Source organism: Chlamydiales bacterium (genome assembly GCA_041395025.1).
Taxonomy (GTDB): domain Bacteria; phylum Chlamydiota; class Chlamydiia; order Chlamydiales; family JAAKFR01; genus JAJACP01.
The window spans coordinates 865,070-922,740 of record JAWLBH010000001.1 but is presented as its reverse complement, the minus strand read 5'-3'; the positions used below and the strand labels follow the sequence as shown (position 1 = coordinate 922,740).

The 57,671-nt window shown below is 35.7% G+C and carries 57 protein-coding genes and 3 tRNA genes (1 of these 60 cut by a window edge); 37 read left to right on the top strand and 23 right to left on the bottom strand.

Translation table 11 applies throughout. The features are described from left to right. Positions 1 to 890, bottom strand: partial view of a protein-disulfide reductase DsbD family protein gene (locus R3E91_04215; GenBank protein ID MEZ5315396.1) — the start only. It extends 1,252 nt beyond the left edge of the window; only the first 890 of its 2,142 coding nucleotides appear in the window; its start codon is at positions 888 to 890; its stop codon lies off the left edge, out of view. 123 nt (positions 891 to 1,013) lie between these two features. Between R3E91_04215 and R3E91_04210 the strand changes: the two genes are divergently transcribed. From R3E91_04210 to R3E91_04170, 9 genes are all read left to right on the top strand, one after another. Continuing rightward, positions 1,014 to 1,703, top strand: a complete 690-nt coding sequence (locus R3E91_04210; GenBank protein ID MEZ5315395.1) for a MotA/TolQ/ExbB proton channel family protein — start codon at positions 1,014 to 1,016, stop codon at positions 1,701 to 1,703. Next, complete coding sequence (locus R3E91_04205; GenBank protein ID MEZ5315394.1) at positions 1,700 to 2,101, top strand: biopolymer transporter ExbD; 402 nt, start codon at positions 1,700 to 1,702, stop codon at positions 2,099 to 2,101. The genes R3E91_04210 and R3E91_04205 overlap by 4 nt, the downstream gene beginning before the upstream one ends. Before the next feature lie 6 nt (positions 2,102 to 2,107). After that, the gene (locus R3E91_04200; protein MEZ5315393.1) at positions 2,108 to 2,800 is read left to right on the top strand and encodes a hypothetical protein; all 693 of its coding nucleotides are present in this window, start codon (positions 2,108 to 2,110) and stop codon (positions 2,798 to 2,800) included. 23 nt (positions 2,801 to 2,823) lie between these two features. Further along, complete coding sequence (gene tolB, locus R3E91_04195; GenBank protein MEZ5315392.1) at positions 2,824 to 4,194, top strand: Tol-Pal system protein TolB; 1,371 nt, start codon at positions 2,824 to 2,826, stop codon at positions 4,192 to 4,194. Then, on the top strand, positions 4,191 to 4,877 hold the full coding sequence (locus tag R3E91_04190) for an OmpA family protein (protein MEZ5315391.1): 687 nt from the start codon (positions 4,191 to 4,193) through the stop codon (positions 4,875 to 4,877). The genes tolB and R3E91_04190 overlap by 4 nt, the downstream gene beginning before the upstream one ends. A gap of 32 nt (positions 4,878 to 4,909) precedes the next feature. Further along, on the top strand, positions 4,910 to 5,467 hold the full coding sequence (locus tag R3E91_04185) for a LysM peptidoglycan-binding domain-containing protein (GenBank protein MEZ5315390.1): 558 nt from the start codon (positions 4,910 to 4,912) through the stop codon (positions 5,465 to 5,467). A 117-nt stretch (positions 5,468 to 5,584) separates the two neighbouring features. Then, a complete protein-coding gene (locus R3E91_04180) occupies positions 5,585 to 5,908 on the top strand; it encodes a hypothetical protein (GenBank protein MEZ5315389.1) in 324 nt (107 codons plus the stop codon). Next, on the top strand, positions 5,889 to 7,013 hold the full coding sequence (locus tag R3E91_04175; GenBank protein MEZ5315388.1) for an ATP-binding protein: 1,125 nt from the start codon (positions 5,889 to 5,891) through the stop codon (positions 7,011 to 7,013). Before R3E91_04180 ends, R3E91_04175 begins: the two co-directional genes overlap by 20 nt. Positions 7,014 to 7,072: 59 nt before the next feature. After that, on the top strand, positions 7,073 to 8,230 hold the full coding sequence (locus tag R3E91_04170; GenBank protein MEZ5315387.1) for a sigma-54 dependent transcriptional regulator: 1,158 nt from the start codon (positions 7,073 to 7,075) through the stop codon (positions 8,228 to 8,230). A 43-nt stretch (positions 8,231 to 8,273) separates the two neighbouring features. Here the strand turns inward: R3E91_04170 and R3E91_04165 are convergent, their stop codons facing one another. The 3 genes from R3E91_04165 to R3E91_04155 all read right to left on the bottom strand — a co-directional run bounded on the left by R3E91_04165 (position 8,274) and on the right by R3E91_04155 (position 9,576). Beyond that, complete coding sequence (locus R3E91_04165) at positions 8,274 to 8,756, bottom strand: type I restriction enzyme HsdR N-terminal domain-containing protein (protein ID MEZ5315386.1); 483 nt, start codon at positions 8,754 to 8,756, stop codon at positions 8,274 to 8,276. Continuing rightward, positions 8,734 to 9,375: a ribosome-associated translation inhibitor RaiA gene (gene raiA / locus R3E91_04160; GenBank protein ID MEZ5315385.1), complete on the bottom strand. Its 642-nt coding sequence runs from the start codon at positions 9,373 to 9,375 to the stop codon at positions 8,734 to 8,736. Before raiA ends, R3E91_04165 begins: the two co-directional genes overlap by 23 nt. 127 nt (positions 9,376 to 9,502) lie before the next feature. Continuing rightward, positions 9,503 to 9,576, bottom strand: a tRNA-Arg gene (locus R3E91_04155). 65 nt (positions 9,577 to 9,641) lie between these two features. Between R3E91_04155 and recO the strand changes: the two genes are divergently transcribed. Continuing rightward, the gene (gene recO / locus R3E91_04150; protein ID MEZ5315384.1) at positions 9,642 to 10,286 is read left to right on the top strand and encodes a DNA repair protein RecO; all 645 of its coding nucleotides are present in this window, start codon (positions 9,642 to 9,644) and stop codon (positions 10,284 to 10,286) included. A gap of 31 nt (positions 10,287 to 10,317) precedes the next feature. Here the strand turns inward: recO and R3E91_04145 are convergent, their stop codons facing one another. After that, positions 10,318 to 12,948, bottom strand: coding sequence for a hypothetical protein (locus tag R3E91_04145; GenBank protein ID MEZ5315383.1), 2,631 nt, complete (start codon positions 12,946 to 12,948; stop codon positions 10,318 to 10,320). Positions 12,949 to 13,311: 363 nt separating this feature from the next. Between R3E91_04145 and R3E91_04140 the strand changes: the two genes are divergently transcribed. Continuing rightward, positions 13,312 to 13,773 (top strand): hypothetical protein, encoded by a 462-nt coding sequence (locus R3E91_04140; protein ID MEZ5315382.1) that lies wholly within the window; start codon positions 13,312 to 13,314, stop codon positions 13,771 to 13,773. A gap of 101 nt (positions 13,774 to 13,874) precedes the next feature. Here R3E91_04140 and R3E91_04135 read toward each other — a convergent pair whose 3' ends face one another. Continuing rightward, complete coding sequence (locus R3E91_04135; GenBank protein ID MEZ5315381.1) at positions 13,875 to 14,468, bottom strand: hypothetical protein; 594 nt, start codon at positions 14,466 to 14,468, stop codon at positions 13,875 to 13,877. A gap of 15 nt (positions 14,469 to 14,483) precedes the next feature. After that, positions 14,484 to 14,567, bottom strand: a tRNA-Leu gene (locus R3E91_04130). Positions 14,568 to 14,639: 72 nt separating this feature from the next. Here R3E91_04130 and yidD point away from each other — a divergent pair. After that, the gene (yidD, locus tag R3E91_04125) at positions 14,640 to 14,870 is read left to right on the top strand and encodes a membrane protein insertion efficiency factor YidD (GenBank protein MEZ5315380.1); all 231 of its coding nucleotides are present in this window, start codon (positions 14,640 to 14,642) and stop codon (positions 14,868 to 14,870) included. A gap of 49 nt (positions 14,871 to 14,919) precedes the next feature. Here the strand turns inward: yidD and R3E91_04120 are convergent, their stop codons facing one another. Then, entirely contained in the window at positions 14,920 to 15,984 is a 1,065-nt protein-coding gene (locus R3E91_04120) for a LysM peptidoglycan-binding domain-containing protein (GenBank protein ID MEZ5315379.1), read from the bottom strand. Between the two features lie 291 nt (positions 15,985 to 16,275). Here R3E91_04120 and pheT point away from each other — a divergent pair, with 291 nt between their 5' ends. The 6 genes from pheT to R3E91_04090 all read left to right on the top strand — a co-directional run bounded on the left by pheT (position 16,276) and on the right by R3E91_04090 (position 24,638). Continuing rightward, a complete protein-coding gene (gene pheT / locus R3E91_04115) occupies positions 16,276 to 18,663 on the top strand; it encodes a phenylalanine--tRNA ligase subunit beta (protein MEZ5315378.1) in 2,388 nt (795 codons plus the stop codon). After that, entirely contained in the window at positions 18,660 to 19,619 is a 960-nt protein-coding gene (locus R3E91_04110) for a hypothetical protein (GenBank protein ID MEZ5315377.1), read from the top strand. The genes pheT and R3E91_04110 overlap by 4 nt, the downstream gene beginning before the upstream one ends. Positions 19,620 to 19,807: 188 nt before the next feature. Continuing rightward, positions 19,808 to 21,502: a hypothetical protein gene (locus R3E91_04105; GenBank protein ID MEZ5315376.1), complete on the top strand. Its 1,695-nt coding sequence runs from the start codon at positions 19,808 to 19,810 to the stop codon at positions 21,500 to 21,502. Between the two features lie 357 nt (positions 21,503 to 21,859). Continuing rightward, on the top strand, positions 21,860 to 23,530 hold the full coding sequence (locus R3E91_04100; GenBank protein ID MEZ5315375.1) for a hypothetical protein: 1,671 nt from the start codon (positions 21,860 to 21,862) through the stop codon (positions 23,528 to 23,530). A 54-nt stretch (positions 23,531 to 23,584) separates the two neighbouring features. Next, positions 23,585 to 23,755 (top strand): hypothetical protein, encoded by a 171-nt coding sequence (locus tag R3E91_04095; protein MEZ5315374.1) that lies wholly within the window; start codon positions 23,585 to 23,587, stop codon positions 23,753 to 23,755. Between the two features lie 76 nt (positions 23,756 to 23,831). Beyond that, positions 23,832 to 24,638: a hypothetical protein gene (locus R3E91_04090; GenBank protein ID MEZ5315373.1), complete on the top strand. Its 807-nt coding sequence runs from the start codon at positions 23,832 to 23,834 to the stop codon at positions 24,636 to 24,638. Here R3E91_04090 and R3E91_04085 read toward each other — a convergent pair. Next, positions 24,604 to 25,536 (bottom strand): rhodanese-related sulfurtransferase, encoded by a 933-nt coding sequence (locus R3E91_04085; protein MEZ5315372.1) that lies wholly within the window; start codon positions 25,534 to 25,536, stop codon positions 24,604 to 24,606. The genes R3E91_04090 and R3E91_04085 overlap by 35 nt on opposite strands. A 220-nt stretch (positions 25,537 to 25,756) precedes the next feature. Here R3E91_04085 and rpsD point away from each other — a divergent pair, with 220 nt between their 5' ends. After that, positions 25,757 to 26,383: a 30S ribosomal protein S4 gene (gene rpsD / locus R3E91_04080; GenBank protein MEZ5315371.1), complete on the top strand. Its 627-nt coding sequence runs from the start codon at positions 25,757 to 25,759 to the stop codon at positions 26,381 to 26,383. 20 nt (positions 26,384 to 26,403) lie between these two features. On the opposite strand, the gene murJ is transcribed toward rpsD, so the two are convergent. Further along, positions 26,404 to 28,053, bottom strand: a complete 1,650-nt coding sequence (murJ, locus tag R3E91_04075) for a murein biosynthesis integral membrane protein MurJ (GenBank protein ID MEZ5315370.1) — start codon at positions 28,051 to 28,053, stop codon at positions 26,404 to 26,406. Between the two features lies 1 nt (position 28,054). Here murJ and R3E91_04070 point away from each other — a divergent pair, with 1 nt between their 5' ends. Together R3E91_04070 and asnS are read left to right on the top strand one after the other, a co-directional pair. Next, entirely contained in the window at positions 28,055 to 28,921 is an 867-nt protein-coding gene (locus R3E91_04070; GenBank protein ID MEZ5315369.1) for a deoxyribonuclease IV, read from the top strand. A gap of 4 nt (positions 28,922 to 28,925) precedes the next feature. Continuing rightward, positions 28,926 to 30,293: an asparagine--tRNA ligase gene (asnS, locus tag R3E91_04065; protein MEZ5315368.1), complete on the top strand. Its 1,368-nt coding sequence runs from the start codon at positions 28,926 to 28,928 to the stop codon at positions 30,291 to 30,293. 32 nt (positions 30,294 to 30,325) lie between these two features. On the opposite strand, the gene R3E91_04060 is transcribed toward asnS, so the two are convergent. Further along, positions 30,326 to 31,348, bottom strand: a complete 1,023-nt coding sequence (locus R3E91_04060) for a hypothetical protein (protein MEZ5315367.1) — start codon at positions 31,346 to 31,348, stop codon at positions 30,326 to 30,328. Positions 31,349 to 31,418: 70 nt separating this feature from the next. On the opposite strand from R3E91_04060, the gene R3E91_04055 reads away from it, so the two are divergent. The 12 genes from R3E91_04055 (at position 31,419) to lptB (ending at position 40,770) form a co-directional block, all read left to right on the top strand. Further along, the gene (locus R3E91_04055) at positions 31,419 to 33,239 is read left to right on the top strand and encodes a DNA topoisomerase IV subunit B (GenBank protein ID MEZ5315366.1); all 1,821 of its coding nucleotides are present in this window, start codon (positions 31,419 to 31,421) and stop codon (positions 33,237 to 33,239) included. Next, entirely contained in the window at positions 33,239 to 35,152 is a 1,914-nt protein-coding gene (locus R3E91_04050) for a DNA topoisomerase IV subunit A (protein ID MEZ5315365.1), read from the top strand. Before R3E91_04055 ends, R3E91_04050 begins: the two co-directional genes overlap by 1 nt. Further along, positions 35,149 to 35,451 (top strand): hypothetical protein, encoded by a 303-nt coding sequence (locus R3E91_04045; GenBank protein MEZ5315364.1) that lies wholly within the window; start codon positions 35,149 to 35,151, stop codon positions 35,449 to 35,451. Before R3E91_04050 ends, R3E91_04045 begins: the two co-directional genes overlap by 4 nt. A gap of 10 nt (positions 35,452 to 35,461) precedes the next feature. After that, positions 35,462 to 35,770 (top strand): hypothetical protein, encoded by a 309-nt coding sequence (locus tag R3E91_04040; GenBank protein ID MEZ5315363.1) that lies wholly within the window; start codon positions 35,462 to 35,464, stop codon positions 35,768 to 35,770. Next, the gene (locus tag R3E91_04035; protein ID MEZ5315362.1) at positions 35,739 to 36,659 is read left to right on the top strand and encodes an RluA family pseudouridine synthase; all 921 of its coding nucleotides are present in this window, start codon (positions 35,739 to 35,741) and stop codon (positions 36,657 to 36,659) included. The genes R3E91_04040 and R3E91_04035 overlap by 32 nt, the downstream gene beginning before the upstream one ends. 195 nt (positions 36,660 to 36,854) lie before the next feature. Next, a complete protein-coding gene (locus R3E91_04030) occupies positions 36,855 to 37,085 on the top strand; it encodes a KH domain-containing protein (GenBank protein MEZ5315361.1) in 231 nt (76 codons plus the stop codon). Between the two features lie 271 nt (positions 37,086 to 37,356). Continuing rightward, a tRNA-Arg gene (locus tag R3E91_04025) sits at positions 37,357 to 37,429 on the top strand. 45 nt (positions 37,430 to 37,474) lie between these two features. Beyond that, complete coding sequence (gene folK, locus R3E91_04020) at positions 37,475 to 37,969, top strand: 2-amino-4-hydroxy-6-hydroxymethyldihydropteridine diphosphokinase (GenBank protein MEZ5315360.1); 495 nt, start codon at positions 37,475 to 37,477, stop codon at positions 37,967 to 37,969. Next, positions 37,951 to 38,760, top strand: coding sequence for a 3-deoxy-8-phosphooctulonate synthase (kdsA, locus tag R3E91_04015; GenBank protein ID MEZ5315359.1), 810 nt, complete (start codon positions 37,951 to 37,953; stop codon positions 38,758 to 38,760). The genes folK and kdsA overlap by 19 nt, the downstream gene beginning before the upstream one ends. Next, positions 38,742 to 39,320, top strand: coding sequence for a hypothetical protein (locus tag R3E91_04010; GenBank protein ID MEZ5315358.1), 579 nt, complete (start codon positions 38,742 to 38,744; stop codon positions 39,318 to 39,320). Before kdsA ends, R3E91_04010 begins: the two co-directional genes overlap by 19 nt. A gap of 23 nt (positions 39,321 to 39,343) precedes the next feature. Next, positions 39,344 to 40,042, top strand: coding sequence for a hypothetical protein (locus R3E91_04005; GenBank protein MEZ5315357.1), 699 nt, complete (start codon positions 39,344 to 39,346; stop codon positions 40,040 to 40,042). Then, a complete protein-coding gene (lptB, locus tag R3E91_04000; protein MEZ5315356.1) occupies positions 40,036 to 40,770 on the top strand; it encodes an LPS export ABC transporter ATP-binding protein in 735 nt (244 codons plus the stop codon). Before R3E91_04005 ends, lptB begins: the two co-directional genes overlap by 7 nt. A 44-nt stretch (positions 40,771 to 40,814) precedes the next feature. On the opposite strand, the gene R3E91_03995 is transcribed toward lptB, so the two are convergent. The 5 genes from R3E91_03995 to R3E91_03975 all read right to left on the bottom strand — a co-directional run bounded on the left by R3E91_03995 (position 40,815) and on the right by R3E91_03975 (position 45,419). Beyond that, positions 40,815 to 41,399, bottom strand: coding sequence for an aminodeoxychorismate/anthranilate synthase component II (locus R3E91_03995; GenBank protein MEZ5315355.1), 585 nt, complete (start codon positions 41,397 to 41,399; stop codon positions 40,815 to 40,817). A 455-nt stretch (positions 41,400 to 41,854) separates the two neighbouring features. After that, the gene (ndk, locus tag R3E91_03990) at positions 41,855 to 42,277 is read right to left on the bottom strand and encodes a nucleoside-diphosphate kinase (protein ID MEZ5315354.1); all 423 of its coding nucleotides are present in this window, start codon (positions 42,275 to 42,277) and stop codon (positions 41,855 to 41,857) included. Positions 42,278 to 42,478: 201 nt separating this feature from the next. Next, positions 42,479 to 43,057, bottom strand: coding sequence for a Holliday junction branch migration protein RuvA (gene ruvA, locus R3E91_03985; protein MEZ5315353.1), 579 nt, complete (start codon positions 43,055 to 43,057; stop codon positions 42,479 to 42,481). Continuing rightward, on the bottom strand, positions 43,042 to 43,551 hold the full coding sequence (gene ruvC / locus R3E91_03980; GenBank protein ID MEZ5315352.1) for a crossover junction endodeoxyribonuclease RuvC: 510 nt from the start codon (positions 43,549 to 43,551) through the stop codon (positions 43,042 to 43,044). Before ruvC ends, ruvA begins: the two co-directional genes overlap by 16 nt. A 92-nt stretch (positions 43,552 to 43,643) precedes the next feature. Further along, positions 43,644 to 45,419: a hypothetical protein gene (locus R3E91_03975; GenBank protein MEZ5315351.1), complete on the bottom strand. Its 1,776-nt coding sequence runs from the start codon at positions 45,417 to 45,419 to the stop codon at positions 43,644 to 43,646. A gap of 159 nt (positions 45,420 to 45,578) precedes the next feature. Between R3E91_03975 and waaF the strand changes: the two genes are divergently transcribed. Beyond that, positions 45,579 to 46,658 (top strand): lipopolysaccharide heptosyltransferase II, encoded by a 1,080-nt coding sequence (waaF, locus tag R3E91_03970; protein ID MEZ5315350.1) that lies wholly within the window; start codon positions 45,579 to 45,581, stop codon positions 46,656 to 46,658. A gap of 15 nt (positions 46,659 to 46,673) precedes the next feature. Here waaF and R3E91_03965 read toward each other — a convergent pair whose 3' ends face one another. From R3E91_03965 to R3E91_03940, 6 genes are all read right to left on the bottom strand, one after another. Then, positions 46,674 to 47,723, bottom strand: a complete 1,050-nt coding sequence (locus tag R3E91_03965) for a mechanosensitive ion channel family protein (protein ID MEZ5315349.1) — start codon at positions 47,721 to 47,723, stop codon at positions 46,674 to 46,676. Beyond that, positions 47,723 to 49,504 carry a translational GTPase TypA gene (gene typA, locus R3E91_03960; GenBank protein ID MEZ5315348.1) on the bottom strand — a complete coding sequence of 594 codons (1,782 nt, stop codon included), beginning with the start codon at positions 49,502 to 49,504 and terminating at the stop codon, positions 47,723 to 47,725. The genes R3E91_03965 and typA overlap by 1 nt, the downstream gene beginning before the upstream one ends. A 346-nt stretch (positions 49,505 to 49,850) precedes the next feature. Beyond that, the gene (gene ribH / locus R3E91_03955; GenBank protein ID MEZ5315347.1) at positions 49,851 to 50,282 is read right to left on the bottom strand and encodes a 6,7-dimethyl-8-ribityllumazine synthase; all 432 of its coding nucleotides are present in this window, start codon (positions 50,280 to 50,282) and stop codon (positions 49,851 to 49,853) included. A gap of 5 nt (positions 50,283 to 50,287) precedes the next feature. After that, the gene (locus tag R3E91_03950; GenBank protein ID MEZ5315346.1) at positions 50,288 to 51,538 is read right to left on the bottom strand and encodes a bifunctional 3,4-dihydroxy-2-butanone-4-phosphate synthase/GTP cyclohydrolase II; all 1,251 of its coding nucleotides are present in this window, start codon (positions 51,536 to 51,538) and stop codon (positions 50,288 to 50,290) included. Between the two features lie 304 nt (positions 51,539 to 51,842). Continuing rightward, a complete protein-coding gene (locus tag R3E91_03945) occupies positions 51,843 to 53,243 on the bottom strand; it encodes an anion permease (GenBank protein MEZ5315345.1) in 1,401 nt (466 codons plus the stop codon). Between the two features lie 5 nt (positions 53,244 to 53,248). Then, complete coding sequence (locus tag R3E91_03940; GenBank protein MEZ5315344.1) at positions 53,249 to 53,923, bottom strand: TIGR00153 family protein; 675 nt, start codon at positions 53,921 to 53,923, stop codon at positions 53,249 to 53,251. A 61-nt stretch (positions 53,924 to 53,984) separates the two neighbouring features. Between R3E91_03940 and R3E91_03935 the strand changes: the two genes are divergently transcribed. Both R3E91_03935 and R3E91_03930 read left to right on the top strand, forming a co-directional pair. After that, entirely contained in the window at positions 53,985 to 54,992 is a 1,008-nt protein-coding gene (locus R3E91_03935) for an ABC transporter ATP-binding protein (protein ID MEZ5315343.1), read from the top strand. Beyond that, positions 54,970 to 55,788, top strand: a complete 819-nt coding sequence (locus R3E91_03930) for an ATP-binding cassette domain-containing protein (GenBank protein ID MEZ5315342.1) — start codon at positions 54,970 to 54,972, stop codon at positions 55,786 to 55,788. Before R3E91_03935 ends, R3E91_03930 begins: the two co-directional genes overlap by 23 nt. Positions 55,789 to 55,854: 66 nt before the next feature. Here the strand turns inward: R3E91_03930 and R3E91_03925 are convergent, their stop codons facing one another. Further along, entirely contained in the window at positions 55,855 to 56,661 is an 807-nt protein-coding gene (locus R3E91_03925; protein ID MEZ5315341.1) for a ParB/RepB/Spo0J family partition protein, read from the bottom strand. A 326-nt stretch (positions 56,662 to 56,987) separates the two neighbouring features. Here R3E91_03925 and R3E91_03920 point away from each other — a divergent pair, with 326 nt between their 5' ends. After that, positions 56,988 to 57,629, top strand: a complete 642-nt coding sequence (locus R3E91_03920) for a hypothetical protein (GenBank protein ID MEZ5315340.1) — start codon at positions 56,988 to 56,990, stop codon at positions 57,627 to 57,629. Positions 57,630 to 57,671: the final 42 nt, after the last annotated feature.

The following is a 57,671-nucleotide window of genomic DNA, read 5'->3' as shown; positions in this document are numbered from 1 at the left end:
AATTTAATATTTAATGTCTGATGTGCTTCTGCCCCAATCTGTTGAGTCTCTTTAGGAGGGGTATTGATTTGAATCGCTTTTTTGACACTAGTGCCTTTTTCAGAAACAAGTAAAACACCTTTTAACGCAGAAAGTTTATTTGTAGAGTGCATTTTCTTTAAATTTAAGATAATCCCCTCTTGCTCAATTTTAAAAGACTGGGGTGCTCCATAATCAACCACTTCGGCGTCTTCAGAGATAAATTGCATCTCTTCGATCTCTCCAAAACTTCCTGGTTTAGGTTTAAAATTCATTACAATTTCATCTGGTTGTAATTGAACAGTTAAATTCCCTTGATCTTCTAACTGACGAGGAAGAGCCTCTCTTGCTTTTGCAAATAGACCACTTTTTTCCACTATTGCGACAGGCTCAGAATTATTGATAGGTAGAGATAGACTAATATGAGCGTTTCCTGGAACGCATAAGTCTTTACACGCTAACCAGTTTACATCGGCTGCTAAAGTAATAGACCCGTTCTCTATATTTTTAGGGGGGAGGATTTTTGAAAGAAGCAGAACAGTATCCGTATAACCAAAAGCAACTAGAGAAGAATTTTTAAAAATTTTAGGATAAGGCCATTCAAGTGGCCCTGCTATAAATCCTTTGGGTAGCTTCCAATTCACCTGAGTAGGAAAACCTGAATCACCAGGATTCATCCAATAGGTATCCCATCCTTCTGCCATTTTTAATTCAATACCTAACCAAAAAGGACGTCCTGGTTTTATTGAATTCTCTTCTGCTACAAGTTGCACTTGTACAGGTGAATCGATTGTCTGATCATTAGAACTAGATCCTAAAAGAGGAGAAAAAAAAGAAAATAGCACTAAACTAGAAAAAAATAATCGCTTCATATCCCCCCAAAACGAAAGTAGTTGAGGAAAAAATTATATATCATCATCATCTGTAAGTAAAGAATTAAAAAATTACATACAACACGAATTCTAATTCTTAGATTTGAATACATATGGAGATTTATGAATCCAATCATTCATGCCTACTATACTTCTGACCTCTTTGGGAAAGGAATTTTTTTATCTTTACTTCTTTTATCTATTGCGACATGGACGATTTTTTTTAAAAAATTCATAGCACAAAAAAATATTCAACGAGTGGGAATCGTTTTTCAATCTTTATTTAAAAAAAAATCTTCAAATCCTCTATCAATTGAAGTATATGAAAGTCATCCTTACGCAAACCTCTATCAAATTCTAAAAAAAACTACTATCGAACTCCTTGGAAAAAATAAAACTGTAATTAAAAAAGAAAATATGACTCTATCCGTTTCTGATATTCATCTCATTGAATCCTATTTAATCAATGTTGTTTCCACTGAAACAAAAAAAATGGAGGGAAATTTATTTATCTTATCGACTGTTGTGAGTTTGGCTCCATTTTTAGGTCTTCTTGGTACTGTTTGGGGGATTTTATTAACATTCAATGAATTGCAAACAACCATCTCAATCAATTCAAATACGACAATTATGGGTGGACTTGCTATGGCACTTGGGACGACGGTGGTTGGATTATTAGTCGCAATTCCTGCATTAATTAGTTATAATTACTTGCGTTCTGCAATTACTCAGTTGTCTGGTGATTTGGAAGAGTTTTCTCATCTCCTTTTGTCTGCTGTTGAATTACAATACCGCCAGGTGGAAATTTCGTGAAGCAGAGAAGATCTCCTATTCTTGAAGAAGCACCTATTAATCTGACTCCCTTGATTGATGTTGTATTTGTCATTTTAATCATGTTTATTGTCGTTGCTCCACTAGTTGAAATCGATCGACTAGAACTAGCAAAAGGAAAGGGTCTTAAAGAACCTTTTCAACAAGATAAAAATCTGACAATCCGTGTCTTTTCCGATAATACAATCACTTTCAATCACCAACAAGTCACACTCGAACAACTTCAAAACTTATTAATTCATGCTCATACTAAATCTCCATTAACTTATCCTCAGCTCTTTCATGATCGCCAAGCTTATTTTGGGACTTATCAATCGGTTAAAAATGCAGTTGAAAAAGCAGGTTTTACTCAACTTGATGTTCTTTTAAACCCACAATAAAAATAGATGAAAATAATAGGAATTGTAATAGCTTTACATGCACTTTTTCTAGTCTTGCTGTTTGTTATTCAAAAACATATTGAAACCCCCATTCATCACAAATTGGTCATAGAGACTTTTCAAGAAGTGACACCCATTGATCTAAACACTCATTTAGTCCATCAAGAACAACCAAAAATTGATAGACCGGAAAAAACTATTGTGGAAAAAAAATCTCCTGAAAGACAAATAAGTCCTGTTGAACAAAGAGATCCTAAATCTAAAAACTCATCTAAATCAGATCTTACAAAAGTCTCTACTGAAACTAAATCTAACAAAAAAAAAGCACAACTTGTAGGGATGATTCAAAAGAGTCTCTCTACTTTAAATCAAAAACCAAGCGATGAAATCATCTTGATTAAAGCAAATAAAATTGGAAGACTTTCTAGTGAAAAAATCAATTTAGAAAGTACCTATACTGATCAGTTAATAGGATTTCTAGAAAATGCTTTGGAGCTACCTGAAAAAGGAAAGATCAAACTTCAACTTACAGTAAAGAAAAATGGTCATGTTAAAGCTTTAACTATTCAAGAGACAAATAGTCTAAAAAATCAAAAATATGTAGAAGAAGTCCTTCCTATTCTTCTTCTGCCTCCTTTTGATAAATATTTCGAAGACAATCTTGACCATACCTTTTCCATCATATTGACAAGTTCATAAAAGTTTGATATCTAGGTAGGTTTATGTATAAGTCCCTTTTCTTTTTGCTCCTTTTAACTCTATCCGTTTATTCTGATGAGGAAATTATTGTTCATCTCTCAAATCAAGCGCGACTCTCTTCTCTTTATGTCCATCCAATTGAAGATATACAATCTGGTTTTGATGTAGACTATTTGAAAGCATTGGAAAAAGTACTCAAATTTGACTTAAATCATAATGGCAAAAGTGAATTGATTCAAAACTCAAATGATTGCGAAAAGCAAGCTAATCATGAAAAAGGATTATGGAAATTTGAACAAGAAAAATGGCAGAAACTTGGATGTGACTATGTTGTTAAATTCGCGATTTCGAATCACCAAATCACAACAACTTTCTTTTCTGTACGTAATAACTCAACAAAAGCCATCGATCCTCTTAAACTTAACGGTCAATTGAAAGATGATCGTCGTGTTCTTCATTCAATAGCTGATGCAATACAAGAAACCTGTTTTGGTGAGCAAGGGATCTGTCAAACACATATCCTATATACAATACGCACACAAGTTGGACCTACCTCCTCAAATTGGATCACAGAAGTTTGGGAATCAGATTATGATGGAGCGAATGCTCATCAAATTACTCATCACAATGGACTATGCGTAAATCCAACATATATTCCTGCAAAAATAGGTGAAAAATGTCTAAATCTTCTTTATGTTTCTTATGAGAAAGGACAACCAAAAATCTATATGACTTCATCAAATCGAGATGAACCAAAGCGTCTAACTTATATGCGTGGTAGCCAGTTGATGCCTGTGATCTCACGACAGATCGATCAAATCGCTTTTGTCAGCGATATCACAGGAAATCCTGATCTCTTTGTTCAAGACTTTTCACCGAAGAAAGGATTGATGGGAAAACCCAAACAAGTTTTTTCTACTCCTCAAGGAGTCCAGGGAACCCCAACTTTTAGTCCTGATGGAAAGCAATTAGCTTTTGTCTCTAATAAAGATGGAACACCTCGTATTTATGTTATTACAATTCCAAAAGCAGGGGCATCAGTCAGAGAAATTAGATCTCAACTCATCTCGAAAAAAAACCGTGGAAATACTGCTCCGGCTTGGTCACCTGATGGGACAAAAATTGCTTATAGTGCAACTGTAAGTGGTGTGAGACAAATCTATATTTACGATTTTATAACAGAGCAAGAGACAAGTTTAACAAATGGCTATGGGCATAAAGAAAATCCAGCTTGGGCCCCCGACAGCCTCCACTTGATATTTAACTCATCAACAGAAGAATCATCAGAGCTTTTTTTGATTAATTTGAATCAAAAAAAAGCCGTAAAAATTACAAGTGGTCCAGGAGAAAAACGCTTCCCAGCATGGGAACCAAATACAATGAGGAGAGTATGAAAGAACATAAACATTTGATCGTTGTGGGTATTACCTGCTTATCGTTATTAACCTCCTGTAGCCGTTCAACTCATGAGGTTTGGGAAGATACCAAGACTTGTAGCCGCTATATGGGGAAAGGGTTACGTTCTCTTTTTGGTTATCATGTTGATTCACGAAAAAATGCCTCTTTTTACGAATCTTGGGAAGAAGATCAAGAGTTTATTCCTCTAACAGAAAATGAAGCTTATCCACAAGTTGCAGTCCATAACTATTCTGCTCTACCTAAGGCATCTCCTGGTGATCCAGGTGGACTAATTCCTGGAATTGAAGGGTTTTCTGATCCAATGGGTCAACTTGCTCTCCTTCTTACTAATATTCAATTTGACACTGATAAATATGTAGTACAAGGAAGTGAAAATATTAAAACTGCAAAAATGATTGCAGACTATCTAATTAAAAATCCTAATATTTATCTTTTCATTGAAGGACATGCTGATGAAAGAGGAGCAGCAAGTTACAACCTCGCTCTCGGATCTCGTCGTTCTAATTCCGTCCGTACTTTTCTTATCGAAAATGGAGTGAATCCTGATCAACTTTTCACGACATCTTATGGTAAAGAACGCCCTCTTGCAATGGGTCATGATGAGAAAGCTTTGGCCAAAAACCGAAGAGCTCAATTCAAAACTTATATCCAAAATTGAAGATGCAACGTGTTTTTTGGTTTCTCTTATTCATGGGGCAGAGTCTCCTCTTTAGTCATCCAAAATCTGAGAGCCTGCCCCTTCAAGAAATGCGTATAAATTTAGAACAGTTTGGGTATCAACTCCACAACCATCATGTTGAAATTGAGCTTTTCCAAGAAAAATTTGATCATATTGAACAATCATTGCATCATATTGAAACGCAGTTACGAGACGATAAAAAAATCCATAATCGAATGATAAAAATTGAAAATAGCTATGAAACACTTGCTCATGATTTAAAAAACCTTAAAGCCCATCTCAATGAAACTGCTTCTTCTCTTGCTTCCTGTCAAACAAAACTTACTCAAATTGATAAGCAACTTTCTTCAGATGTTCAAGGACTGAGGCAATCTTTGCATGAAATGTTGACTCTACTTCAAAAAGGGGAAGAATTTGCTGAAAATCCCTCTGTTTATATTGTTAAAGTTGGTGACTCATTGGGACAAATTGCTCTGAAATACAAAACTGATATTAAAATACTTAAACAATTGAACCATCTCTCTTCTGATAAAATTTATGTTGGTCAAAAAATTATTCTTCCTCAATAATTTTTGAAATTCTTTGTTTTTTTTCTTATCAATCTCCTAGAGATTTCCTATCTTTCTTCAATTTGTCATGGGTTTTTATTGTAAATAAATTTTTTCTGTTTATCTTAGAATAATGCTATGAAAGAAGACAAATTGCTCCATTTACTAAAAAAAAAGAAGGGATTTTTTGAGACAATTCTCGATTTGACTGAAACCGAAACCGATCTGCCTTTTCATGATTGGATTGCTGTTTTAGAACAAAAAAAAATTCTTCTTTCTTGCGTTGATGAGTTAGATGCTGAAATCTACCCTTTTCAACGTAATATGGCTCATCTCTCTCAGGAAATTTCTGAAGAACTTGAAGAAATTCGGAAAGTGATTAGAACAATTCTTCAATTAGATTCTGATAATCAAACAAAAAGAAAACAAGAGCTTAAACCCGATGCAAGAAGGAGTCATTGATCTGCATTTGCAAGTGGATTTATTTTCTAGAGAAATAAAACGACTTGAGAAAGCACATGAACAACTACTTCAACAGTTTGATGCGTTAAAAGAAAAATTTGATGTCTCTCATCAAACATTAGAACAAATTGTCAATCATATGTCAGATGGTCTGATATTTATTAATCAAAAAGGTGTGATTACACTTTATAACCCTGCTGCTGCTACTCTTACGGGCTATCTTCAGCAAGAAGTGATAGGAACTTCTTTTTGGGAACACTATCCAGATGATTTATTTGGGTTTTCTCTTAAGAGTAGCTTAGAAAATGCAGAGATCCCCAGTCGGCTTTTTCTAAACTTCTCAAATGGGCTAGAGATTGAAGCGGCTCCTACAATGATCCCTGAAAAAGGTCTATTAGTTCTTCTTAATGACCGTACCCAGCTCAAACAACTAGAAAAAAGTGTACAACAAAATGATAGACTTAAAGAACTAGGTGAGATGGCAGCGACACTGGCCCACGAAATTCGCAACCCACTTGGAGGAATTGAAGGATTTGCTGCTCTTTTAAAACGCGAATTACAAGAATCATCTCAACTAGATATGGCTGATGCAATTCTTGAGGGTAGCCGAACTCTTAATAAATTAGTGAATAATGTATTGGAATATACTTGCCCTCTTATGCTACATTTTGAATTAACTGATCTATCTACCCTTTTCTATGACACAGTAAAACTAGCAAAGAGTTGCGGCCATCGATGTAAGGTGAATATTGAAAAAAATCACACGGCTTCAGTGGACCGTGGAAGAATCCAACTTGTATTAATCAATCTTATTCGAAATGGCTGTGAAGCTCACTCTCCTTATGTTGAAATGATCTTAACGAAAGAAGGAACTATTTTAATTAAAGATCAAGGAGAGGGAATCCATGAAAAAAATTTACAAAAGATATTCACTCCATTTTTTACAACAAAGGCCACAGGGACTGGATTAGGTCTTTCAGAAGCTTATAAAGTCATACAGGCACATGGAGGGGTCATGACTGTTGAATCAAAAATAGGAAAAGGAACATGTTTTGCAATTACTCACTTACCAATAATTGATAAAAAAATTACAAAGCAATCATGAGAATGGTTTTGATTCAATAAAAATTTACAAGTGAAAAACCTAAAATACTTAATAAATTTATGGGAATTCAAACTGTATTAGTCTTAGATGATGAAAAGTTGATGCGAAGATTTTTGGAAGAAGCACTCCAAAAAAAAGGGCTTAGCGTTGATGCTGTCGAAAATGGGAAAGAAGGACTGCTTCTGCTGAAAAAAAATACCTATGATCTTGTTATTACGGATATGAAAATGCCAGGCATATCTGGAATCGAAGTGCTAAAAAAAATTCGAGAGTGGTCACCTCAAACTCTTGTCTTGGTAATGACAGCTTTTGGAACGATTGAAAATGCTGTCGAAGCCATGCGACTTGGAGCATTTAACTATTTACTCAAACCTTTTACTCCAGATACTCTTGAAGCATTGATCAATAAAGCAGCTGAGCATAATGCTCTTATCAATGAGAATATCTATCTACGAGAAGAAGTTGCCAATAGAGTCCAGATTATCGCTCAAAGTCCGAGCTTAAAAAAAATTCTTATAGAAACAAAGCGTATCGCTAAAAGCCAAGCGAGTGTGCTAATTCACGGAGAATCTGGGACTGGGAAAGAAGTGATTGCTGGAGCGATTCATGCCCATTCTCTTAGAGCAAAAAATCCCTATATTCGTGTGAATTGCGCTGCAGTCCCTGATACACTGATTGAGTCAGAATTTTTTGGACATGAAAAAGGAGCTTTTACTGGAGCTACCTCAAAACGGTTAGGACGTTTTGAGCTTGCTAACCGAGGGACCCTTCTTCTCGATGAAGTCACTGAAATTCCTCTTAATCTTCAACCAAAACTCTTGCGTGTCATTCAAGAACAAGAGTTTGAAAGAGTAGGTGGCAATCGACCTATACCAGTCGATTTCCGTTTAATTTCCACATCAAATAGAGACTTGAAGCAGGCAATTGAGGCAAAGATTTTTCGTGAAGATCTCTATTATCGATTGAATGTAGTGCCTATCTATCTCCCTCCACTACGTGAAAGAAAAGAAGATATTATTCCTCTTATCCACTATTTCTTAAAAAAGTATTGTTTAAAAAATCAACAAACAACAAAAACTCTCTCAAAGTCTGCAGAAAAAAAACTTCTTGCATACCCTTGGCCTGGAAATATCCGAGAATTAGCCAACCTCGTAGAGCGAATTGTAGTCATGGACTATAGTGAAATAATAGAACCCACCCATTTTTCATTAGATTAGGTAAAGATAGAATCGGTCCTCTTATGAAGTTTCACATGACTCTTTATGACCCAACTATCTTTATCCCTGCCATTAAAAATTCATAAGTGGGTAACCCCGATTCAAAATGATATTCACCTAGAGTATCGTCCAATGTGCCTGTTAAAATCTGTTCTTTATTTGCAAGTGCAAGATAAGGAGCTTGCACTACAGTATTATATCCAATAACTTGGCTAGCAAAAGCAGATGTAAGAGGAAGAGCTTTACATTCAATCATAAGAAGAGGGAAAAGTGCATAATGAGGATGAATGCCTTTTCCAAAGACAATTATATCTGCACGCCGTTTTGGAATACGTTCTTTTGATTCAAACAACAAGTGAGGAAGCAAAAAAAGTTCTTTCTCTACTGCTATTAGAGAAGAGGGGTATCCTAGTTCTTTTAACATTTTTTGAATTAAATCCTGACGAATTCTCTCTTCTGGTTCAGATATGACCCATTTCTTGCGAATAGGATCAAAAAGAGATTCATTCGACTGCAATAATTCCATAATTTTCATCTTCACGTCTATAGATCACCTTTAATTTCTGATCTTCTTCACTGCGATAGATTAAAAAATGTTCTTCCGATAACTCCATTTTCATGATCGCTTCTTCTTGATTAAGAATTTTAAGTCGTCTTTTTTCTCTTTTTACAACTTTATGAGGATGTAATTTTTCTTCATATTGACGTAAATTTTCTTCTTCAATTTGATCATTAATATCATCAATAGGCAGAATACGCTCAATGACATTCACATTTAAATCAACTTCAGCTAATCCTTTAGCATGGTGTTGTTGAATCTTTTTCATATAGCGACGCAATTTTGATTCAAGACGAGCTATTGCTTGATCAATTGAAGTATACATATTTTCGCTGCGTCCTGTAACTTTGATCAAAGTATTATTAACATTAAGTAGAAAATCGACAGAATGAATCAGTTTTTGAATATCCATTATAACGACAATATCGACTATATGCCCACCAAATCTCTCTATTTTTTCTACCTTATTTACCGCATAGGTTTTCATCGCTTCGGTAATGTCGACATGTCGACCAATAATCTGAATTGGATACTCTTGATGACTAAATTTTTCCTTAATTTCAGTTTTTGTTTTATTTAATGGCATTATTTCCTCTCATTTTTCTATGTCGGATCATTCATTCACATTTAAAACTTCTTTCTAAACAAATCGAAATCTTGATGTTCTCTTGGATTAAATCTTGCTTTTTGCAGATTCTAAATGATCTCCAAAACGCACCGAAGAGGATTCGAACCTCTAACCACCTGGTTCGAAGCCAGGTACTCTATCCGATTGAGCTATCGGTGCAAACAAAAAAATGCTATCAAGTTTTGAGGTTGACGACAAGCAAAATGTAGGTCAAGCTTCATCGTATGAAAAGTTGTATTGGGATTGTTTTATCGGTTCTAGATTTTCAAGAAAATGGTCGCATTCTGACAGTTTTTTCTCCAAACGGTCTGATGAAATTTGTTGCTAAAAAAAGACATTCACCTTTGTTTACAGTGCTAAATCAAGGAGAATTTGTCTATGCAATAGGCAAAGGAGAGTTGCATCGATTTTGGGATGGAAAAATTTTATCTCAATACTTAGCTCTTAGAGAGCGACTCGAAAGTTTAGAAACAGCGGGAATTTTAGTGCGGGGAATTCAAAAATCTCAAATGCTAGGCAAACCAGCTCCTCAATTGTATCAATTATTTTGCTATTGTTTGCATGCCATTTCGACAGTAGACAACCCTTTCGATATCGCTTCAATATTCTTAGTTAAAACCATGAAACATGAAGGACTATTCCAAACACTTAATCAATGTTCAATCTGCCAACTCCCTCCTTCTTTACGCTATGGTGGGGAAAGATTTTGCGCTCATCATGGCCCAAAAGGAGCACTTGAATTGACTCTAGAAGAAGAAAAATGGCTCATCAAATTCACTGAAGGACGTTCACTCAAACAACTTTTAATAGAACCCACTAATTTGCTTGATAAAATTACAATCTTATTTAACCAAACATTTAGCAATTAAACCCTTTCTGTAAATTTCAGTTAATTCATCTTTACTTATTCACATCACGTTTTTCTTCTAAAATCCTTGAAATCAAGGCTGTCCATCCTGTCTGATGGCTAGCTCCTAACCCTTTGCCACTTTCAGCATGAAAATATTCATGAAACAAAATCAGATGTTTCCAGTGGGGATCTTTTGCATAAAAATCATCTTGACCATGACAAGGACGAAATCCTTTCTCATTTGCTCGAAAAATTCGACAAAGACGATCGTTAAGTTTCATACGTACTTCTTTCATATTCAATAGCTTACCAGAGCCTAAGGGATATTCAATCTTGATTTCTTCTTGGTAGTAATGATAATAGCTTTCCAGAGCATCAATTATTAAATAATTAAGAGCAAACCAAATAGGACCTCTCCAGTTTGAATTTCCACCAAATATATAGCTATCCCCCTCTCCTGGTAGATAATTGATCATATAGATCTCATTACGAATGGTAATTTTGTAAGGATGCTGCTCATGAACTTTAGATAAAGAACGAATCCCATATGGAGAAAGAAATTCTTTTTCATCAAGCAGATAACGTAAAATACTTAATAAACGATTTTTAGAGGGAATTGCTAAAATACGATGACCATGTATGGGAGAAAGATGACAAAAACTCGTCACCTTTTCTAGATCATTCCGATGGTGAATAAACCATCTCATCCGTTTCATAAAACCCTCTAATTTCTCTAAATGACTATCTTCTAAAACTTCTACAGCAATTAAAGGAATCAGTCCTACTAAGGATCTCGTCTTGAGAGGCATATCTTGACTATCGATTCTCAATCGATCATAATAAAAGCCATCTTCTTCATCCCATAAACCTGACCCTCTAAATTCATTGATTGCGTCTGCAATACGGACAAAATGTTCAAAAAATTTTGAAGCCATGTCCTCATATACAGGGTTGTAAACAGCAAGCTCCAAAGCAATTCTAAGCATTTTTAAACAATAGAAAGCCATCCAAGCTGTCCCATCAGCTTGTTCAAGCTCAACACCAATTGGCAATGGTTTTGAGCGATCAAATACTCCAATATTATCTAAACCTAAAAAACCTCCTCCAAAAATATGATTTCCATGAAGATCTTTACGATTTACCCACCAATTAAAATTGAGAAGAAGTTTTTGAAAGACACTTTCAAGAAATAAAAAATCCTCGCTACCAGTTAACTTAAATACTTTTAAACAAGCCCAAGCATGGACAGGAGGATTGACATTTGAAAACTCAAACTCATATGCTGGCTGCTGACCATTGGGATGCATATACCATTCACGAAGAAAAAGGACTAACTGTTTCTTAGCAAATGGAGGATCAATACATGCAAATGGGATCATATGAAAAGCTAAATCCCATGCTGCAAACCATGGATATTCCCATTTGTCACAGACAGAAATCACATCACGTGCAAAAAAATGGTCCCATTCGTTATTACGCCCCTTTTTTCTGATCTCTGAAGGAGGAGGAGAATTAGAATCCCCTTCTAACCACTCTTTGACCACATAATGATAAAATTGCTTTGTCCACAATAGACCTGCATAAGATTGTCTTGAGATCGCTTTTTCTTCTTGGTTGAGATGAATGGGAATTTTCTTTTCATAGAAAGCATCGGCCTCACCTATTCGTTTGGTAAATATTTTTTCAAAAGATTTCCCAAAAATCTCTGCAGGACGTTCTTCAGCAGAAAAAAGACGTAGATCAATGCTCCGATACTCACCTGATTCAAGATTCAACCTATAAACAGGTGAAGCCTTTGAACCTACTAAAGCAGGATTTACTGCATCTTTAGATCCATGAATCAGGTATTCATGAAAAGCATCTTTAACATAGGGTGAGAGATTTTTTTTTCGAAATAGACGAGAAAAGTTAGTTTCATTCTCTGTGAAAAGCACTTCCAGAGGCTCTTTAAAAGCTAAACAAAAATCTCCAAGAGTGGGATGATTGGCTTCAATGTCTCCCTCTTGATTCATCTTCATTGAGAGCTTTGAAGTCGCCTCTGAATATTTTCCCCAAGACCAAGTATTTCGGTACCAAATCGTTGGAAGGAGCCACACAGGAGCTTGATCAGGGCCTCTATTGAAGATTTCAATACGAATCAAAATATCATTAGGAGATTGTTTTGCATAACTGATGAAAATATCAAAATAACGATTCTCTTCAAAAATTCCTGTATCAACTAATTCAAATTCTCCTTCAGTAAGGGGTCTTTGTTGATTTTTTTGAATTAAAGATGCGTAGGGATAGGGATTTTGAGGATATTTATATAAAGCTTTCATATAAGAATGGGTAGGCGTAGAGTCGAGATAGTAGTAACATTCCTTCACATCCTCTCCATGATTACCTTCTAAAGAAGTTAATCCAAACAAACGTTCTTTTAAGATCGGATCCTTTTCATTCCATAGAGCTAAAGCAAAACAGAGACGTCCTTCACGATCAGTAATCCCTAAAAGACCGTCCTCACCCCACCTATACGCACGACTTCTAGCTTGATCATGAGAAAAATACTCCCAGGAGCTTCCATTCATTGAATAATCTTCACGAACAGTTGCCCATTGTCGCTCAGATAAATACGGTCCCCAGCGTTTCCAATTTCTTTCTCGTTTATATTCTTCTTCTAATCTTTCCTCTTCTTTAACCATTAGATAATCTCAATTATTGGCATACATCCTAAATTTTGTTTACCCACATCAAACCCATATTGATGAGATTAAATTATTGAAAATAATTTATAAGTTTTCATTTTTTATAAAATTTTTTAAAAAAAAATTTAATAAAAAACTTACTAATTTTTTAATCAAAATTCTAAATTCCAAATAAATTAATACAGTCTTAAAAATTTAATTTAATATATTCTTCCATTTTTAAGAAAATCAACAATTTGAGAAGATATTATAATATACTCTCTTTGATCTCCGTTAATTTTACTCTATCAAATTTTATTCATTGAATAAAAAAGAATAGAAATGCAATTATTTTTACCAAAAAATAAAGTTGGAGAAATCATGACAAAAGACATACAACAAAACCTTAAAATTACAATTGAAAAGGCATTAAATAAAATTCAAGGAAAAAGAGAAAAGGAGATTTGTAGATATCTTCCTGGTCCTCGTGGTGGGTATATTCATCATTTTACCTTTAAGAAAATGAAAGAAAAAGAACCAGCAAAATGTATTTCTCTTCTTGAAGAGTTTATTCTTCATCCTCATCAACCTTTTGAGCTAGCTCCAACCCCTCGGGCGCCTCGGGGTTTAAATAGAGCTAACAATCAAATTAAACTTCCTAATGAAATGATCAACCGCATCATTCAAATTGCTCGTGAAAATGGTGACGACTCTCTCCTTGCAAAAATTCTAGCTGCCCGCCCTCTTAACCAAGTCAAAAGAGAATTAATTCGTGCTGTTAGAGATAATATTGCGGATCAAGAACTCTGGGAGGCTTATAAAGAAGCTGTTCAAGCTCAATAGCTCCACACTAGAGATATCTTTTTAAGATAAACCTAACCCAGCTTCTATAAGAAGCAAAACTACTTGATAAGTATTTATAGCGATTTTTATGATAGATGGATTTAATGAAGAAAAATTTTCCCGTCTGTGGTTTCTATATTCAAAGTCAAAACGACTGAAGCTGTTTTAGCAAGAGGATTTTGATAAGTTTTTTTCCAAATTGTCCATCGGTTTTGCTTTTTTAACCCCTTTTTAGCAAAGACTTTTCCCGAAGGAGAGGTTTTAGTATGGATAATCAATCCGATATCTTCAGGAAGATGAATAATGACATCCTCTTTCATTCCACGAATAATCATCTCACAATCGCAACTCCATCTGCCTTTAAGATCCAATTGGATTGCACAATTTTTTGCTAAAATTGTGACGAATGATAGGGAAGGATATTTACCTGTAAATGCTCCTTTTAGAAATCCAAAGCTCCCTTGATAGCGAACTGAATTTAACAATGGATAATCTCCACTCAAATCAAACTCCACTCGTTTCTTTTTACGTCCGTCAATGTCGATATTCTGGAGATTTGGGAATTCACCTGAAAAATCAAATCTATCCACATGATGGTTGATTTGATGCATCTGGAAATTCGTCATAGAACGATCAATAGGATGACTAAAAAGAGAAGGGGAAAAAAGAAGCAAGGTGAGTAGAAAGATTTTCATGAAATCTCCAAGGGATGCGAAAGGGGGGACTTGAACCCCCAAGAAGTTTCCTCCACTACCACCTCAAGGTAGCGCGTATACCAATTCCGCCACTTCCGCTCAACAAAAAGAGGAAACATTATCAACTGAAATGCTTTCCAGCAAGCGAATATTCGGATATAGTCTATATCTATGAAAAACATTCTCATCTTTCTTATTCATATTTATCGACTCTTGATTAGCCCTTTATTGGGCCCATCCTGTCGTTTTGTTCCAAGCTGTTCGGAATATGCCCAAGATGCTTTAAAAAAACATCCCCTATTTAAAGCCTGCTGGTTGATTTGCAAACGCCTCATTAAATGTGGTCCTTGGAACAAAGGAGGATATGATCCTCTTCCTCATCCCCTGAACAGAGAGGAGTAATATCTTCTTTCCATGGGAATCTCTTCTATTTTAACAGACCAAATCGATCTTAATTTAAAGGAATTTTTAATGTTTTTCCCGGTTTAATGATGGTAGACTGAAGGTGATTCACTTCAATCAATAGATGAACGGAAATTTGATATCGACGTGCAATCAACCAAAGTGATTCTCCTGGTTGGACAATATGAGTTGATGGACTCGGAGAGGCTGGAGGCGAGTCACGAAATAGAGGACGAAGTTGTTTATCTGTGAAAGCAGCCATCTCCTCAACTTGACCACTTGGATGTTGATTCAACCAATGCCATGCTCCTCTTCTTACTTTATCTGCTCGAGGAGAAGTAATTAATTGATTAACAAAATCATTTGCTTCAACTGTTTTTACATCCAGCAAGTCTAATATACATACTATATGATCATCACTCAAATACTTAATTGCATATTCACTATCTATCACTAACAAAAGGTAAGCCGCTGTCTTTGAACCATTCTCGATATATTCAATCAGAAATTTTCTAACCATGTCTTGAGAAAAATCCACAGCTTCTTCTTGTGAAAGATAATACTTTTCAAAACGCTCCCACCCTCCTTCACAAATCATACTGAGTAAATTCCCTTTCGAAATTGAAATGCCGTGATGAAGAAATAATTTTTCCAAAAGGATAAATTCTGGGGTATGACAAAAATAAGTCAAAAGTTCTTTATCTTTGATATTTGCTTGAATCCGAGATAATAGCCCTTGATTTGTAAAGGGATAGATCTCTTCTTTTAAAAAAGTAATCAATCTTTCTAAATCTTTTTCTTGTAGATCAGGATAAAGAGTAAAAACTCTTTCATTCACTACCCATTTTCTTGCTGGTAAGTTTTTTCTACCCAAGGCTCTCAAGATATCAAAATGATGAAAAGTCGTAAGAGTGCCAACTGCAAAATCACAGACTCGATATCCTTGATTAAGGATCCGTCTATCCTCTAAAAGCTCTACGAGATCATCAAAAGAGAGCTCTTGTAAATCCTCTAGAAATGAGGCAGCTAAAGGCATCTCTTCCATTTTCGTCTCTTCTTTTCTTGGAAAAAAAAAATGTAAAGGGCGATCAATGACTAAAAAATAAAAAAACATCCCCAGGAATATCATATTGAGAGTCCCACTTAAAATAAGTATTTGAAACAACGAGGAATTTCTTTTTCTCATGATATTCACACTTGATAACTATAGTCAGTCTATCGTAAAATTTCTTCTAAAAAGAACTTTTCTTGTTAATGGATTTACTGGCAGATTATTTTCTCCATTTTTTTAAATTTACTTGTTATCCTTTAGACACAAAATTCGGAATACAATCCAGAAATTTTTCTTATAAAAACACCTCTACTCCTCTAAACAAGCGTCTAAAAAATATTTAAGGACCCCTTTATGAAAATCCCTCTTTCTTCTTTGAAAAAATATCTATCTACAAAATTGAGTCCTAAAGAAATTGCTGAATCGTTAACTTTGATTGGGATAGAAGTAGAAGATATACAAAATACCTCTCTTATTTTTGAGGGAGTTGTTGTAGGTGAGGTGATTGAAACCAAAAGTCATCCTTCAGCTGATAGGCTTGCGATTGCAAGAATTTCTGATGGATCTCAAATTTATCAAGTTGTCTGCGGTGCTTCAAATTGCCGTGTTGGCTTAAAGACACCTTTTGCAAAAATTGGGGCTCGTATTGGTTCTTTGAAAATTGAAAAGATCCATCTACGTGGAATTGAATCGGAAGGCATGCTCTGCTCCCAGGAAGAGTTGGGATTTACCAAAGGCACTCCAGAAGAAATTATGGAACTAGATAAAAATCTAGATGCTGGAACTGATCTCACAACACTCTTTGGTGATCCTGTTTTTGAAATTGTCCTGACTCCGAATCTTGGCCATTGTACAAGTGTACGTGGAGTTGCACGTGAATTGGCTGCTTTTACCCAAGAAATGCTGAATATATTGAAAATCCATCCGATAAAAAAAATGATTAAACCCATTCAAGGAGAGGTGTCTGTACAAATAGACCAAAAAGACGCCTGTCCTCGTTATGCATGCCGGTTAATTCATAATGTTTCAGTCACCTCTTCTCCAAATTGGTTGAAAGAACGCCTTCAAGCTTGTGGAATACAGAGTACCAATGCTGTAGTTGATATCATAAATCTTCTCATGGTTGAATTAGGCCAACCCTTACAATCATTTGATTTTGACACTTTTGAAGACAAACACCTTGTGATTCGTAAGAGTCGCAAAGGAGAATCTCTTCGTGGTTTAAATGGTAAAGAATACTTTCCTAGTGAAGAAATGGTGATGGTGTATGCTGGTCAAACACCGATTGCAATTGGAGGAATTATTGGGACTGAAGAGACAAAAGTCACTGAAAAAACCAGAACCATTTTGTTAGAATCTGCCTACTTTGAACCATCTCAAATCTGCCAGACAAGAAAATCTCTTGGGATTCATACTGAGGCCTCTTATCGCTTTGAACGAGGCACTGATCCCAATGGTGTTCTTGAAGCTCTAGAACAAGCCACTGGATGGATTTGTGAATTAGCTGGTGGAATAGCTCTTGATAGTTTCATTGATATAAAAACAAAAGATTTTGAACCTAATCTGATCAACTGTCGTCTTTCAAGAACAAATCGGATCTTAGGAACAAAGCTTTCAATGAGTGAGATTGAAACCATTTTCAGGCGTCTCAATCTAGGAATAAAAATGATTGGAGAAGATGAAGTTCATGTAATCATTCCAACTTATCGTCATGATCTTTGCCAAGAAATTGATCTGATTGAAGAGATCGCTCGTCTCTATGGAATTGAAAATATTCGTAAACAAGAACCGGTAAGATTTCGCAGAGGGTCTCTCCCTCATTCTCCTGCCTATCTCTTCGAAAAAGAAGTGCGTAACCGGTTAATCGGTGAAGGGCTACAGGAGTTGCTTTCATGCGATCTAATTGGTCCCAAAGAAGCAGATCTTATTCAATCAGATTCTTTCCCTTCACGCTCATTGATTGAATTACTCAATCCACGTTCTATTCATCAATCTATCCTCCGTCCTTCATTACTTTCAAGTCTCTTAAACATAGTTAAGGTAAATAGTAATCATAGCATTCATTCGGTTGCAGGTTTTGAAATAGGACGTATCCATTTCAAGACGAAAGAGCATTATTTTGAACCCACTGTTGTTTCTCTGATTTTAACGGGAGAAAAGGAGGAAAAAACCTGGAAAAATAAGTCGCATAAAGTCGATTTTTATGACTTAAAGGGGATAGTAGAAAATCTTCTCATTGGATTAAATATCCACTCTATATTATTTCAGCCAACTGGATATCAAAATTTTCATCCAGGAAGGCAAGCAAGGATCTCTGCAAAAAAAATAGACATTGGAATTATGGGGGAGATTCATCCAAAGATACTCAAAGAAATCGATCTCAACCAGCCTGTTTATTTTGCTGAGCTGAATCTCGAAGATCTATATGCCATCAGAGAGCCAAATACAAAAATGACTCCCTTACCAAACTATCCTACTTCTACACGTGATTGGACCATCACCCTTCCAAAAGAGATGCTTCTTGGGTCAGTGGTAGATAAAATTAAAAATATCCCCTCAAAATACCTTGAATCCGTCTTCCTACTTGACGTTTACCATAGCAAAGCTTTAGGATCAGATCGGAAAAATGTCACGCTACGTTTTATATACCGCGATTCCAATAAAACATTGTCATTAAAAGTCGTTGAGAACGAGCATGAGAGAATTATCAAACAATTGACTGAAAGTAAGGAATTATTATGAATAGCAAGATCAGATTTGGAACAACCCTTCTTCTATTTTTGTTGACTGCAACTAGTTGTCAAACTCACAAAAAATATAGTGATGTCGTCAGAGAGACTTACATTCACCAGTATGGCGTTCCTGTAATAAAATCTGATTGGAATGCACAAGGACGAGAAGGAAAAATTGTGAAATTGAAAAAAAACGGAGTCACCCTTACCCAAAGCTATGCTAAAGGGATCCTGCATGGTGAATCGACTTATACATTTCCTAGCTCTTCAGTCATTCAATTTATTGAAATCTATGACAATGGAACACTAGTAGCAAAACGGGAAAATTTTCCGAGTGGAATTGCAATGCGCGAGGAAAAATTTGATCAGGGGATCTTATCTGAATTTAATAGTTGGTATGAAGATGGGACCCCCAATACTCATGAAATGTATCGTGGAGATTCTCTAGTTAAAGGAGAATATCGAACACCAATGAATGTGAATGAAGGACAAATACAAAATGGACAAGGGATGCGGATACGCCGCTCTAGCCATGGTGAGCTGCTTTCTAGAGATACCATTCAGAATGGCAAAATGGTAGCAAGGATGACATATTTTTCAAATGGCGATCCTAAAACAATCACGCCTTACTCCAAGGGAGAAATAGAAGGAACTCGTCTGACATTCCTTCAAGGAGGAGTCCCCAATACTAGTGAACAATGGGTACATGGAAAGAAAGAAGGAATCACTGTGATCTATCGGAACGGAGAAAAATATGCTGAGGTTCCTTATATTGGAGGGAGCAAAAATGGAATTGAAGCAAGATACACTAATGGGTCAATTCTCGTTGAAGAGATTACATGGAAAAACAATATGCGCCATGGAGAACACAAATTCTATATTGATGGAGGGACTAAAATTGAATGGTATAATCAAGGAGAACTGGTGAATTGGACAGGCTCTCACCTTCTAAAAGAGTCCAGGTAAAATTTTTCGTCTTTAAAAACTCTATTTCAACATCAATCGATTAAGTTTTTATCAAAAAAATTAATAGAATCTTAATCAATTTTCTTTATAATATTTAATAAGTAATTAAATTAAAATATTGCATGTCTGGAATACAAATTTCACCGAACTCATCCTCTAATTCTTATCATCTTAGAAGCCTATTGACGATGGGGAAAGGAGCCTTTCTTACAACTCTAGTGACAGCGATTGCACTTGGAGTGCTTTTAGCTCTTAATCCTACTGATAGATCGTTTTTCTCATCTATTGGATGTATTTCAACAAGTTTGATTGGTTTGACTTCTCTGAGTCTTTTGATTGCTACTGTTATTAAATATAATAAAATTCAGAGAGTAGAAAGATTTTCCCTACTACCTTCCCTTTCTACTCAATCGAAAAAATATGGTATAACTAAAAGTCACTCAGCAAACAACCTCATAGAAGATAGAGCGCCTGTGACTGATCCATCCCTTCCAATTTATCTAACAGCTCCTAAATATGAACAACATCGTGATCAAAGCTCCCTATTTGAAGATAGCTTCTCAAACTCAATTGCATCAAGCTTACCATACGGTGTTTCTGAACAACCCAGTGAGCTTGACAAAAAGTTCAAGCAAGAGAAAGAAATAGAAGAGGAACAGGATTATGAAATTATAGATGTAAAGAGAATACACCATAAAAAAATACAACCTCTCATTTCTGGAAACCAATTTACATACATTCATGACCACGCTAAAGATTATTTCAAAGATTTTGAAAAGGTAATCCCTTCAATGATTGAGAGTACAAAGGAGTTTTTAAAAGCATTTCTATTGGCATATTGGCGCTCTGCAAAGAAAAAGGTTGATTCCAAAACATTAAACCAAATAGATCAACAAATGAATGAAATCCAAAAACTATATTTCTCTTTTATTCAAGATTGCCAATCTGATGAGAAACTACATAGCGAGCTTATTTTAACGTCATTGATCTTTGAATATCTTGATCACGAAAAGATTGAAGACTTTGTCTCAAGATACCCAAACCAGAAAAACATCCCAATTCCAGACTTCATTAAAGCTTTTCCCAGTTTTTTTAATTCCAGTGATGAAGAAGCATCGATCGTATATTCTAAATTGTGTGGAATGAAGTTTTTTTCACTTATGCAGAACAACTCTCAATCTATCTTCTGTAAAGAAGACAGCAAAAAATTCAAAGAAATTTTTGAAATCGTTTCAAAGAATATAGTCTACAGGAAGGATAATATTAGAGGTATTGAAGAAAATATTAAAAAAAATCAAAAGACGATTGCTAAATCTTTACTTCCATTACTCCTCTCAAAGTTTTCTGATGTTATGCAAGGTAAAAACGAGGTTGACAAAAAAAGATTCATAGCTCTTCAGATTGATAGAATGTTAAGAGAAGAGTTAGAAGAGATTCTTCAAGATAGGATGGGGTATCTCTCTATTGCCTATAGTCTATTAAAAAAGCATAAAGGAAAGATATATACTGCTTCCAAAACACCAACAAAGATGTCAGGTCAACTACTAAAGACGGTACTTAATCGTTATTTGGTGAATAAAGCCCCATTACCTCTACAATCTTATGCTAAAAAGATTGTGGAACCAACTAAAGAATTAATAATACTTTTAATACCAGCAATACAACTTGATAAGAAATTTGGTCAATCACTAAAATCACTATTTGTTCCAGAAAATCCATCGGAGCATAATTGCGATATCTTTCAAAACATTTCTAATTTTAATCAAAACCAAAATGGCATCGATGAAGCTCTTCAACCAAAGACTATTTGGGAAAAGACGGCAGCTTCATACGTATCTGTTGTCAACGATTATACTCAAAAGATGAACTCATTAATTATATAATTATTTTGGCATCCGCTCAGCGAAATTCAATATGTCGATCAACTGCTTAAATTCATTGGATTCCCTGATGGACTTGAAACAATCAAAAATGCTGCCCAAGAAACCATAGAAGAAGAAACTGAAAAGTAGATGCTCTTCTTATCTTCTGAAAAATCTCCCAGTAAAATTTTTCGTCTTTAAAAACTCTATTTCAACATCAATCGATTAAGTTTTTATCAAAAAAATTAATAGAATCTTAATTATTTTTTTTTATACTCATGGATAGATAATTTTCAATTAAAGTCTTGCATGTCTGGAATACAAATTTCACCGAACTCATCCTCTAATTGTTATTCTGTCAAAAACTTACCGACGATTATGAAAGTAACATTTCTTACAACTCTAGTGACAGCGATTGCACTTGGAGTCCTTTTAGCTCTTAATCCTACTGATAGATCGTTTTTCTCATCTATTGGATGTATGTCAACAAGTTTTATTGGTTTGACTTCTCTTATCATTTTTATTGTTTCTACCCTTAAACATCGTAAAACTCAGAAAGCAAACAGACTTTCCCTGCAATCTCTCCTCTCTACTCGACCGCAACAATCTGATATAAATAAACATCACTTAATAAACAAACTCACAGAAAATGAAGAGTCTGTAATTCATCTTCCCCCCTTGAATTCTCTAACAGACCCTAACCTTCAACAAAACTGTGATGATTCAAAAAATGATAGAGACTCTCTATTTGACCATAAACCCCTAAAATTCCCTCCAATCCCTCCTTCTGACTTTCAAAAACCCAGTGAGTCTTCTGAGAAACAGTTAGAACAAAAGAAACAGATAGAAGAGATTTTTGAAATTACCGATCCGATAGAAATACAACCTCTCATTTCTGAAGAGATATGTGGACAAATTTATAACGACCCTAAAAAGTATCTCGAAGATTTTAAAAGTGTAATCCCTTCAATGATTGAGAGTACAAAGGAGTTTTTAAAAGAATTTTTATCAGCATATTGGCGCTCTGCAAAGAAAAAGGTTCATTCCGAAACATTAGAGCAAATAGATCAACAAATGGATGAAATCCAAAAACTATGTTTCTCTTTTATTGATCATCTTGATTCTAATCAAGATATTCTAGTTATAATGATCTTCAAGTATCTTAATCACGAAAAGATTGAAGACTTTGTCTCCAAATATAACGAATGTAAAAAACCAATAACAAATAGAGTTTTTACTGACAATTTCCACGATTTTTTTAATCATAGTTGTAAAGAATTAGAATCGACCGAATATTCTAGGGCATTAGCAAAAGATCTATTTTTACAATGGATTCAAGATCATCAAATAGATGAAGAACAATTAAAAAATATTTTGAAACTCGTTTCAGAGAATTTACAACTCAAGTTAAGAATAAGACAATGCAAACCCGAAGATTCTAAGAATAGCGAATCGTATGAGGGAAAGATCAAAAAAAATCGAGAACAAATTCAAAAATCTCTATGTCAAATAGTTCAATCACAAAAGATGAGTGCTGATGCTCTTAAACAATCTTATGAAAACCGATTGAAATTCATCGCTCTTGAGATTGAAAAGAATTTACGAGAAGTTTTAGAAGATAGACTTAGAAATAGGATTCACTACCTGTCAAAATTATATGAAAAACATGTGGTACAAGAAAAGAAAAACCATAACCCATTCTTAAGAGCTGGCTTATCCCTACCGTTCGTAGGTAAATTGGCGGTAGACAGTAAGGTGAAACATTGGTTGAATAAAAAAGTAATTAAACAATTCGCTATCGATAAAAAGATTGACGAACCATGCAAGAAATTAGCAGAATTTTTAGCACAACCAGTACTACTCAAATTAAAAAAAGTTAAAAACGATCGTCAATTGGCTCAAAATATAAAAGATCTGTATCTTAAAGAGAGTGACGAAAATGGCATCGAAGAAGCTCTTCAACCAAGGAATACTTGGGGAAAGACGGCAGATTTATACGTATCTGTTGTCAACAAATATACTCAAAAGATGAATTTATTATTTGAATAATCATTTTGGCATCTCAATTGCATTTTGATTAAGGAATCAACCTTGGAGGTCATTATGCAACAACCACTCGAACAAAAGGTCGCTTATCTTGAATTTGTTAACGATCAGTTGCTCAGCGAAATTCAATATGTCGATCAACTGCTTAAACTCATTGGATTCCCTGATGGACTTGAAACAATCAAAAATGCTGCACAAGAAACCATAGAAGAAGAAACTGAAAAGTAGAGCTATTTTTATACTTTTTCAGCTAAACTTGATAATGACATTTGCAATGCATTCTGTTCAAATGATTAGGAGATCGATGTTCTGGGAAAAATATCATTCATGGGAAACAGCAGAAGCTGCTTGGGATCAAGGGGCAAAAAAAGCTGAACTCAACCAAGCCATGAGAAAATTAAAAACATTTCCTAATATTCCGGGTATCACTACTGAAACTCAGAAAGGGTTAAAATGGAAAAGTTTTAAATACATGGTGACTCATGATAGACAGCGAGTGATTTTACGTCATTTTCTTAAACATCCCATTCGCTATGGATTTCGCTTGTTATACTCTCTGTTTAGAAAAACATCTTATAGAAAAGATGAGGATTTTTTTCTCTACGGTATCTCCTCCGTGCAGGATTTTGAAAAAAGGCTAAAAAACTCTATTCTAGCGGTTGGGTTCTCCTATTGTCAAAAACCTCTTGAATGTCCTTCGGGGCGTTTTACTGATCGATGCATGCATCAGGCAGATCACCCCATCTGTCGCCAATGTCCGATTGGAAAAATAGTCCATGCTTTACCTAAAAATAAGGTCAAGCCACTGATCATTCCAACAATTCATTATATCGGTGAAAAAGTTTTCGACCTCATCCACAACTATCCAGACCAACAGGTGCTTTTTCTGATTACAGCTTGTGAGCTTACCCTTAAAATGTTTGCTGACTATGGAAATATGGCTGGATTAAAAGGGATCGGAATCCGTTTAGATGGACGAATCTGTAATACAATGCGTGCCTTTGAATTATCTGAAAAAGGCATCAAACCTGGTTTAACGCTCTTTACTCCAAAAACAGAAAAGCGTGTTCTTGAGCTTATACGCAAGATAAGAGAGTATGCTTTTTCCTAAAGGGTTTATTTCCAATAGTATCAGTAAACTTACGGAGATGAGGGGCTTTTGTACATGAAAAAGAACAGCAGCGTTGATAGATCTCATGACATGTAGGACAACTAATGAAGAGATGATTACAGTCCATATTCGCACAATTATAGTAAGTATCTGATAAACAATGACAATGAGTACAATGTGCAATGGGTGTGCTTTCTCCTCCATCGATATCAATCGCTAACCGATCATCGAAGACAAACAATTTGCCTTTCCAATATGTCTTGCCTTCTTCGATCCCATAATTAATCACCCCTCCATCCAATTGGTAAACCTCTCCAAATCCCTTTTCTTTAAGAAGAGCTGAATAGAGCTCACAACGTATTCCCCCAGTACAATACATCATGACTTTAGTTTTTAAGGGATCGACTGCTTTTGAAAGCTCCTGAGCATATTTAGGGAATTCACGAAATGTACGAATCGGTGGAAGCATAGCTCCTTGAAAATGGCCGATGGCCCACTCATAATTATTGCGAACGTCAAGGAGAAAATATTCACCACTCTCAACCATCTTCTTCCATTCTCGAGGAGCGACATGTTGACCTCCCTTTGTGAGATTGACTTGTGCATCAAAAGCTACAAGTTGTTTACGATATTTAACAGTCACACGAGGAAAAATATTTTCAGAAATTGGATGAATTTTAAAAACCATGTCAGAGAAATAAGAGTGTGTTTTGAGCCAATCCATGTAGTCTTGTGCATCATTTATGCAACCACTCATCTGTCCACTAATCCCCTCTTCAGAGATATAGATACGAGTCGTCACATCTTTATTTTCAAAAAATTTTTTATGTTTTAAGACTTCAATGTGAGGATCATCAATCGAGATAAATTTGTAGTAAGCTAAGGCAAGATATTTCATGATTAAGGATCATAAACTAAATAGGAAAATTATTCCATTGTAGAAAATTCCGATACAAGGATACAATTTCTTTCCTAAGAAACCTCAGGATCTTTTATCTTTTCTAGCGACAAGGTCAGCGACAAGGTCTTAATCGCGAATGAAAATTTTTAAGATTCAGAAAATAGTCAAATCTCTTTAGTCAATCTAAAGAAAAGTTGTTATCATTTTAGGAGAAAGCATGGCACGTTATCGAGGACCTAAAAATCGCATTGCTCGTCGTTTTGGAGCGAATATTTTTGGCCGAGCTCGAAATCCCCTTCTTAGAAAAGCCAATCCTCCTGGCCAACATGGAGCACGTCGTCGAAAAAAATCTGACTATGGTCTTCAATTGGAAGAAAAACAGAAACTTAAAGCCTGTTATGGGATGCTCCTTGAAAAACAAATGATCAATGTTTTTAAAGAGGCTGTGCAAAAAAAAGGCAATACGACCCAGCTGTTTGTTGAGCGTCTTGAGTGTCGTTTAGATAATCTTGTTTACAGATTAAGATTTACAAGAACAATTTTTGGTGCACAACAGCTTGTTTCACATGGACATATTTTAGTCGATGGAAAAAAGGTAGATCGTCGTTCTTTTTATGTGCAGCCTGGTATGGAAATTTCTATCCGTAATAAATCACGCAAAATGAAGTGTATCATTGATGCCATGGAAACTGCTTCTCAAAAAATTCCTGATTATCTTGAGCTTGAAAAAGATCAATTTAGAGGGAAACTCTTGTTAACGCCTCAAATTGATCAGATTGAATCGATCCTTCCAATACCAGTAAATATCCCAGTCGTCTGTGAATTTTTAGCACACCGCACCTAGTCAAGTCTCTGTTTTTAAATCTACGATCGACTAAGAGGAGATTTTTTCTTAGGAAGAAAATCAAGAAAAAGACGTAGACGAGCAAAATGCGCTAAAGACAGAAAAATTCCACTAAAAGAAAATGTTAAAGTACAAAAAATGAGAATTTGTTGCGGAATCCTTTGAGGGAAAGGATACATGGGCTGGCCTAAAAGCACAGGCCAAGTATTATCTTTAAAGAGGAGAAATCCAATAAAAGAGGTGAAAAAAGCAGAAATCACTGCACAAACCATCACTTTGATGAGAAGATACCCCAAATCTTGTAAATCAAGTTCTAAATGAGAGATTTTTTTGAGTGCGATGAGCAAGAGTATTCCGTTGACACAAGCAGTCAACGTTGTAGCAATAGCAACACTCACTGCTCCCATCCCAAAGACAAACACAAAAAGAGAGTTCAACCCAATATTCAAACCAATAGCCCCCAAAGAGATTAAAGTAGGTAGTCGGTAATTTTTCTGGCCATAAAAAGCCGTAGCAAAAATGAGAACCACTGTCATTGGGAAAAGTCCTGCCCCATAAGCCCAAAGACAAAAAGTGGTTTCAAAAATTGCAGAAAAGCTAAAGGCACCATGTCCATAAACCAAGTTCACCCCACTAAATCCTACGACGAAAATCGCTACTGTTGTAGGAATCATAAGGACTAAAATTTTTTTTAAAGCAAAATTTAAAAAAAATTTGTATTTTTCCCAATCTTTACTTTCAATTGCACGACTCATAGGAGGTAGGATTGCACCTGTCAAACCAACTCCCAGTAAAGCAAAAGGAAGTTGTTGGATACGAATAGCATACCAAAGAAAAGCTGGTCCTTCAGGGTGGGCAGCACGAGCAAATAGGACATCCATAGCACTATTAAGTTGAGTAGCACCCACTCCAATGATTCCAAGAAAAAAGGGAGAAATAATACGAACAATAGCTTGTCCAGAAAATGCTTGATTTTGCCACCAATTTTTCCCAAGATTTTTGGAAAGATAGCGGTATACTGGAGGAAGTGTGACTAACCATTGAAGAGCAAAAGCAAAAACAAGGATCATAGCAAGAGATTGTAATGCTTGATTAGGGGGTTTACGCCATAAAAAGACAAGAGCCATCAACCAAACAAGATTGAGAAAAGCAGGAGCTACACTAGGCAAAAAATACCAATACTCACAATTAAGCAATGCAGAATTGAGTGCATAAAGTGAGATAAATATGAGTGCGGGTAGCATAATCATTGTTAAAGAGATGACCTCTCGATTATTTGGACTCATCTCTTTAAAAAGAAAAAAACTCCCTAATATCCCTTCTATTAATAAAATAGAAAAAAGCAAAAAGAGAGATAATCCTGTAGAAAGATCAAAAAAAAAACGTGCTCCTTCTTTCGGATCTGTATGACGTAGTGTTTCAAAATGTGGAGTAAAAGCAACATTCAACACTCCTTCTCCAAAAAGACGTCTTAGAAGGTGGGCAAAACGAAAAGCCATCCAAAAGGCAGCGACTGCTGGAATCGTACCAAAAGCAGCAGCCATAGTCATTTCTCGTATTAGACCTGTCATACGGCTAATCATTGTCCCAGACAAAAATCGCTTAAAAGAGTTTGTGACTGTATCTGAAGAATCTTGAATCATGATCATTAATCGTGTTATAACGATCACTATGCCATGTCCTATACTAGCCAATCAACTCTTAATTGGAGCACACACTTCGACTGCAGGTGGAGTCCATCATGCCCTAATTGAAGGAGCAAACATAGGAGCAACTACTGTGCAACTTTTTACCTCTAATCAAAGACAATGGAAAGGGAAAAAACTGACAAGTGAAGCCATCGATCTTTTTAAAAAAACTTTAGAGAAAACGGGTTTATCGAAAATCATGAGTCATGCGAGCTACCTAATCAATCTTGGATCTCCTCAAGAAGAAAATTGGCATAAAAGCCTTGATGCCTTTTATCAAGAAGTAGAAAGATGTTGCAATTTGGGTATTACTTACTTAAATTTTCATCCAGGTGCCGCTTTAAATAGCCCACGTGAAGCTTCTCTTGAAAGGATCATTAAAGGTATGTTCCATGTTCAGAAGTTAATTAACCACGATGGCCTGCGTCTTTTGCTTGAAACAACTGCTGGACAGGGTTCCACTCTTGGATCTACCTTCAATGAGCTTGCGTATATTATCGACAGAACAAAAACATCTTTACCTGTAGGTGTATGTCTCGACACATGCCATATTTTTGCTGCAGGTTATGATATTCGCAATGTAGAAGGATGGTCAAAAACATTAAAAGATTTTGATGAGACGATTGGCCTTAAACATCTCTATGCATTTCATCTAAATGACTCTATGAAACCCTTTGGTTCAAAACGAGATCGTCATGCTCCTCTTGGAGAAGGGGCTATTGGATTAGAAAGTTTCAAATTTCTCATGTCGTCTACAGACACACGTGACATTCCAAAATATTTAGAAACACCAGGAGGCAACTCTCTTTGGAAAAAAGAGATTGCCATGTTGCGTCAATTTTCCAGATAATCTCATGCGTACAAGAATTCTAAAAATAAAAGAAGATCAAAAATTCATTGGACAAGAAGTCACTGTAAAGGGCTGGGTGCGTACTGTTCGAGCTCAAAAAAACTTTGCTTTTCTTGAATTGAATGATGGATCTACTCTTTCTAACCTCCAAGTCATTGTGGAAAAATTACCCCCTGATATCACAACAGGCACTGCGGTTGTGATATCAGGTAAAGTAGTTGAAAGCCTAGGAACAAAACAAAAAAATGAGCTCTATGCTCATAAGATTCATTACCTAGGATCATGTGATCCCGTTACCTATCCTCTTCAAAAAAAACGCCATTCCCTTGAGTTTTTACGTGAGATTACTCATCTGCGCCCACGTACGAATGTGATCGGTGCGATCACACGTATACGCAATACCTTAGCTTATGCAACTCATAGTTTTTTTCAAAAAATGGGGTTTTTTTATCTTCAAACTCCGGTTATTACCTTTTCCGATTCTGAAGGAGCTGGTCAGCTTTTTCAAATTACGACGCTTGATCAAACTCAATCTAAAGAGAAAATAGAGACGATCGATCATTCAGAAAGTTTTTTTGGGAAAAAAGCTTACTTAAATGTTTCAGGACAACTTAACGCAGAAACTTATGCTTGTGCTCTTTCTGATGTCTACACATTTGGCCCTACATTTCGTGCTGAAAATTCTCATACATCTCGTCATCTTGCTGAGTTTTGGATGATTGAACCTGAAATGGCTTTTGCTGATCTCTATGACAATATGGATTTAGCAGAAAACTACTTAAAAAATCTCTTTAGTGAGATAGTTAATACACATTTAGAAGATATGGAATTGTTTGATAAATATATCCACAAGGGTGTGATTGCTAGACTAAAAAAGACAATTTCAGAACCCTTTGTACGGATGACTTATGATGAAGCCATCACCATCCTTAAAAAGAGTCCTAAAACATTTACATTCCCCCCTTCATGGGGATCTGATCTTCAAGCTGAACACGAACGTTACTTATGCGAAGAGTATGTGGAAGGTCCCCTAATCCTCACCAATTACCCTGCAAATATTAAACCATTTTATATGCGTAATAATGATGATGGGAAGACAGTTGCTGCTATGGATCTCTTGGTTCCTAATGTTGGAGAAGTAATTGGTGGAAGCGAACGAGAAGAAAGAATTGAAGTCCTCGAAAAAAAAATCAAAGACAAAGGACTGAATAGGGAAGATTATTGGTGGTATTTAGATTTAAGACGCTATGGCTCAGTTCCTCATGCTGGTTTTGGTGCTGGTTTTGAACGTCTAGTACAATTTGTGACAGGTATGGAAAATATTCGTGATGTTGTGGCTTTCCCTCGTTACGCTGGTCATGCTGAATTTTAATCTAGAAGCTTGTTGACCTTAATGAATTTGCTTTAGGCAGATCTTGTAGAAAAGACAGTTTGGAGACGTTGTAATTCTTTAAGCTTAAAAAGAGAGACCTGTTGTTCTACTGTTTCAGCAATCAGTTGCATTTCAATCTGTCCCATTTTAGGATCTTTACTCCCCTTTCTACGATCCATCAATCGACCGAGTTGATCGATGTTCAAAAGGGTGATTTGTTTATTCTTTCCTAATTGAGGATGAACATTACGTGGCACACTTAAGTCAATAATGAGGGTTTTTTTTCTCACCTTAGATGACTCGAGAACTAAAAAATCAGGATATTTGGTGGCAAAAATAATAAAATCAAATGTTGACCACTTGTGAAATGCATTCCAAGGCAGAAATTGAATATTTTCCTTCTGAGCCATCTGATCTTCTTTTTCATAAGAGCGGCTGCAAAAAGTCATGTTGAGAATTCCCTTAGATTTAAATGCAAAAAAAATCTTCCGATTGATTTCAGAAAATCCTACAAAGAGAATAGTTTTTTTTTCTAAGTGGCCAAGTAAAATCTGACCAGCTTGTAAAATTGTCCCTTCTAACTTAGGAAGTTTTTGGAATATTGCTCCTCGACTCCGAATATTTTTGCCAATTTTTAAACATTTTTGAAAGAGAAAATGAAGTTCACGGGATAAGAAACGGACAGAAATTGCCTCTTCATAAGCTTGTTTCACCTGTCCTTGAATTTCAGTTTCCCCCATCAAAACACTATCAAATCCTGCTGTCACACGAGCTAAATGAGAAAAACAGTTGTTCCCAAAATAAGAATAGATATGAGGTTCAAACTCCTCTTGCATTTCACCTCTTAACATCTCTAGTAGATGGGTGTGGGTTTTTGCAAGATCTATCGAACTGAAATAAATTTCAATGCGGTTACAAGTTGAAAGAAGCACATAGGCATAAGATGGATGTATGGACTTATTGGATCCAAATTGGCGATGACAAACCTTAGCCAATTTTTCTCTTAGCGTTAAATCAGCTGATTTGTGGCTAATTCCAAGAATCGCTATCTGCATAGACCTTCTATCTATAACAAAATATTTGCATTCTAGACTAGATTTTTGTCGTCTATTATCATTCTGGGATATGGCAAAGAAAAAAAAATATGATGAGAGTACGATTCAGACTGTAGATCCTCTTACACATATTCGAATGCGCTCAGGTATGTATATTGGTCGGTTAGGAGATGGATCACATATCGATGATGGAATCTACATTCTTCTAAAAGAGGTGATTGATAATAGCATTGATGAATTTATGATGGGGTATGGTGATCGTATTACCCTCTCTTATGATCCAGATATCTCTTCAATCGCCGTACGTGACTATGGACGAGGAATCCCCCTCGGTAAAGTGATTGAATGTGTAAGCCAAATTAATACCGGAGCTAAATATAATAATGATGTTTTCCAGTTTTCTGTTGGTTTAAATGGAATTGGTTTGAAAGCTGTTAATGCACTGTCTAGCCATTTTATCGTTAAAAGCTTTCGGGATCACAAAGTATTTGAAGCCTTATTTAGTCAAGGAAAATTAGTTGATCAGAAAACCAAGAAAACACAAGAGAAAAACGGAACTTATATTGAATTCATTCCTGATAAAGAAATTTTTAAAAATTATTCCTTCCTTGAAGAATTTATCGCAAAGCGGCTTTGGCATTATGCTTATCTGAACATCGGGTTGATGCTTTTTTTTAATGAGAAAGTCTTTGAGTCAAAATACGGTTTGCTTGACCTGATCAATAAGGAAATCTCTGAAGATCGCCTCTATGAACCTCTCCATTACCGAAGTGAAAGACTCGAGTTTGTGTTTCTTCATACTCAAAATTATGGAGAAACTCACTATTCTTTTGTCAATGGACAATATACAGCTGATGGAGGCACTCATCTTTCAGCTTTTCGAGAAGGCCTTTTAAAAGGAATCAATGAGTCTGCGAAAAAAAAATTTCAAGGTGTTGATGTACGAGAAGGATTAGTTGGGTCTCTACTTGTTAAGGTGAAAGATCCTATTTTTGAATCACAAACAAAAAATAAACTTAGTAATACTGAAATTCGCTATCCTATTGTCCAAGAAGTCAAGGAAGCTGTTGTTCAACTGCTCCATCTTCACTCTCAAGAAGCAAAGCAAATTTTTGAACGCATTGGACATAATGAAAGACTGCGTAAAGAACTTGCTGCTGTGAAGAAAGAGGCAAAGGAAAAACAGAGGAAAATTTTCTTTAAAATTCCTAAGCTACGTGACTGCAAATTCCATTATAATGAACACTCAAAATATGGAAATGGCGATAAAACGATGATCTTCTTAACTGAAGGAGAGTCAGCCAGTGCTTCAATTGTTTCAGCGCGTGATCCATTAACACAAGCGATTTTTTCTCTTCGAGGAAAACCTTTAAATGTCTATGGAATGAAAATAGATCAGATCTACAAAAATGAGGAAATTTTTAACCTCATGAGTGCATTGAATATTGAAGAAGATCTTACAGATCTGCGTTATAACAAGGTGATTTTAGCGACTGATGCTGATGTAGATGGAATGCATATTCGGAATTTACTGATCACACTCTTTTTAACCTATTTTGAAAGCCTTGTAATTAATGGCCACTTATTTATTTTAGAAACTCCTCTATTCAAGGTACGCAATCAAACCCAAACAATCTATTGTTATTCTAGTCAAGAGAAAGAAGAAGCCATAAAATTATTAAAGAAAAATATTGAGATTACGCGTTTTAAAGGCCTTGGAGAAATTTCACCAAATGAATTCAAACAATTTATCGGCGATAATATGCGCTTAAAACCAATCCAAGTTAATGCTTTTTCAGATATCAAACCGACACTAGAATTCTACATGGGTAAGAATACTCCGCAACGACGGGATTTTATTATGAAAAACCTCATTCATGAGGAGTTATGATGGAGGATATTCAACACCTTTTCAAAACAAATTATCTCCAATATGCTTCTTATGTAATTCTTGATAGAGCAATCCCTCATGTAATTGATGGTCTAAAGCCTGTCCAACGTCGTATTTTATGGATGCTTTATCAAATGGATGATGATAAGTTTCACAAAGTGGCTAATATCGTAGGCCAAACCATGGCGCTTCACCCACATGGAGATGGGCCAATTGTTGATGCCCTTGTAAACCTGGCCAATAAAGGTTACCTCATTGAAACACAAGGGAATTTTGGAAACCCGTTAACCGGAGACCCTTCAGCAGCACCTCGCTATATTGAAGCAAAACTGAGTCAGATGGCAAGAGAAACGCTTTTTAATCCAGCGCTGACTCTATTCACTCCTTCTTATGATGGACGTACTCAAGAACCGACCTTCTTGCCTGCTAAAATTCCTCTTTTGCTCATGCAAGGAGCAGAAGGAATTGCCGTGGGGATGTCAACAAAAATTCTTCCTCATAATTTCAGAGAACTAATTGAAGCTGAAATCTCAATTCTGAGAGATAAACCCTTCGAGCTCTACCCTGATTTTCATTCAGGTGGGATTATGGATCCTTCAGAATATGATGAAGGACGTGGAAAAATTAAATTGAGAGCAAAAATCATAAGCCCAGATGAAAAAACGCTTATTATCAAAGAGATTTGCTATGGAACCACAACCGAATCAGTGATCCGTTCTATTGATGAAGCGGCTAAGAGAGGTAAGATCAAAATCGATTCAATCAATGATTACACAGCAGAAAAGATTGAAATCGAAATTAAACTTCCCCGTAACCAGTATGCAAATCAAATGATCGATCAGCTCTATGCATTTACTGACTGTGAAGTCTCAGTAAACACTCAGTTAATTAGCATTAAAGACCAACATCCTTGGGAAGAAAGTATTCATGAAATTTTAAAACTCTATGTCAAAAATCTCCAAGGATACTTAAAAAAGGAACTTGAAATTGAAAACCATCGTCTTCTCGAAAAAATCTTTGAAAAAACCTTAGAACAAATCTTTATTCACCACCGACTCTACAAACAAATTGAAAATATCGTGAGTTACGATAAGATTGATACAACAATTGAAAAGAGTTTAAGACCTTTTTACACACAATTGCCCCGGATTCCTAAAGAAGAAGACCGTGATAAACTCCTTTCAATTCCGATTCGGCGGATTTCTCGGTTTAATCTTGATAAGAATCAAGAGGAATTAAATCATCTTGAAAAAAAGCGCTTTGGAGTGGAAAAAGATCTGAAAAACATCACTACCTATACTATCCGATACCTTAAAGCCCTATTAGAAAAATATGGCAATCTTTTTCCTAGACGCACTCAAATCAAAAAAATCCAACAGATTAGTAAACGAGAAATTACTCAACAGATAGTCAAGATTGGTTATAATCCTGATACAGGATATATAGGAACAAAAGTCCCATCTCTTGAACCTTTAGAAATCAATGTTCTCGATAAAATTTTAATCTTATTTAAAGATGGCTCTTATCGGGTCATCAATATCCCTGAAAAGCAGTACATTCATCCCCAAAAAAATCCTATTCTATGGATGGGAAAAGCTGATAAACAAACTAACTTTTGTATTGTTTATCGAAATAACAAGACAAATTATCCTTATGTAAAGCGCTTTATTATTAAACAGTTTATCCTTGATAAAGAATATCGATTTTTAGATCCTGATGAGAAAATTGAATTTTTCACTACCTCTCCTGATATGACCCTCCTTTTGACTTATAAATCTAAAGGACGCAATCGCCTTATTAAGGTCAAATGTGTATTAGATGAGATCAAAATAAAAGGGGTCAATACAAAAGGTATTCGTCTCACTGATAAAGAGTTAACATCAATTAAAATATATAGAAACGAGGAAATATGAATGAAGATATGAGCGGAATTCGAAGAGAGCCACAAATGCCTATTCATCCAATTTCATCTTCAAATATGGATGGAATGAAATCGGAGTTACAAGATAAATCGATGGAACAAGCATTCCATATCCCAGTCTCTAACTTAAATCAGTTAAAAAACGTCTTAGTTGATCGTCTTGGTGAAAAGGAAGGGATGAAATCCTATATCCATTTCATGAGTCTATTTGCCCAGCAGATTTTTTCCCAAATCAGACAATCTGCTGATCATGCCCAAAAAGCATCTAAAGAAATGCGGAAAAATGAGTAACAGAAGTTTCATGTTCAATGTGCAACTTTTTTTAGGGTTTCCTCTTGATTCTTCATTTGAAGAAATCATTTCTAAAAGCCATCCTCAACTTTTTTTCTTTTTCACAAAAGGAGAAAAATATCTTATTGATCTTGTCTATGATAAACAACGCTATTTAGGCAAACTGGTTCCTTCTGCCATGACAATCAACGAACTCGAAGATCTTGAAATTCATCTCCTGAGTCTTTTAAAAAGATTAGCTCCACAATATCCTTTTTCTCAGAATCCTCCTATGTTAATGTGCATAAATGACGATTTATGTGAAAGAAACAGAAGCTAAGCTGCGCCTTGATAAGCTACTTTCCATCCGGTTCCCTCAGTATTCTCGTCAATATTTTCAATATCTGATTCAACAGAATCTAATACTCGTAAATGGATTGATTTTAAAAAAAGGGGCTAAACTTAAAGAAGGAGATGAAATTGAGATTGAATTTATCGTAACACCCGAGATTCGCATTGAACCTGAGGCAATTCCTCTTGAAATCCTCTTTGAAGATGATCACTTGATTGCAATTAACAAACCAGCAGGAATGGTAGTTCATCCTGCTGTGGGAAATTGGTCAGGAACTTTTGTTCATGCACTGCTTTATCACTGCAAAAATCTCGTTAAAGATCAAGGGTTACGTCCTGGAATTGTACATCGTCTTGATAAAGACACTTCTGGAATTCTTATTGCTGCTAAAAATACTTATACGCAACAGCTTCTTGTTCAAATGTTTGCAAATCGACAAATCAAGAAAGAATACCTTGCTATTTGCATTGGAAATCCAGGCAATCGCCTGATTAAAGGCAATATTGGTCGTCACCCAGTGAAACGAAAAGAAATGGCTGTTCTTCAAGAAAAAGGACGTGAAGCCTTAACAGATTGTAAGAGTCTCGCCTATAACTCATTTTTCAGCCTTGTCCGTCTTCAGCCTCAGACAGGACGTACTCATCAGATTCGTGTACATTTAAAAATGGTCGGAACTCCAATTCTAGGAGATCCCATTTACGGAATCTCTTCAATAAATCAAAAAAACAAAGTGTATCGACAAATGCTCCATGCTCATGAAATTTTTTTTACCCATCCTATTCATCAAAAAGAGATCCATCTTAAAGCACCTATTCCTCATGACATGGAAAAATTTATTAAATTGATCTCCCCCTCTTATCTCTCATTAATCATCTAGCTACCAAGAGTTATGAATAAAAATCTACCTGATTAAAAATTCAACTGGATATGCATTTCTTTTAGATTCTTAAGGGTTTCTGATATTGTAAATACAAAATCAACAACAAGATAATCTTTCTGTAGCTCGATAAAATCAAATTATAGTAGTATTGAAATTACAAGCGGAAATATCGATGGTTATAGGTTCAGATATATGAAAGACTTTGTAGCTTATATTGTGAAAAATTTGGTTGACTATCCAGATGAAGTAAAGATTAATGAGATCGGAGGGACCCAAACTCTAATCTTGGAACTTTTAGTTAAAAAGTCTGATATCGGTAAGATTATCGGAAAACAAGGGAAAACGATTAATGCAATCAGAACCCTATTAATATCCGTTGCGAGCCGGAATGGGATTCGAGTCAACTTAGAACTTGTAGAATAGTCGCATTCATCTTATTGCAACTAGCTAGAATTCAAGAAAGATTCATTGTTTTATTGGATTGTTTTTTTCTTTTTTCGTGAATTGTGCTTTCTTTTTTGTTATCATTATCAGATTTTGTGCCAGGTAATGATGGAGAGGTTAGTAAAAAATAGGGATTTTTACAATTAACTCACAATATCGAAAAAAACTACCAAACAGAAACTCGTGTAGTTAAGCAATTTTGAATAGCTTTTTTGAAAGAACATCTTAAAATCCTGATTTTTTTACTATTGGACCGATAGCTCAGCGGATAGAGCACCCGCCTTCTAAGCGGGTGGTCGCAGGTTCAAATCCTGCTCGGTCCGTTTTTAAAGTGTATCTGATTAACAAATAAAAAATGTTTTTTATCGATGACTAAAAATTGTTATATTGGAATGGGAGGAAATTTTTTAGATACTCCTAAAGCAATGCAATTAGCAATTCAACAGCTAAAAAGCAATAAAGCCATTTTTGATTTCACTTCCTCTCTTTTCTATCGTACGACTGCTGTCTCTATTCACCCTCAACCAGACTATTTAAATGTCGTCTGTCGTTTTTCTTGTGACCTTGCCCTAGAAGAGCTTTGGAAAGAGATGCAAAAAATTGAAATACAATTAGGAAAAAAGAAAAAGCCAAAAAATGCTCCTCGTTTAATTGATTTAGACTTGCTATTTTTTGGAGAAAAACTATGTTACTCTGATCGCTTAATTTTACCACACCCAAAATGGCATCAACGACTCTTTGTTCTGGCCCCATTGACCGATCTCACAGAAATACTTCCTTTAGGTATAAATGTAAAAAAATTATTGGAAAATTTTTCTAATCCTCATAAAGAACAGGTAAAAGTATGGCAGGATTTACATTAGATTCCTTTTTCGTGATTTGTGGCCCTTGTGTCATTGAAAATGAGTTACACACAATGCAATGTGCTGAGTTTCTAACTGATCTTTTTCGATCAAAAGAGATCCAGCTGATTTTTAAAGCAAGCTATGATAAAGCTAATCGCTCATCAATTAATTCATTTAGAGGACCTGGGATTGAAAAAGGTCTAAAAATTCTTAAAAAAATCCGTGAAGAATTTCATGTTCCCATTCTCACGGATATTCATTCTCCTGAAGAGGCCTCTAAAGCAGCGGAAGTTTGTGATATCCTTCAAATTCCAGCTTTTTTATCTCGTCAGACTGATTTATTATTAGCTGCTGCAAATACAGGAGCAATGATTAATGTAAAAAAGGGTCAATTTATGGCACCTTGGGATATGAAAGAGGTCGTCAATAAAATTACATCGACAGGGAATCATCATCTTATGATTACTGAACGTGGGACAACTTTTGGCTATAATAATCTTGTCAGTGATTTACGTGGAATTCCAATCATGCAAAAATTAGGTTATCCTATCATTTATGATGCCACCCATTCTGTTCAGCTTCCTGGGAGCCTTGGACAGACATCAGGAGGAGAGAGAGAATTCATCCCAACTCTCTCAGCAGCAGCTCTAGCAGCTGGTGCTAACGGGATCTATGCAGAATCTCATCCTGATCCAGTTGATGCTAAAAGTGATTCCGCTTTAATGATTCCTTTTTCCGATCTTCCAGATCTGCTGGACCACTGGTTACGGATTTTTCAAGCCACACAACTATGTGTAAGAAATTCCTAATTCTCCTCAGCTTTTTTATTGTATTAGCTATAGCTTTTATAGATTTTTTTATCCTTAAAACCACAAATAAAGAGCAAAAAATCTATCTTCAACTTTTAGCTAAAAGCAGATCCACACCATCATTACCTCGCGATTTTGAACAAAGGGGCAAGGGGATTTTAAAAGAAATATGGTACCAAAATCACTCATCTTTTTATATCCGTATTAAAAGTAATCTATCCAAACTCCTCTTTTCTTATCAGGAAGATGGGTTGGAGATCACTGAACAGCTCGATGGAGTGACGTGCTGGATTCAAGAAAAATCTTTTGATGAAGAAAAAGGAAAATTCTCTCAACATGTCCAAAGAATTGAAGCTAAAGAAGCTTTTTTTAATTATAAAAAACAAATACTCCTCTGTAAAGAAGCAGAGGTATGGGATTATGATCTTCCAGGGAATAGGGAATTATTGTCTTTGGAAAAAGAAATGCCTCTCATAGTAGGAAGTGCCGATACAGTCGAAATTGGCTTCAAAGAAAACCTTAGTTTTTCTGCCTATTCCTTCAAAGCCAAATTTAATTAAATTATGCTCAATCACTAAGGAATATGAAAAACTGGTTTATCATCTTACTACTTCCACTCAATCTTTGGGCACATGAAATCATCGTTGAATCAAACGAAATGTACTATGATGGGAATATAATCACTCTAATAGGTCAGGTCTCAGTAGAAAATATGATGGGGAAAATTACAACAGAAAAAGCTCTACTTAAGTATGATAAAAAAAAAATAGGGAAAATTGAATTTTCTTCGATTGAAATTACTCAAGATATTAAAATTTTATTTCCTAATGGAAGTCATTTAAATTGTGATTTTGCTTTTATTGACTGTATAAAAATGACAGGTCATTTTACAGGATCATCAAAAGTGACCTATTTTGATGAAAAAGGAGAAGTATCAGCTGATGAGGCATTTGTCGATTACATTGAAATAGAAAAATCGATTAGCCTAAGAAAAATTCATTTAATTAACAATGTGAAGCTCATTTTTAGAGATCATTCTCAATATCTCTTAGCTGATTCACTCATGTATTATCCTGATAAAGAGCTGATGATTCTTGAAGGAAATAATGAGCAACAGGTCCTTTTTTTTGATCAAGCAGACAAAATTCAAATTTCAGCACCTCGATTATATGTTCTACAAAACCCCAAAACAAGAAAACATACAATTCAAGGAGAGGGAGATGTGCGTTTTATCTTTCAAGAGGAAGAATTTAAAAAGCTCAAAGAGGAATTCAAATGGTAAATCAAAAACCTCTTCTTCAACTAGACAATCTTGAGAAAAAGTATGGTGACCGTATCATCCTTTCAAAGCTCTCTTTATCTGTTCAAGAAGGTGAAATTGTGGGGCTTCTTGGACCAAATGGAGCAGGCAAAACAACAGCTTTTTATATAGCTATGGGTCTGATTGCTCCTGATAAAGGAAAGATTCTTTTTAAAGAGATGGATATTACAAAAAAACCTATCCATAAACGTGCAAAAATGGGAATCGGCTATCTTGCTCAAGAACCCTCTGTCTTCCGTAATTTGACAGTAGAAGAGAATATTCTCTGTATCCTCGAAATTTTACCCATGAGTAAACAGAATAAATTCGCTCGCTTGGAAGAATTACTGCATGAATTACAACTAGAAAAATTTGCAAAACAAAAAGCTTTTAGCTTATCTGGAGGAGAACGTCGACGCCTTGAAATCACCCGTGCACTTGTGACCAATCCTTCTCTTCTTCTTCTTGATGAGCCATTTGCTAATATTGATCCCATTTCTATTTATGATGTACAGCAGATGATTCGCCTTCTTGCAAAGAAAAAAATTAGTATCCTCATCACTGATCATAATGCACGTGAAATCTTTTCAATAGTCGATCGTAGTTATTTGATTGATCATGGGAAAGTCTTCCTCTCTGGGACAGTCGATCAACTTATCGACAATCAAGAAGCAAAATTAACATATTTTGGCTCAGCATTTAAAATGTAAATGCCTCTTCTTGAATTTTTTCAACTATCTTCATGACTTTTTCTCTACACTATTTCCTTGATTGACTCTTTTTGAGGAGCAAATTTTTCAACAAAATTTTTTAGCAATTCTAAACCATATTTTGTTGCAATCGATTCTGGATGAAACTGAATTCCAAAAATTGGCCTCTTCTTATGACGTAATCCCATAATTTCTCCACAACTTGTCCATGCTTCTAATTCAAGCTTATTAGATAGATTTTTTACGATTAAAGAATGATAACGAGTTGCTTCAAAGGGCGATGGAATATTTTGATAAAGAATTCCACCTTCATGATAAACCAATGAAGTTTTACCATGCATGACCTGAGGAGCTCTAATTACCTCAGCACCAAATACCTCTCCAATCGCTTGATGGCCTAAACAAATCCCAAGGACTGGGACTGAAGACATTTCAATCAGTTTTTTGGATATCCCAGCTCCTAATGGATTTCCTGGTCCAGGACCAATAACTAGTAAACGTGGATTTCTATCTAATATTTGATCGACGGAAAAAAGATTATTACGAACAACATCAAACTTATATCCAAGAATATAAAAACATTGTAAAATGTTATAAGTAAATGAATCGTAGTTATCAATTATAATCATCGATCATCTTATTGATAAGACCCTAATTTTTCACTCATAAACTACATATTTTAGTAGATGATGAACTTTGTTTTATTCATGAATAGCAAAGAGGCTATCTAACCAATGGCAAAACACACAAATGGAATTATAGGGCTCTCTTAAAAAAGCAGATTCCTAATCCTTAGGTGATTAAAAATCTATAAAATAGTATGACAGATAGGTAAAAAAATCCTACTTAATCAAGCTCAACTGCTATGTTTTAATCGATCCAAAGCTCTCTTTTTAAAAAGATCAGTAGTAAAGAGGAATAATCTAATTTCAAATTAATAAATTCCATATAACCATCTAATGTCTTCAAAAGATGGAGGAATTTCTTTCTAAAAAATTAGGAGTTCAGTACTCCATCATCAAAGAGAACAATGCATTTTAGGAATAGGAATTGACTTATTCAAATCGATTCAAATTTTCATCTATTAGAAGGGATAAATTTCTTCTGGTTTAAAGAAAAAAGCGATTTCAGTAGCAGCAGTCTCAATCCCATCAGAACCATGGACAATATTTTTTTCAATTGAATCAGCAAAATCTGCACGGATTGTTCCGATTAAAGCCTTTTTGGGGTCAGTTGCACCCATAATGTCACGATTTTTCATAATCGCATTTTCACCTTGCAAAACTGAAACTAAAATAGGACCTGAGCTAATAAATGTCACAAGCTCTTGATAAAATGGGCGATTTTTATGAATTGCATAAAATTGCTCTCCCAATGCCTTACTCATACGGAGCATTTTTACCCCAACAATTTTAAGTTTTGCTTTTTCAAAACGGTCTAAAATCTTTCCTATTAAATTTTTACTTACTCCATCAGGCTTAATAATTGAAAGCGTTCGTTCTTCCATAGCTTATTCCTTTAAAAATAGATGATGAGAAAGAGATTTTATAGATGTTTAAATTATCGTTCCATAAATTTATTATCTGAAATAGGTGATGACGAGTTTCTTAATAAAAAAATCGCTCTAAAATTATTTAATCTAAGTCAAAATGTGAGGTCTATAATTCGCAAGTTTTAGTTGTAAGACTCTAATCCAAATTAAGAGATTTTAACGATATTTGAGAGCCGCGGAAATTAATGTAGAAAGATCACTATCGCTTTTCAGATTATTTGCAGCTCTTTTGACAGCTTTTTCTGCTGCTACCTGTGTATATCCAAGTTGCATCAACGCTTGTAGAGCATCGTTTAATTGATTTGTCATACCAATCTCTTTTGGAAAGATTTTGCTTTTAAAATGTCCTTGTAACTCAATTAATAGCCTTTCAGCAGTAATTTTCCCAATTCCAGGGACCTTCGCTAAACAAGCAGCATTGTGAGATTCAACAGCCTCTTTCAATTGACCTAAAGAAAGATGCCCTATGATTGCTAATCCTGTCTTTGGTCCTATACCTGTGACAGTAATAAGGCTATCAAATACGTCTCTTTCTGCTTTTAATAAAAAACCATAAAGCGTTTGCGAAAGTTCTCGGACGATAAAAGAAGTATGAAGAAGAAGCTCCTCACCAATGGCTGGAAGCTTTCCTAAATCTTTAAAAGAAAGAAGAATGCGATACCCAATGCCTTGCACATCAAGGATCACTCCTATTGGAAGTGTTTCAACAAAAATTCCCTTTATATAGGTATACATGTCTCTTTTCCTAAAGTTTGACCATGGCAAATGGCCAAGGCAAGTGCGTCAGCAGCATCTTCTGGTTTAGGAAACTCGGATAGAGAAAGAATGCGCTGCACCATTCCACCTACTTGCTGTTTACTCGCATTTCCATTCCCTACAACAGCTCTTTTAGCACGAGAAGGAGCATATTCGAAAATTGGAATATCTCGCAAAGCAGCTGCAAGTAAGACAACGCCTCGTGCCATGCCAAGCTTAATTGCACTTTGAGGATTTTTATGTACATATTGAGTTTCAACTGCTACTACTTGAGGATGATGTATATTGATCAATTCTTCAATTGCTTGATAAATCACACGGTATCGAAAAGAAAGAGGTTTAGCAGCAGGAGGAGAGATCGATCCATAATCTACAACAGAGAAAAAACGTCTCTCATCCATACGAATAAGACCATAACCCGTTACACAGGTGCCAGGATCAATGCCAAGAATTAGCTTAGATTTTTCACTCATTATCTTTATTTTATTAATTCAATAGATTGAATTGTACATTAGAAACTTTTATTAAGAAACAAACCTATTTTATTGATCTAGTTAAATCTGATTCATTCTCCACGTTTACCTAAAATTTGTTTTAAACTAGAAACAGTCTCTACCATTTGATCATAGTTTTCTTGCATTTTCTGAAGTTCAGATAGCCGGTTAATTTTCTCTTGTAATTCTTGTTGAAGGACCAGGTACTTTTCTTGCCAATCTTTAGCAAGAGATTCAGCTGCCTGTGTTCGTTCATTAGCCATTGATTGGAGTTTTTGCTCATGCATTTGCTGGAGGTCTAGGCTATTTTGAAGGCGTCCAAGTTCATTTTCTTGTTTATTTAAAACTTTTTGTAATTCAGCAATCTGATGTTTTTGTCTTTCAGAAAGATCCTGCAAAATAGTGGATTCTTTGACTTTCTTGCCAAGATGTTGCTGTGCTTTATGAATTTCAGCATTATAATTTTCACAATCGAGTTTTGCTTTATGCAATGCACTTTTTGTCAAATCATATTCTTTTTCAAGGCAAGTCAAATCATGCTTTTTTTCTTCCAATCGCTTAGAAACTGTCCCAATCTCTTCGATCATATCCGCATGTCTAGCAGATAATTCCCGCATTTTCACATAGGATTTCTCAAGTAACTTTTCTTTATCTTCAAGAGTATGATGCAGCTCTTCATTTAGTGTAGTTACCTTATCTTTTGTCTCTTCATACTTAGCCTTTAAATCATCTAATGTCTTTTCATACTCTTTTTGAGAAATAACAAGTTTTGCTTCGTATTCCTCACGAACTACATTTAAGTCACTTTCTTCCAGTTGAATACGAGTTTTTATTAATTCTTTCTCCATTTCTTCGATTTGCTTTTCACGTGCGGACCAATCGCTAACTTGAGAAGAGAATTCTTGTTGCTTACGCTCAAACTCTTCCTCTAATTTGGATAAATCACCCTTTAATTCCCCATTTTCTTTTGAAATTTCAATTAAAGATTTTTCCTTTTCCTTTAATTGTATGATTTGCTCTTCGCAATATTTGAGTTTTTCTACCCTATCTTGATATCTACTTTGAAGATTCGCATTTTCATCGCGTAGATCTTTAATAATCTCAGTCTGATCTTTTATCTGGCTTAAACCTTCAGCTAATCTTTCAACAAGACGACTTCTTTCAGTTTCAAATCGGGTAGTATCTTTTTGTTCACTAACCCAAGCTCTTTCTAATTCTCGTTCTTTTTCTACAAGAATGCTTTTCGCTTCATCCAAAGCGATCTCAGCCATCTCTTTTTCTTTTTGAAGATTAGAGAATAACAATTTTTGGCTATCCATATCCTCTTCTAGCTTAAGAAAGCGTTCTCGATAAGCTAAATTGTTTTTTTCTTCTTCGAGTAAATGAGTTTTTTCTTCTTCGAGTTTTTGCTTATCTTTTTCTAATTTTTCTTTCTCAAAGAGAAAATTCTCTCGTTCTTTTTCAAGCAGAGAAACATGTTCCTGTACCTTCTCAAAACGCTCTTTAAAGATTTGATCCCAAGAATGTTCTCTTTGCTCTTTTAACGACTCCATTTCAAGACGTGTTTCTTGTAACGTGTCAACTAGCTTTTTAAGAGCTGGGCGTACTTTTTCTAACTTATTTCTCAAATCATGACATTCATGATCTTTAGCAGTATAAGCCGATCTAAGTACCGTATACTCTTCAGACATCGCAAGGTGATGAATATCGACAAGTTTATTCTGGAATTTTTTTTGCAACCCCTTTTCCCCAAGCTGTTTTTGTAACTCTTTTACTCTCTTTTTTTCTGCAAAAAGAGTTTTCAAGATTTTTTTTAAATCATCTTCTGTATAGACACTTGTTCCCAAATCTTGCTCCTTCCTTATCTAAAACAGTATATAAATCAAATGCGAATAAAGGAAAATAATCATAACATGTCTTTATAAAAACCCCATCTCAAATCAGCTGATCGAACCCTTACAAAACTTATGCTAATTATCAAGGAATATTGAAATCATCTTAGTATTATGAAAGAGTATACGCAGCTTCCCTTCCGCGACCCTGGTAAAGAAGATAAAAATCAAAAATTGGAGTTCGATAATATTCTCATACGTATGCCTAATTGGATTGGAGATCTAGTCATGGCAACTCCGATTCTTGCGGATGTTGATAGAAAATGGCCTAAAGCCAAAATAACAGCAATGTGCCAGGGAACAATTGCTCCTCTTTTGATTGGTCATCCTCATATCGATGAAATGTTTACTTTCTCTCGCCCTCATGAATTCTTGCGTCGCCCAATGAACCGTGACCTCATTCAAAGAATACGACAAGGAAAATATGATCTTGGGATTCTTTTATCTAATTCTTTTTCTTCGGCTTGGTGGTTTTGGCGAGGAGGAGTAAAAAGACGTATCGGATTTGCTTCAAACTGGCGGTCTTTTATCCTTAACGACGCGATCGCTTTCCCTAAAGAACGAGGGAAAGAACATCTTGTGGAAACCTATAAACGCCTTCTCACAGTGATTGATATCCCAATTTCTAAGACTCAACCCAAACTCTTTGTCACAGAAGAAGAGCAATCTACTGCTGATGAAATTCTAAGACAATGTGGGATTCCTAGGGAAGGTAAAATTGTGGGCATTAACCCTAATGCTGCCTATGGCCCAGCTAAGTGTTGGCTTCCTACACGGTTTCGCAGTCTCATTGAAAAACTAGTTCATGATCCCAAGATCTATGTGATATGCTTTGGTGACCAGGGGAATACTTCCTTTGTAGACAAAATTTGTGACAACATTTCTCCTCAGGTCATAAACCTTGCTGGTATGACTTCTTTACGCGAACTTATGGCTCTTATCAAAAAATGTACAGTTTTCTTAACCAATGATAGTGGACCCATGCATATTGCAGCTGCTCTAAAAACCCCTCTTCTTGCCCTTTTTGGCTCTACCAATGAAATGGTAACTGGGCCTTATCACCATGGTGAAGTTATTCATAAACATGTCGATTGTTCTCCTTGTTATAAACGCACCTGTCCGATTGATTTTAGATGCATGAAACAAATTAACGTTGAAGAAGTGTACCAAGCACTCCTCCCTTATTTAGAATAATTAAGAAGAGCAAATTTAGACATTACAATCGCAAGATTTTGATTCAACAAGATGAATTGTTTGAGTCGGAAAAGCAATTTCAGCTCCATGAGAGAGGATAATTTCATGGATTTTCAAAAGAATATTTTCTTTTACTGCTCGAAACTCTTCTAATTTTGTTTTTTTAGTAAAAAGATGAATCAAAAGGTTGAGTGAGGAGGGACCAAACTCGTCTAGGTTAACTAAACAAATCTGACTCTTATCAATCTCAGAACTTAATTTAAACATTTCACGAATTTCTCTAAGTATAGGAATCACTTGATTCCCATCGGCATAACGGATGCCAATTGTCTCTTTGATTCGTCGATTGCGCATACGTGAAAAGTTTTCAATTGCGACTGTAGCAAAAATATGATTTGGAACATAAAGAGGGCGTTTCTCAAGACTCAAAATCTGTGTTAATCTCCATCCAATAGATTCTACAGTCCCTTGAATAGGTTGATCTTGTAAGGAAATTAAATCTCCAACAGAAAAAGGCCGATCAAGATAGAGCATAAAACCTCCAAAAAAATTAGATAAAAGGTCTTTAGCTGCAAAACCAATCGCAATGCCTCCAATTCCTCCAAATGCTAAGACACCAGATAAACTCACTCCAAGGGTTTGCAATGTAACAAGAGTCGCAGTAATAAGAATGGAAATCCGTAAAATCTTTCCAATTGCATCAGCTGTAGTTTTATCAACCTTACAGCTAATAGTTAAAATATTCTCTTCGATTCGTTGAACAAAACGAATCAAAAACCATGCAATGAGCGAAATTAGACCAATATACCAGGTAGGTTCGATGAGATTGAAAATTTTTGCATCTATCTCTACTTCTAAAATCTGTGCAGCAAACGTCATCCCTATCAACCAAATAAGTACATGAAGAGGAGGTTCTAAAGAATCGATGAAAATACTTTGCCACATGCTATTCATTTTACGACGACGAACCCGTCGCATAAAAAATTTCTCAGTCCCCGCAATCAGAAGAGTACTAGCCGTTACGAATAAAACTTGCCAAATCCAGTGAGAAAAATATCTTTCCATCATTCTTTCCTTTTTCTGTCGACTTCTTTAAGATGCTTTTTACGCAAGCGCAAAAAATGAGGAGTAATTTCAATCTGCTCATGGTTTTCAATAAAATCAATTGCCTCTTCTAGGGTGAGCTTTTTAGCAGGTATGATTAAAATATTTTCGTCTAAACCAGCTGCACGAATATTTGTTAATTGTTTTCCTTTGGTAATGTTCACAACAAGATCATTTTCTCGGCTGTGTTCACCTACGATCATTCCTTCATAAACCTCATCTCCAGGACTAACAAAAAGAGTCCCTCTCTTTTGGAGTTGCCCAATGGCATACCCAGTAGCTACTCCTTGATTGATTGAAATCAAAACACCTTTGGTTCTTTTAGGAATCATCCCCTTCCATGGCTGAAATGTCTCAAATAAAGAAGTCATGATGCCTAATCCCCTTGTGACAGTAAGAAATTCATTACGATACCCAATAGTTCCTCGAGTCGGGATCAGAAACTCCATAGAAGTGATTCCATTCTTATTGGTTTTTAAAACTTGCATTTCTCCTTTTCTTTTCGAAAGTTCTTGGATGATATTTCCAGAATATTCTTCAGGTGTTTCAATATAAACACGCTCAATAGGTTCATATTTTACTCCTTCAATTTCTTTAGTGATGACTTTAGGCTGAGATACAGTCATTTCCATCCCTTCACGACGCATCGACTCTAAAAGTACAGCCAGTTGTAACTCTCCTCTTCCACAAACTGTTATCTCCTCAGTCCCTTCCAAAATACGCAAGGCAATATTGGATTTTTTTTCTTTAAGCAATCGCTCTTTAATCTTCGTAAAAGTGACATTTTTCCCATCACGACCAACAAATGGACCATTATTCACCATAATATTAATCGAAAGAGTGGGTTCATCAACTTTAATCGGAGGTAACTGGATTGGATGAGCTGGATCACAAAGAGTATCTCCTAACATCAAATCAGGAATTCCAGATAAGCTGACAATATCCCCAGCAAAGGCCTCTTCAAATTCAATCTTCTCCATTCCACGATACCCCTCTATACGAGTAATCGTAGCAGGATTTCCATTCCAAAGAATTTTTTGTCCTTTTGTAATTTTTCCGCCTAAAATACGACCTGTAGCCTGACGTCCAACAAACTGATCATAATCGATTGTCATTGCTTGCATTAGAAAAGGTGCTGTTGGATCATCTTGTGGTGGCTCAACTGCTTCAACAATTAGATCAAAAAGTGGAGACATATTCTTTTTTGCATCTCCAAAATGCATGAATGCATACCCTTCAATTGCAGAAGCATAGCAATAGCGAAAGTCAAGCTGCTGATCGCTAGCACCAAGTTCTACAAACAAATCGAAAGTAAGATTAAGAGCTTTATCAGGATCTGCATTTACCCTATCAATTTTGTTAATGACAACAATTGGAGAGAGTCCCATTTTAAGAGCTTTTGATAAAACAAAACGTGTTTGTGGCATTGGACCATCTTGTGCATCAACTAGCAAAAGCACGGAACTCACCATCCCAAGCACCCTCTCAACCTCACCGGAAAAATCAGAATGGCCCGGTGTATCAATAAAATTGATAGTATAATCTTGGTAAATCAAGCTCGTATGCTTTGCAAAAATAGTAATGCCTCTTTCTCTCTCTTGATCATGAGAATCCATCATGCGATCGGGGATAGACTGATTTTCCCGAAAGAGATTGGATTGTTTTAAAAGAGCATCAAGGAGAGTGGTTTTCCCATGATCAATATGAGCTATAATCGCAATGTTTCTAAATTTTGAATTCATAAAAAGGAAATATAAATTTATAATAAGCATTATATAGAAAAGAAAATTAGTTCGAAGAAAAAAAATAAGAATTTTTATTTTCTGACAAATCTGAATTTATTTTTTAACTTGAACCACTTTCTCACTAGGACCAAAGCCTCTGGTCTATTGATCATTCCTTCTCTATCTTCTAAATGCCAATTATTTAGTTCAGTTGAAGAAATCCGTGATTCCCAACATTAATTATTTATAAAATAAATCAAATTCAATGATTAGAGTGAAAAGGAAGATACCTTATCTTTGACTGTTTCAAAGCCAATTTTAGAAACCTATAAAATTTTGGAATGCATCAGCACCAGAAAAAAAATTATTTATAAGTATTCATCAGATTCACCATCTCAACTGCAGACAAAGCCCCATTATATCCGTAATTGTTTTCCTTGCTTCCAGAGCGATTCAAAGCCTGTTTCCAATTTTCTACTGTCAATACGGAAAAAATCACTGGAATATTAGTTGTTAAAGAAATTTCAAGAATACCGGCAGCAGCACTTTGAGCAACATATTCAAAATGACTTGTCTCACCACGAATCACTGCTCCTAAACAGATGACTGCATTACAACGTTGAGAGAGAGCCATTTTTTTTGCAATTAGAGGTAACTCAAAAGCTCCGGGCACCCATAGCGTTTCAATAGCTTTTTCTTCTACACCACATTCTTTCAATCCATCAAGGGCTCCAACTAAAAGTCTTTCTGTAATTTGAGAATTAAAACGAGCAACAGCTAGTCCATAACGATTCATACTTTTTACCTTTTATTATAGAGCTCACTACCCATCTGTTGTTCTGCATCAATAATCTCTTCAATATTAAACTGGTGGCCCATCTTTTCTTGCTTAGTACGCAAATAACGCAAATTTTCTTTCGTCGGAAGGGGGGGTAATGGGATGCGTTTTGTAATCGATAATCCATAACCACTCAACCCTCCATATTTTGCTGGATTATTTGTCAGCAAATGAATCGTTGATAGACCTAAATCAGCTAAAATTTGCGCACCAATTCCATACTCACGGGAATCTATTGGTAACCCAAGCTCTTGATTTGCCTCTACAGTATCAAATCCATCATCTTGAAGATTATAAGCACGAAGTTTATGTCCTAGTCCAATCCCTCGTCCTTCTTGACCACGAAGATAGACCAATACTCCTTTCTTAGCATCTGCAATCCGCTGCAAAGCTTGTTGGAGTTGAGAACCACAATCACAACGATTTGATCCAAAAATATCTCCCGTAAGACATTCTGAATGGACACGTACAAGGATATTCTCTTCTCCTGCTACCTCTCCTTTCACAAGGGCTAAGTGTTGTACTCCATCAATGATTGATTCATAGGCATAAGCAATAAAATTGCCAAAAGAAGTTGGTAGACGAGCTCTTGAAACACATTTAATAAGTTTTTCTCGACTTCTTCGATAACAAATTAAATCTGCAATTGAAATTAAAGGGATAGAATGTTTTTTAGCAAAGAGCTCTAAATCAGCCATGCGTGCCATTGAATAGTCACTATTAACAACTTCACATAATACTCCAGTAGGATCTAATCCAGCTAAACGTGTAAGATCTACAGCAGCTTCAGTATGTCCAGCGCGTTTCAGAACACCTCCATCGCAAGACCTTAAAGGAAAAATATGCCCTGGACGACGAAATTCATAAGGCTGAGTCAAGGGATTTGCCAATGCACGAATTGTTTTTGCTCGATCCTCTGCTGAGATCCCTGTTGTTGTTTGATGACATAGATCAATAGAAACGGTAAAAGCTGTTCGATGAGATTCAGTATTATGGCTAACCATTGGAGGAAGATGAAGACGATCTAACCGCTCACCTGTTGTTGCAACACATACAACTCCACTGGAATGCTTGAGAAGAAATGTCATCTTGTCCGTTGTCATTTTCTCAGCTGCAAGAATTAAATCTCCCTCATTTTCTCGATCAGCATCATCAGTCACAATGACAAATTCACCTCTTGCAATTGCCTGAATCGCTGCTTCAATTTTTTCCATCACAGATCCAAAATAGTCATCAACACCTTGCAACTCTTCAAAGGAAAAATGTTATCCTTTAAATCTTGCCATTGAAGTTTTAAGTCAATTTTCTAATTTACCAAATTTTTAATTTTTCTTTCAAAATTAATTCATATTAATTCTAAAATTCACAGAATAAAATAAAATTTTCTTACTATGATAATTCAGATTTTAAATTAAAATTTTACGATTATGAGCAGTCTGAATTTGCTAAAAATCTCTCTAACTCATCATAATTTTTCATTCAATTTTTTCTTTTCTGAGAGTTTCTTTATCAACACAGTTAAGAAAAAATCAGACTAATAATCCAGAAGAAAAATATTGATAAAATTGCCCCAGCTGGCACGGTAATCATCCATGATATGAGAATATCACGGATTGTTCTGAGATTAATTGCACCAATTCCACGGGCAAAACCCACACCTAGGACAGCACCAACAAGAACATGTGTTGTTGAGATAGGAAGACCGAGCTTTGAGGCAATCATAATTGTAACTGCTGCACCAAAACCTGCGGCAAAACTACGCGAGGGGGTAAGTGCAGTAATTTTTCGACCTACGGTTTCAATCACCCTCCATCCCCAGGTAGCAAGCCCAAATACAATCCCAATACCTCCAAGAAATAGTAACCAAAAGGGAATGGTTGTTCCGTGAATTGTCTGCCCTTGTATAATATTAAAAATGGCTGAAAGAGGACCAATTGTATTAGCGACATCATTCGACCCATGGGCAAAAGCCATAAAACAAGCAATAATGATTTGAAGATAGATAAAAATTTTTTCTACTAGAATGTAGTCATTATCTACTTCAGAGCATTCAATCTTGTCACTCAAAAGTCGAACTTCTTCAAGAAGATCTCTCACTTTATCTTGCATTAATCCAAGTGATATGGCTTCCACGCGAAGAAGATGTTTTTGTACTTTTTTCAAACCCATCTCGACTCCAATATTATGTCGAGGCACAGGTTCATGAGGTTCTTTAATCTTTTTAACTAAGATAATCGAAATCATGGCACAAATGATCCCAATCCCCCCTGCGATTGGTGCTATTTCGAATAAATCTAACTCAATTCTAAAGTGAGCCAGACCTCCAAAAAAAATAATAATCGATAAAATAAAAAACATCAGGAAGACAAGGTAAGGAGTTAAGCGTTTCGCTGCTAAGACTGGATTGTGATGATAAAGAATCTTACGACGTATTAAAGAAAAAATAAGAAAGGAAAATGCCCCACCAAGAAAAGGAGAGATCAGCCAGCTTGCTGCAATAGAACCGATTTGTCCCCAATAAATAGAATCCATTCCCCCTAAGACAAGGCCAAATCCTACTACAGCTCCAACAATCGAATGGGTGGTAGAGACAGGCCAGCCAAAATAAGAAGCAATCTGCAACCATAATCCTGCTGCAAGAAGAGAAGCCAGCATGCCATAGACATAATCCATCATGTTATGGGAAAAAATTTCTGAATTAATGATTCCTGATTCTACAGTTGATGAGACACTTCCTCCGAGAAAAAAAGCTCCAGCAAATTCAAAAATTGCAGCAATAATTACTGCTTGCCTAAGCTTAAGAGCTCCTGAACCAACTGCAGGGCCAACAGCATTGGCTACATCATTAGCTCCAATGTTCCAAGCAACATAAAATCCACTTAAAACAGCTAGAGAGAGAAGAAGGATTGGAACCGACATTCGTCCTATTTAACCTCAAGGGTCATTCTAACTCGATTAGCAAGTTTTTCAGAACCATCTGATAAAGAGGCGATCTCTTGAATCACTTTCATCCATAAAAAAAAAGTGGGATTGGATATCTGATCACAATCCTGAAACATCTTTTTCAATAAAGAACGCTGGACGAGATCACATTCATGTTCTTTAAATGCAACCTCATCAACAATCTTACGTACTTTTTCAGCTTCCTTTCCTCCAAATGAGCTTTCAAGGAGCTGATCCATTTCTTGTATAATTTTGTAAACTCCATCAAATGTTTCAAGATTTTTTTCTAAAAAAGATTGGAGCTCTGATTCAAAAAAAGGGAGAATTTCAAGATTTCCAAAGGTTAGTAGCACTGCTGCATCTTCTATTCGATCCGCAATATTATCCTGAAGAGCTAAAATTTCTAATAAACTTGTACGCGCAATCGGGAGAAAAAGCCCTGTGGGAAGATTATTACGAATTTCATTTTTAGTTAGATCAGCTTCATGTTCAAGCTGTGAAACTTCTTTAGCAATTAGAGCAATAAGTTGGTAATCTTTTTTTGAAAGTGCATCAAATAAAGAGACCAATTTCTTTACACAAATTGCTACCTTTTCCATATGAGTCTGCAAAGGAGCAAAAGGAGAACGACCAAAAATTCGTGCTAAGGTCTGCATAGCTTTTTATCAAATGTTTTCCCTATAATCTTAATATATTCAATCGATAATGTATAGATCTATGATATTACAAGTGCGCAATCTAACCACTCGTCTAAGAATGAATAGTAAGTGTTATACAGTTGTGGATCACCTTTCTTTTGATTTAAAACGAGGACGCACACTTGCACTAGTGGGAGAATCTGGCTGTGGTAAATCTCTAACAGCTCAATCTCTTCTAGGGATTTTGCCCACTCCCCCAGCTCTTCCACCACAAGGAGAGGTTTTATTTCGAGGAATTAATCTTCTTGGCCTTTCAGAAGCAAGAATGTCTCAAATTCGTGGACGAGAAATTGCGATGATCTTTCAAAATCCTACAATGGCTTTAAACCCTATTTATACAATTGGTTATCAAATGCTTGAAGTGGTAGATACTCATCTTAAACTAGAAGCTGAAGCTGCCCAAAATCTTGTATTACAAACTTTTAAAGAGGTTCACTTAAGAGATCCTTTAGATCTTATGAAATCTTATCCTCATCAACTGTCAGGTGGTATGCTTCAGCGAGTGATGATTGCAATGGCCCTAATTTGTTCTCCTAGCATTTTGATTGCTGATGAACCAACCACTGCTCTCGACATGACCATTCAAGCTCAAATTCTTTTGCTTTTAAAAGAGATACAAGAAAAAAAAGGGATGGCGATTTTAATTATTACTCATGACATGGGAGTAGTGGCTGAGATTGCTGATGAAGTCATCGTAATGTATGGAGGCAAACAGATTGAAGAAGGGGATGTGGAAACAATTTTTGATTACCCAGCTCATCCCTATACTCAAGCACTCTTTGCCGCCTCTCCTGATCATAGAGGATCTCGGAGGTACCTACCCACCATTAAAGGTTCTGTGCCTCCTTTGGAAGAACTACCTATTGGCTGTCCTTTCCATCCTCGTTGCCCAAAGGCTATGGATAAATGCCGTTCTCATCCTCTTTCATCTTTCTCTTTGCTTCAAAAAAACCATAAAACATCGTGTTGGTTATATGATCAACCATCGGATTTGAAATATCTTCATGAAAGAACTTCTAAAAGTTAAAAATTTAAAGAAATATTTTCCCATTAAGCGAGGAATTTTTCGACGTCAATCAGGGACAATTAAAGCAGTTGATGGGGTATCATTTTCAATCAAAGAAGGCAAAGTGATTGGTTTGATCGGTGAGTCAGGATCTGGCAAAAGCACCGTTGGACGTACAGCGATTCGTTTGGTAGAGCCTACTGAAGGAGAGATTGAGTTTCTAGGACAAGATTTTCAACTCGCTTCACAATCGCAGCTTCGAAGACTACGCTCTAAAGTACAAATGGTATTCCAAGATCCACTTGCTTCACTAAATCCTCGTAAAACAGTACTTCAAAATCTTGGAGAACCTCTTCTTTTCCACAAAAAAGTCTCTTCTCACGATGAAGAAATTGAAGAAGTCAAAAAAATCCTCAAAAATGTTGGGATTCCAATCTCTACTCTTAACCATTATCCTCATCAGTTTTCAGGAGGTCAACAACAACGTCTCTCAATCGGACGAGCTATTGGTCTTCAACCTAAATTAGTCATCTGCGATGAAGCTGTTTCTGCTCTTGATCTTTCTATTCAAGCTCAAATTCTTAACCTCCTTCAAAGTCTCAAAGAGAGCTATAAATTGAGTTATCTTTTTATCTCTCATGATCTTTCAATTGTACGGCATTTTTGTGATTATATTCTTGTCATGCATCGAGGAAAAATTGTTGAAGAAGGCATCACTGAAAGGATTTTTCAAAATCCTAAACACACACATACTCAGCTGTTAATTGCATCGATTCCAAAAAGACATCCACGTAATAAAAAAAACCTTTCCCTTTGATTACCGGAAAATACATTTTAGATTTGAGGGTTGATCTCTATTGATTCCTCTAAAATATTGAGTCTATTATATACATTCCGAATCTGTAAGATTCAACAATGCATAAAGATGATCAAGATCATCGAAACTACAATAATGAAAAATCATTTTCCCACCTCTTTTTGAGGGAATAATTTCAACTTTTCTTTCAAAACAAACTTTGAGCTTTCTTTCCATATTTTCTATTTTTTGTCCTTTTGAGCAAGATCTCTCATGATTTTTACAGGTGAATCGAGCACTCTCTTCTTCTGCATCCCTTACAGTCATCTGTTTTTCTTGAATTAATTTTGTGAGCTGATTTTGTGGGTCTGGATGATCAAGAGAGAGGATTGCTTTAGCATGCCCCATAGAAATTTTTCCTTGAGAAAGAGCTTTTCGAATGGATTCGGGCAGAGCTAATAAACGTAAATAATTCGCAATTGTAGAACGTTTTTTCCCTACTTTTTCAGCAACTTCTTCTTGAGTCATACGAAAAACAGTCATCAATTTCTGAAAAGCTTCTGCCATTTCAATCGGGTCAAGATTGACACGTTGAACATTTTCAATTAACGTCGACTTAGCAGCATATTCATCATCTGCCTCACGGACAATTACCGAAAGTTTTTGCAGACCTGCACGCTTAGCCGCACGCCAACGTCGCTCTCCAGCAATGAGTTCATAATAAAGGATTTTATTCCCACTCACAATCTTTCTAACAACCGGAGGATGAATTAAACCCACAGCTCGAATAGAGACAGCAAGCTGATCAATCTCCTGATCCGAAAAACGGCGTCGTGGTTGGAAAGGACTGACTCGAATCGCATCCCAATCAATGATTTCTATTGCTTCTTCCACAATGTCTTATCCTTTTCAAATATTAAATTGAATAGATGGCTTTTTTTAAATTGCAACTAGAACAATCCCGCTTAAAGTCAGTTTAATGAAGAAATAACATAAACTCTCCAAAATTTCGAGAAAAATGCACTAAATATCCTAATTCTTAAACGCAATTGTCATCTGACTCATCCTATCTAATTAGCTGAATGAGAAGATGTCATCTCTCTTTTAAAAACTAGGGATCATGGTCATAAATTGAAATTGTATATCAATAGTCTCTGAAAAGGTAAGTCTCATTGCATCTTTTTGATTCTTTATATAGAATGGCTTTTTTGTGTTAAAATATGAAATCCTACAAATTTCTTACTTTTCTTAATAAACACTCGTTTAAACTTTTGTTTCTTTTTCTCATTGCTATCTCTCTTTTTTTTTGGAGAGAACGGGTCTTAAATAGAGATACGATGCAATCTCAACATGATTTTATGATTGCTAATAAAATTTTTGAAAGTTTTCAAAAAGGAGAACTTCCTTCTCCTGAATCGATTGAGAAAATTGAAACACTCTTGAAAGACCACCCTGAAGTGTATCCCAAGTATAATACGATGCTTGCAATGAGTTATCTAGCCCAAAATGCCCCTAAGGGAGCTTTTTATATCAAAACTATTCTTGAGACACCTATCGCAGGAAATCTGCCCCAATTTTACCATGCTTACGGAAAAACATCTCTTTTAATTGCTGAAAAAAAATACTCAGAAGCCTATATGGAAGCACAAGCGCTTAGTGCAGCAATTAAAAACGAAGAGGATTATTCAACGCTCTATGCGATAAATCTTCTTAGAATAGTCAGTCTAGAAATGCAAATTGATAAATCTTCAAAAGCATGGCGAGAATTGAAATCTCATCCAGTCTATGGCTTAATTTCTTCTATTTTTCAAGAAGGTCATCTCTCTTTAGAGGATTGGCATTTACTATGCTTGAAAAATTAAAGACAAATTGCTATTCATTGAGATGATTACAATTTACTTTGA

What these genes read in the sequence shown, in the direction of transcription:
- ribH (MEZ5315347.1), bottom strand. Translation starts at nt 50,282, where the DNA reads ATGAATCGTTATGGACTAGCTGTTGCTCGTTTTAATTCTCAAATTACA.
- R3E91_03940 (MEZ5315344.1), bottom strand. Translation starts at nt 53,923, where the DNA reads ATGCAGACCTTAGCACGAATTTTTGGTCGTTCTCCTTTTGCTCCTTTG.
- R3E91_04070 (MEZ5315369.1), top strand. Translation starts at nt 28,055, where the DNA reads ATGCCATGTCCTATACTAGCCAATCAACTCTTAATTGGAGCACACACT.
- R3E91_03920 (MEZ5315340.1), top strand. Translation starts at nt 56,988, where the DNA reads ATGAAATCCTACAAATTTCTTACTTTTCTTAATAAACACTCGTTTAAA.
- R3E91_04045 (MEZ5315364.1), top strand. Translation starts at nt 35,149, where the DNA reads ATGAATGAAGATATGAGCGGAATTCGAAGAGAGCCACAAATGCCTATT.
- lptB (MEZ5315356.1), top strand. Translation starts at nt 40,036, where the DNA reads ATGGTAAATCAAAAACCTCTTCTTCAACTAGACAATCTTGAGAAAAAG.
- R3E91_04165 (MEZ5315386.1), bottom strand. Translation starts at nt 8,756, where the DNA reads ATGGAATTATTGCAGTCGAATGAATCTCTTTTTGATCCTATTCGCAAG.
- R3E91_04180 (MEZ5315389.1), top strand. Translation starts at nt 5,585, where the DNA reads ATGAAAGAAGACAAATTGCTCCATTTACTAAAAAAAAAGAAGGGATTT.
- R3E91_04145 (MEZ5315383.1), bottom strand. Translation starts at nt 12,948, where the DNA reads ATGGTTAAAGAAGAGGAAAGATTAGAAGAAGAATATAAACGAGAAAGA.
- R3E91_03930 (MEZ5315342.1), top strand. Translation starts at nt 54,970, where the DNA reads ATGAAAGAACTTCTAAAAGTTAAAAATTTAAAGAAATATTTTCCCATT.
- R3E91_04120 (MEZ5315379.1), bottom strand. Translation starts at nt 15,984, where the DNA reads ATGTTTTTTTATTTTTTAGTCATTGATCGCCCTTTACATTTTTTTTTT.
- ruvC (MEZ5315352.1), bottom strand. Translation starts at nt 43,551, where the DNA reads ATGAGTGAAAAATCTAAGCTAATTCTTGGCATTGATCCTGGCACCTGT.
- R3E91_04105 (MEZ5315376.1), top strand. Translation starts at nt 19,808, where the DNA reads ATGGGGAAAGGAGCCTTTCTTACAACTCTAGTGACAGCGATTGCACTT.
- ndk (MEZ5315354.1), bottom strand. Translation starts at nt 42,277, where the DNA reads ATGGAAGAACGAACGCTTTCAATTATTAAGCCTGATGGAGTAAGTAAA.
- pheT (MEZ5315378.1), top strand. Translation starts at nt 16,276, where the DNA reads ATGAAAATCCCTCTTTCTTCTTTGAAAAAATATCTATCTACAAAATTG.
- R3E91_04110 (MEZ5315377.1), top strand. Translation starts at nt 18,660, where the DNA reads ATGAATAGCAAGATCAGATTTGGAACAACCCTTCTTCTATTTTTGTTG.
- R3E91_04185 (MEZ5315390.1), top strand. Translation starts at nt 4,910, where the DNA reads ATGGGGCAGAGTCTCCTCTTTAGTCATCCAAAATCTGAGAGCCTGCCC.
- R3E91_03950 (MEZ5315346.1), bottom strand. Translation starts at nt 51,538, where the DNA reads ATGGAAAAAATTGAAGCAGCGATTCAGGCAATTGCAAGAGGTGAATTT.
- R3E91_04190 (MEZ5315391.1), top strand. Translation starts at nt 4,191, where the DNA reads ATGAAAGAACATAAACATTTGATCGTTGTGGGTATTACCTGCTTATCG.
- typA (MEZ5315348.1), bottom strand. Translation starts at nt 49,504, where the DNA reads ATGAATTCAAAATTTAGAAACATTGCGATTATAGCTCATATTGATCAT.
- R3E91_04060 (MEZ5315367.1), bottom strand. Translation starts at nt 31,348, where the DNA reads ATGCAGATAGCGATTCTTGGAATTAGCCACAAATCAGCTGATTTAACG.
- asnS (MEZ5315368.1), top strand. Translation starts at nt 28,926, where the DNA reads ATGCGTACAAGAATTCTAAAAATAAAAGAAGATCAAAAATTCATTGGA.
- R3E91_04085 (MEZ5315372.1), bottom strand. Translation starts at nt 25,536, where the DNA reads ATGAAATATCTTGCCTTAGCTTACTACAAATTTATCTCGATTGATGAT.
- R3E91_04040 (MEZ5315363.1), top strand. Translation starts at nt 35,462, where the DNA reads ATGTTCAATGTGCAACTTTTTTTAGGGTTTCCTCTTGATTCTTCATTT.
- R3E91_03935 (MEZ5315343.1), top strand. Translation starts at nt 53,985, where the DNA reads ATGATATTACAAGTGCGCAATCTAACCACTCGTCTAAGAATGAATAGT.
- R3E91_03965 (MEZ5315349.1), bottom strand. Translation starts at nt 47,723, where the DNA reads ATGGAAAGATATTTTTCTCACTGGATTTGGCAAGTTTTATTCGTAACG.
- R3E91_04095 (MEZ5315374.1), top strand. Translation starts at nt 23,585, where the DNA reads ATGCAACAACCACTCGAACAAAAGGTCGCTTATCTTGAATTTGTTAAC.
- R3E91_04010 (MEZ5315358.1), top strand. Translation starts at nt 38,742, where the DNA reads ATGTGTAAGAAATTCCTAATTCTCCTCAGCTTTTTTATTGTATTAGCT.
- R3E91_04135 (MEZ5315381.1), bottom strand. Translation starts at nt 14,468, where the DNA reads ATGAAAATCTTTCTACTCACCTTGCTTCTTTTTTCCCCTTCTCTTTTT.
- tolB (MEZ5315392.1), top strand. Translation starts at nt 2,824, where the DNA reads ATGTATAAGTCCCTTTTCTTTTTGCTCCTTTTAACTCTATCCGTTTAT.
- ruvA (MEZ5315353.1), bottom strand. Translation starts at nt 43,057, where the DNA reads ATGTATACCTATATAAAGGGAATTTTTGTTGAAACACTTCCAATAGGA.
- R3E91_04175 (MEZ5315388.1), top strand. Translation starts at nt 5,889, where the DNA reads ATGCAAGAAGGAGTCATTGATCTGCATTTGCAAGTGGATTTATTTTCT.
- R3E91_03995 (MEZ5315355.1), bottom strand. Translation starts at nt 41,399, where the DNA reads ATGATTATAATTGATAACTACGATTCATTTACTTATAACATTTTACAA.
- R3E91_04200 (MEZ5315393.1), top strand. Translation starts at nt 2,108, where the DNA reads ATGAAAATAATAGGAATTGTAATAGCTTTACATGCACTTTTTCTAGTC.
- kdsA (MEZ5315359.1), top strand. Translation starts at nt 37,951, where the DNA reads ATGGCAGGATTTACATTAGATTCCTTTTTCGTGATTTGTGGCCCTTGT.
- waaF (MEZ5315350.1), top strand. Translation starts at nt 45,579, where the DNA reads ATGAAAGAGTATACGCAGCTTCCCTTCCGCGACCCTGGTAAAGAAGAT.
- recO (MEZ5315384.1), top strand. Translation starts at nt 9,642, where the DNA reads ATGAAAAGTTGTATTGGGATTGTTTTATCGGTTCTAGATTTTCAAGAA.
- rpsD (MEZ5315371.1), top strand. Translation starts at nt 25,757, where the DNA reads ATGGCACGTTATCGAGGACCTAAAAATCGCATTGCTCGTCGTTTTGGA.
- R3E91_04100 (MEZ5315375.1), top strand. Translation starts at nt 21,860, where the DNA reads ATGAAAGTAACATTTCTTACAACTCTAGTGACAGCGATTGCACTTGGA.
- raiA (MEZ5315385.1), bottom strand. Translation starts at nt 9,375, where the DNA reads ATGCCATTAAATAAAACAAAAACTGAAATTAAGGAAAAATTTAGTCAT.
- folK (MEZ5315360.1), top strand. Translation starts at nt 37,475, where the DNA reads ATGACTAAAAATTGTTATATTGGAATGGGAGGAAATTTTTTAGATACT.
- R3E91_03945 (MEZ5315345.1), bottom strand. Translation starts at nt 53,243, where the DNA reads ATGTCGGTTCCAATCCTTCTTCTCTCTCTAGCTGTTTTAAGTGGATTT.
- R3E91_04005 (MEZ5315357.1), top strand. Translation starts at nt 39,344, where the DNA reads ATGAAAAACTGGTTTATCATCTTACTACTTCCACTCAATCTTTGGGCA.
- R3E91_04055 (MEZ5315366.1), top strand. Translation starts at nt 31,419, where the DNA reads ATGGCAAAGAAAAAAAAATATGATGAGAGTACGATTCAGACTGTAGAT.
- R3E91_04170 (MEZ5315387.1), top strand. Translation starts at nt 7,073, where the DNA reads ATGGGAATTCAAACTGTATTAGTCTTAGATGATGAAAAGTTGATGCGA.
- R3E91_04030 (MEZ5315361.1), top strand. Translation starts at nt 36,855, where the DNA reads ATGAAAGACTTTGTAGCTTATATTGTGAAAAATTTGGTTGACTATCCA.
- R3E91_04035 (MEZ5315362.1), top strand. Translation starts at nt 35,739, where the DNA reads ATGACGATTTATGTGAAAGAAACAGAAGCTAAGCTGCGCCTTGATAAG.
- R3E91_04090 (MEZ5315373.1), top strand. Translation starts at nt 23,832, where the DNA reads ATGTTCTGGGAAAAATATCATTCATGGGAAACAGCAGAAGCTGCTTGG.
- yidD (MEZ5315380.1), top strand. Translation starts at nt 14,640, where the DNA reads ATGAAAAACATTCTCATCTTTCTTATTCATATTTATCGACTCTTGATT.
- R3E91_04140 (MEZ5315382.1), top strand. Translation starts at nt 13,312, where the DNA reads ATGACAAAAGACATACAACAAAACCTTAAAATTACAATTGAAAAGGCA.
- R3E91_04050 (MEZ5315365.1), top strand. Translation starts at nt 33,239, where the DNA reads ATGGAGGATATTCAACACCTTTTCAAAACAAATTATCTCCAATATGCT.
- R3E91_04210 (MEZ5315395.1), top strand. Translation starts at nt 1,014, where the DNA reads ATGAATCCAATCATTCATGCCTACTATACTTCTGACCTCTTTGGGAAA.